45 protein-coding genes, 1 tRNA gene and 1 pseudogene (1 of these 47 cut by a window edge) are annotated in these 57,671 nt (G+C 62.6%); 15 read left to right on the top strand and 32 right to left on the bottom strand.

The genetic code is table 11. From position 1 onward, the window contains the following. Together IFT58_RS07890 and ilvD are read right to left on the bottom strand one after the other, a co-directional pair. Window positions 1–457: the 5' portion of a hypothetical protein gene (locus IFT58_RS07890; protein ID WP_192094397.1), read on the bottom strand. The gene continues 134 nt to the left of window position 1, outside the view; only the first 457 of its 591 coding nucleotides appear in the window; the start codon lies at window positions 455–457; its stop codon lies beyond the left edge, outside the window. Between the two features lie 171 nt (window positions 458–628). Continuing rightward, window positions 629–2,464 (bottom strand): dihydroxy-acid dehydratase, encoded by a 1,836-nt coding sequence (gene ilvD, locus IFT58_RS07885; RefSeq protein ID WP_192094396.1) that lies wholly within the window; start codon window positions 2,462–2,464, stop codon window positions 629–631. Between the two features lie 191 nt (window positions 2,465–2,655). Here ilvD and IFT58_RS07880 point away from each other — a divergent pair, with 191 nt between their 5' ends. Both IFT58_RS07880 and IFT58_RS07875 read left to right on the top strand, forming a co-directional pair. Next, a complete protein-coding gene (locus tag IFT58_RS07880) occupies window positions 2,656–3,228 on the top strand; it encodes a DUF1190 domain-containing protein (protein WP_188325348.1) in 573 nt (190 codons plus the stop codon). 3 nt (window positions 3,229–3,231) lie between these two features. Further along, the gene (locus IFT58_RS07875; RefSeq protein WP_192082172.1) at window positions 3,232–4,410 is read left to right on the top strand and encodes a glutathionylspermidine synthase family protein; all 1,179 of its coding nucleotides are present in this window, start codon (window positions 3,232–3,234) and stop codon (window positions 4,408–4,410) included. 6 nt (window positions 4,411–4,416) lie between these two features. Here the strand turns inward: IFT58_RS07875 and IFT58_RS07870 are convergent, their stop codons facing one another. The 9 genes from IFT58_RS07870 to IFT58_RS07830 form a co-directional block, all read right to left on the bottom strand. Continuing rightward, a complete protein-coding gene (locus IFT58_RS07870; protein ID WP_192094395.1) occupies window positions 4,417–5,715 on the bottom strand; it encodes a DUF58 domain-containing protein in 1,299 nt (432 codons plus the stop codon). Beyond that, window positions 5,712–6,722, bottom strand: coding sequence for a MoxR family ATPase (locus IFT58_RS07865; protein ID WP_188325345.1), 1,011 nt, complete (start codon window positions 6,720–6,722; stop codon window positions 5,712–5,714). The genes IFT58_RS07870 and IFT58_RS07865 overlap by 4 nt, the downstream gene beginning before the upstream one ends. Then, complete coding sequence (locus tag IFT58_RS07860) at window positions 6,719–7,915, bottom strand: DUF4350 domain-containing protein (RefSeq protein WP_192082174.1); 1,197 nt, start codon at window positions 7,913–7,915, stop codon at window positions 6,719–6,721. Before IFT58_RS07860 ends, IFT58_RS07865 begins: the two co-directional genes overlap by 4 nt. Beyond that, window positions 7,912–9,549 carry a DUF4129 domain-containing protein gene (locus IFT58_RS07855; RefSeq protein WP_192094394.1) on the bottom strand — a complete coding sequence of 546 codons (1,638 nt, stop codon included), beginning with the start codon at window positions 9,547–9,549 and terminating at the stop codon, window positions 7,912–7,914. Before IFT58_RS07855 ends, IFT58_RS07860 begins: the two co-directional genes overlap by 4 nt. After that, window positions 9,539–10,540, bottom strand: coding sequence for a stage II sporulation protein M (locus IFT58_RS07850; RefSeq protein ID WP_192094393.1), 1,002 nt, complete (start codon window positions 10,538–10,540; stop codon window positions 9,539–9,541). The genes IFT58_RS07855 and IFT58_RS07850 overlap by 11 nt, the downstream gene beginning before the upstream one ends. Beyond that, a complete protein-coding gene (locus IFT58_RS07845) occupies window positions 10,537–11,229 on the bottom strand; it encodes an RDD family protein (protein ID WP_249405622.1) in 693 nt (230 codons plus the stop codon). The genes IFT58_RS07850 and IFT58_RS07845 overlap by 4 nt, the downstream gene beginning before the upstream one ends. A gap of 618 nt (window positions 11,230–11,847) precedes the next feature. Continuing rightward, window positions 11,848–12,384: a gamma carbonic anhydrase family protein gene (locus tag IFT58_RS07840; RefSeq protein ID WP_192082177.1), complete on the bottom strand. Its 537-nt coding sequence runs from the start codon at window positions 12,382–12,384 to the stop codon at window positions 11,848–11,850. 94 nt (window positions 12,385–12,478) lie between these two features. Beyond that, window positions 12,479–14,368: a tRNA uridine-5-carboxymethylaminomethyl(34) synthesis enzyme MnmG gene (mnmG, locus tag IFT58_RS07835; protein ID WP_192094392.1), complete on the bottom strand. Its 1,890-nt coding sequence runs from the start codon at window positions 14,366–14,368 to the stop codon at window positions 12,479–12,481. Between the two features lie 455 nt (window positions 14,369–14,823). Further along, window positions 14,824–15,360 (bottom strand): hypothetical protein, encoded by a 537-nt coding sequence (locus tag IFT58_RS07830; RefSeq protein ID WP_192094391.1) that lies wholly within the window; start codon window positions 15,358–15,360, stop codon window positions 14,824–14,826. Window positions 15,361–15,517: 157 nt separating this feature from the next. Between IFT58_RS07830 and IFT58_RS07825 the strand changes: the two genes are divergently transcribed. Both IFT58_RS07825 and IFT58_RS07820 read left to right on the top strand, forming a co-directional pair. Further along, window positions 15,518–16,477 carry a pyridoxal-phosphate dependent enzyme gene (locus tag IFT58_RS07825; RefSeq protein ID WP_192094390.1) on the top strand — a complete coding sequence of 320 codons (960 nt, stop codon included), beginning with the start codon at window positions 15,518–15,520 and terminating at the stop codon, window positions 16,475–16,477. After that, on the top strand, window positions 16,462–17,079 hold the full coding sequence (locus IFT58_RS07820; protein ID WP_192094389.1) for a YdcF family protein: 618 nt from the start codon (window positions 16,462–16,464) through the stop codon (window positions 17,077–17,079). The genes IFT58_RS07825 and IFT58_RS07820 overlap by 16 nt, the downstream gene beginning before the upstream one ends. 219 nt (window positions 17,080–17,298) lie before the next feature. Here the strand turns inward: IFT58_RS07820 and bioC are convergent, their stop codons facing one another. The 5 genes from bioC to IFT58_RS07795 all read right to left on the bottom strand — a co-directional run bounded on the left by bioC (window position 17,299) and on the right by IFT58_RS07795 (window position 21,394). Continuing rightward, window positions 17,299–18,183: a malonyl-ACP O-methyltransferase BioC gene (gene bioC, locus IFT58_RS07815; protein WP_192094388.1), complete on the bottom strand. Its 885-nt coding sequence runs from the start codon at window positions 18,181–18,183 to the stop codon at window positions 17,299–17,301. Window positions 18,184–18,211: 28 nt separating this feature from the next. Continuing rightward, window positions 18,212–18,994 (bottom strand): SDR family oxidoreductase, encoded by a 783-nt coding sequence (locus IFT58_RS07810; protein ID WP_192082183.1) that lies wholly within the window; start codon window positions 18,992–18,994, stop codon window positions 18,212–18,214. 36 nt (window positions 18,995–19,030) lie between these two features. Then, window positions 19,031–19,828 carry a pimeloyl-ACP methyl ester esterase BioH gene (gene bioH, locus IFT58_RS07805; protein ID WP_192094387.1) on the bottom strand — a complete coding sequence of 266 codons (798 nt, stop codon included), beginning with the start codon at window positions 19,826–19,828 and terminating at the stop codon, window positions 19,031–19,033. A gap of 9 nt (window positions 19,829–19,837) precedes the next feature. Continuing rightward, on the bottom strand, window positions 19,838–21,037 hold the full coding sequence (locus IFT58_RS07800; RefSeq protein WP_192094386.1) for an aminotransferase class I/II-fold pyridoxal phosphate-dependent enzyme: 1,200 nt from the start codon (window positions 21,035–21,037) through the stop codon (window positions 19,838–19,840). Between the two features lie 90 nt (window positions 21,038–21,127). Continuing rightward, complete coding sequence (locus IFT58_RS07795; protein WP_192094385.1) at window positions 21,128–21,394, bottom strand: hypothetical protein; 267 nt, start codon at window positions 21,392–21,394, stop codon at window positions 21,128–21,130. A gap of 273 nt (window positions 21,395–21,667) precedes the next feature. On the opposite strand from IFT58_RS07795, the gene IFT58_RS07790 reads away from it, so the two are divergent. After that, window positions 21,668–22,354, top strand: coding sequence for a ComF family protein (locus IFT58_RS07790; RefSeq protein ID WP_192094384.1), 687 nt, complete (start codon window positions 21,668–21,670; stop codon window positions 22,352–22,354). 55 nt (window positions 22,355–22,409) lie between these two features. On the opposite strand, the gene IFT58_RS07785 is transcribed toward IFT58_RS07790, so the two are convergent. The 12 genes from IFT58_RS07785 to IFT58_RS07725 all read right to left on the bottom strand — a co-directional run bounded on the left by IFT58_RS07785 (window position 22,410) and on the right by IFT58_RS07725 (window position 33,909). Then, a complete protein-coding gene (locus IFT58_RS07785) occupies window positions 22,410–22,622 on the bottom strand; it encodes a hypothetical protein (protein ID WP_192094383.1) in 213 nt (70 codons plus the stop codon). Window positions 22,623–23,268: 646 nt separating this feature from the next. After that, entirely contained in the window at window positions 23,269–23,721 is a 453-nt protein-coding gene (locus IFT58_RS07780; protein WP_188325330.1) for a PA2169 family four-helix-bundle protein, read from the bottom strand. 168 nt (window positions 23,722–23,889) lie between these two features. Next, a complete protein-coding gene (locus IFT58_RS07775) occupies window positions 23,890–24,285 on the bottom strand; it encodes a hypothetical protein (RefSeq protein ID WP_192082194.1) in 396 nt (131 codons plus the stop codon). 309 nt (window positions 24,286–24,594) lie between these two features. After that, a tRNA-Arg gene (locus IFT58_RS07770) sits at window positions 24,595–24,671 on the bottom strand. A gap of 145 nt (window positions 24,672–24,816) precedes the next feature. After that, entirely contained in the window at window positions 24,817–25,992 is a 1,176-nt protein-coding gene (locus IFT58_RS07765; protein ID WP_192094382.1) for a hypothetical protein, read from the bottom strand. Window position 25,993: 1 nt separating this feature from the next. After that, window positions 25,994–26,512, bottom strand: coding sequence for a glycosyltransferase (locus tag IFT58_RS07760; RefSeq protein WP_192094381.1), 519 nt, complete (start codon window positions 26,510–26,512; stop codon window positions 25,994–25,996). Window positions 26,513–26,962: 450 nt separating this feature from the next. Continuing rightward, window positions 26,963–28,045 carry a glycosyltransferase family 4 protein gene (locus IFT58_RS07750; RefSeq protein ID WP_192094379.1) on the bottom strand — a complete coding sequence of 361 codons (1,083 nt, stop codon included), beginning with the start codon at window positions 28,043–28,045 and terminating at the stop codon, window positions 26,963–26,965. Then, window positions 28,042–29,193, bottom strand: a complete 1,152-nt coding sequence (locus tag IFT58_RS07745; RefSeq protein ID WP_274603046.1) for a polysaccharide pyruvyl transferase family protein — start codon at window positions 29,191–29,193, stop codon at window positions 28,042–28,044. The genes IFT58_RS07750 and IFT58_RS07745 overlap by 4 nt, the downstream gene beginning before the upstream one ends. A 20-nt stretch (window positions 29,194–29,213) precedes the next feature. Next, window positions 29,214–30,152, bottom strand: coding sequence for a nitroreductase family protein (locus tag IFT58_RS07740; protein WP_192094377.1), 939 nt, complete (start codon window positions 30,150–30,152; stop codon window positions 29,214–29,216). Between the two features lie 40 nt (window positions 30,153–30,192). Continuing rightward, window positions 30,193–31,647: an MATE family efflux transporter gene (locus IFT58_RS07735; protein ID WP_192094376.1), complete on the bottom strand. Its 1,455-nt coding sequence runs from the start codon at window positions 31,645–31,647 to the stop codon at window positions 30,193–30,195. A 65-nt stretch (window positions 31,648–31,712) separates the two neighbouring features. Further along, a complete protein-coding gene (locus IFT58_RS07730; RefSeq protein WP_192094375.1) occupies window positions 31,713–32,681 on the bottom strand; it encodes a glycosyltransferase family 2 protein in 969 nt (322 codons plus the stop codon). Between the two features lie 61 nt (window positions 32,682–32,742). Beyond that, the gene (locus tag IFT58_RS07725; RefSeq protein ID WP_192094374.1) at window positions 32,743–33,909 is read right to left on the bottom strand and encodes a nucleotide sugar dehydrogenase; all 1,167 of its coding nucleotides are present in this window, start codon (window positions 33,907–33,909) and stop codon (window positions 32,743–32,745) included. Between the two features lie 605 nt (window positions 33,910–34,514). Between IFT58_RS07725 and IFT58_RS07720 the strand changes: the two genes are divergently transcribed. The 3 genes from IFT58_RS07720 to IFT58_RS07710 all read left to right on the top strand — a co-directional run bounded on the left by IFT58_RS07720 (window position 34,515) and on the right by IFT58_RS07710 (window position 38,424). Beyond that, entirely contained in the window at window positions 34,515–36,737 is a 2,223-nt protein-coding gene (locus IFT58_RS07720) for a polysaccharide biosynthesis tyrosine autokinase (protein WP_192094373.1), read from the top strand. A 115-nt stretch (window positions 36,738–36,852) separates the two neighbouring features. Beyond that, entirely contained in the window at window positions 36,853–37,743 is an 891-nt protein-coding gene (gene ubiA / locus IFT58_RS07715; protein ID WP_192082218.1) for a 4-hydroxybenzoate octaprenyltransferase, read from the top strand. 516 nt (window positions 37,744–38,259) lie between these two features. Next, window positions 38,260–38,424 (top strand): hypothetical protein, encoded by a 165-nt coding sequence (locus IFT58_RS07710; protein ID WP_192094372.1) that lies wholly within the window; start codon window positions 38,260–38,262, stop codon window positions 38,422–38,424. A 76-nt stretch (window positions 38,425–38,500) separates the two neighbouring features. On the opposite strand, the gene IFT58_RS07705 is transcribed toward IFT58_RS07710, so the two are convergent. Beyond that, window positions 38,501–39,172 (bottom strand): VOC family protein, encoded by a 672-nt coding sequence (locus IFT58_RS07705; protein ID WP_192094371.1) that lies wholly within the window; start codon window positions 39,170–39,172, stop codon window positions 38,501–38,503. Between the two features lie 510 nt (window positions 39,173–39,682). Here IFT58_RS07705 and IFT58_RS07700 point away from each other — a divergent pair. Beyond that, window positions 39,683–47,362 carry a YadA-like family protein gene (locus tag IFT58_RS07700; protein ID WP_192094370.1) on the top strand — a complete coding sequence of 2,560 codons (7,680 nt, stop codon included), beginning with the start codon at window positions 39,683–39,685 and terminating at the stop codon, window positions 47,360–47,362. An 87-nt stretch (window positions 47,363–47,449) separates the two neighbouring features. Then, on the top strand, window positions 47,450–48,256 hold the full coding sequence (locus IFT58_RS07695) for an OmpA family protein (RefSeq protein ID WP_192094369.1): 807 nt from the start codon (window positions 47,450–47,452) through the stop codon (window positions 48,254–48,256). Between the two features lie 126 nt (window positions 48,257–48,382). On the opposite strand, the gene IFT58_RS07690 is transcribed toward IFT58_RS07695, so the two are convergent. The 3 genes and pseudogenes from IFT58_RS07690 to IFT58_RS07680 form a co-directional block, all read right to left on the bottom strand. Further along, window positions 48,383–48,730, bottom strand: coding sequence for a hypothetical protein (locus IFT58_RS07690; RefSeq protein WP_192082228.1), 348 nt, complete (start codon window positions 48,728–48,730; stop codon window positions 48,383–48,385). A 145-nt stretch (window positions 48,731–48,875) separates the two neighbouring features. Beyond that, window positions 48,876–50,378 (bottom strand): YifB family Mg chelatase-like AAA ATPase, encoded by a 1,503-nt coding sequence (locus IFT58_RS07685; RefSeq protein WP_192094368.1) that lies wholly within the window; start codon window positions 50,376–50,378, stop codon window positions 48,876–48,878. Between the two features lie 226 nt (window positions 50,379–50,604). Beyond that, window positions 50,605–51,207: pseudogene (locus IFT58_RS07680) on the bottom strand (ATP-binding protein); the annotation flags it as partial. Between the two features lie 342 nt (window positions 51,208–51,549). On the opposite strand from IFT58_RS07680, the gene IFT58_RS07675 reads away from it, so the two are divergent. The 5 genes from IFT58_RS07675 (at window position 51,550) to IFT58_RS07655 (ending at window position 56,874) form a co-directional block, all read left to right on the top strand. Continuing rightward, window positions 51,550–52,533, top strand: coding sequence for a hypothetical protein (locus tag IFT58_RS07675; protein ID WP_192094366.1), 984 nt, complete (start codon window positions 51,550–51,552; stop codon window positions 52,531–52,533). Next, window positions 52,533–53,825: a hypothetical protein gene (locus IFT58_RS07670; protein WP_192094365.1), complete on the top strand. Its 1,293-nt coding sequence runs from the start codon at window positions 52,533–52,535 to the stop codon at window positions 53,823–53,825. Before IFT58_RS07675 ends, IFT58_RS07670 begins: the two co-directional genes overlap by 1 nt. Next, on the top strand, window positions 53,818–54,501 hold the full coding sequence (locus IFT58_RS07665; protein WP_192094364.1) for a hypothetical protein: 684 nt from the start codon (window positions 53,818–53,820) through the stop codon (window positions 54,499–54,501). Before IFT58_RS07670 ends, IFT58_RS07665 begins: the two co-directional genes overlap by 8 nt. A gap of 156 nt (window positions 54,502–54,657) precedes the next feature. Beyond that, window positions 54,658–55,377, top strand: a complete 720-nt coding sequence (locus IFT58_RS07660) for a DUF3800 domain-containing protein (RefSeq protein WP_192094363.1) — start codon at window positions 54,658–54,660, stop codon at window positions 55,375–55,377. 174 nt (window positions 55,378–55,551) lie between these two features. Continuing rightward, the gene (locus IFT58_RS07655; RefSeq protein WP_192094362.1) at window positions 55,552–56,874 is read left to right on the top strand and encodes a hypothetical protein; all 1,323 of its coding nucleotides are present in this window, start codon (window positions 55,552–55,554) and stop codon (window positions 56,872–56,874) included. Window positions 56,875–57,671: the final 797 nt, after the last annotated feature.

Raw genomic sequence — 57,671 nt, 5'->3', positions numbered from 1 at the left:
CGTCCTTCACATCAAGGCCCGGTGGCGGGGGTGTTGCGGCCAGCTTGGCGACAGCGCGCTGCAAGGCGGCGTTGTCCCGTTCAAGAAAGGCGATGCTTCCTTCGACATAGGCGTTCCAGCCGCTTGCCTCGCCGTCTGGACCGCGCAGCGACTGCCGCATCAAGGGCACGGCGGCCGCGGACTGGCCGGCGTTCGCCCGCATCTGCGCTTCGTGCCATGCCAGCACGTTGCCTTCCTGCGGTTGATGGACCCTGCGGTATTCGGCAATCAGGTCTGCCGCTTCGGCGTGACAGCCTTTTGCTTCGCCCAACGTACGCCAGCCGCCCTGCAGGTCCTGATCGAACGCCTCGAACGACAACGCCAGCATCGCCTTGCGGTCCACGCTGCAGTCCGCCGCGGTGGGCGCCTGCACGCCACCGGCCAGCGCAGCGGCGAGCACGAGTGAAATAAACGCCATCACAACTTCCTTGTCGAAAAAGGGGACGGAGGGGATTAAGTCGTTTCCAGCACTGTGCCATCACCCGGCCGCGCTGGAAACGCGCTGAGGGCCGGGCTCGAAAGGCCGCCGAGCACGGCTCGGCGCTACCGTGCTGAAAACGACTTAATCCCCTCCGTCCCCTTTTTGCGGTCAGTCGAGCAGGGTGGTGTCGCGTACGGCGCCCTTGTCAGCGCTGGTGGCCAGCAGGGCGTAGGCTTTCAGGGCGCTGGTGACCTTGCGCGGGCGGGCTTCCAGCGGCTTCCAGCCGCGCTTGTCGGCCTTGTCGCGGCGCGTGGCCAAGGTGGCCTCGTCCACCAGCAGATGGATGCCGCGGGTCGGGATGTCGATGCGGATGCGGTCGCCGTCCTCCACCAGGCCGATCAGTCCGCCAGCAGCCGCTTCCGGCGAGACGTGGCCGATGGACAGCCCCGAGGTGCCGCCGGAGAAGCGGCCGTCGGTCAGCAGCGCGCACTGTTTGCCCAGCCCTTTGGACTTCAGGTAACTGGTCGGGTACAGCATCTCCTGCATGCCCGGGCCGCCCTTGGGGCCCTCGTAACGGATCACCACCACGTCGCCGGCCTCTACCGTATCACCGAGGATGCCGGCCACTGCGGCGTCCTGGCTTTCGAACACGCGGGCAGGGCCTTCGAACACATGGATGGATTCATCCACGCCGGCGGTCTTCACCACGCAGCCATCCAACGCCAGGTTGCCGCGCAGCACGGCCAAGCCGCCTTCCAGCGAATACGCATGCTGCAGCGAGCGGATGCAGCCTTCGGCGCGGTCCAGGTCCAGCGACGGCCAGCGCGTTGACTGGCTGAAGGCGACCTGGGTCGGGATGCCGGCCGGCCCTGCAGCGAAGAACTCGTGCACCTTGGCGTCGTCGGTCACGGTGGCATCCCAGCGCTGCAGCGCATCGGCCAGCGTGGTGCTGTGGACGGTCGGCACGGAGGTATCCAGCAGGCCGGCGCGATCCAGTTCGCCCAGGATGCCGAACACGCCGCCAGCGCGATGCACGTCTTCGACGTGATACTCGGGCGTATTCGGCGCGACCTTGCACAGCTGCGGTACGCGCCGCGACAGCGCGTCGATGTGGGTCAGGTTGAAGTCCACGCCGCCTTCCTGTGCCGCAGCGAGCAGGTGCAGGATGGTGTTCGTCGACCCCCCCATTGCGATGTCCAGTGTCATCGCGTTGTTGAACGCAGCAGCCGTGGCGATACCGCTCGGCAAGGCGCGCGGATCTTCACCGCCATACCAGCGGTGGCAGAGTTCCACGATCACCCGGCCCGCGCGGCGGAACAGCTGCTCGCGGTCGGCGTGGGTGGCCAGTGTGGTGCCGTTGCCGGGCAGCGACAGGCCCAGGGCCTCGGTCAGGCAGTTCATCGAATTGGCGGTGAACATGCCCGAGCACGATCCACAGGTCGGGCAGGCACTGCGCTCGTACTCGGCGACTTTCTCGTCCGATGCGCTGTCGTCGGCGGCAATCACCATCGCATCCACCAGGTCGAGCTTGTGCTCGGACAGCTTGGTCTTGCCCGCCTCCATCGGCCCGCCGGACACGAAGATCACCGGCACGTCCAAGCGCATGGCGGCCATCAGCATGCCGGGGGTGATCTTGTCGCAGTTGGAAATGCAGACGATGGCATCGGCGCAGTGCGCGTTGACCATGTATTCCACCGAGTCGGCGATGATCTCGCGGCTGGGCAGCGAGTACAGCATGCCGTCGTGGCCCATGGCGATGCCGTCATCCACCGCGATGGTGTTGAACTCCTTGGCCACTCCGCCGGCCTGCTCGATCTCGCGCGCGACCAGCTGGCCGAGGTCCTTCAGGTGGACATGGCCGGGCACGAACTGGGTGAACGAGTTGGCGATGGCGATGATCGGCTTGTGGAAATCGCCGTCTTTCATGCCGGTGGCACGCCACAGGGCGCGGGCGCCGACCATGTTGCGGCCGGCGGTGGAGGTGCGGGAACGGTAATCAGGCATGGGCTGGCAGCAACGGGCGGGCCGTACGACGTGGGTGTCGTCCGATGATGCCCAATTTTTCCGGTTGCGTTTGCAACCACTGGGCCAGCGTCGATCTGACCCACCGTTCATGTTGTGTGCTTTGCCGACTTTGGTTGCAGCCGCTGATGCGGCATTATTGTGGGGTTGACCCGCATGAGAGGCATGAGGCCATGAAACGTTCCCGCACCACCGCGCTGCTGTTGATGAGCGCCGCACCGCTGCTGTTCACCGCCTGCCAGAAGGAAGAACAGGTGCAGGTGCAGGAAGGGCTGTATACCTCCGTGCAGGCCTGTACCGAGGCCACGGCGGATCCGTCGGCGTGCCGCAACGCGTTCGCCGCCGCGCAGCAGCAGTCCGCCGATGCAGCGCCGAAGTACGCCGACAAGGCGGCCTGCGAAGCCGACTACAAGCCGGAGCAGTGCGTGGAGCAGCGCACCTCGGCCGGTACGTCCTTCATCGGGCCGATGATGATGGGCTTCTTCATGTCGCAGATGATGAACAGCGGACGCGCGGGCCTGGCCCAGCAACCGGCGGCCGCCAGCCCGGCCTTCCAGGACAAGAACGCCGGGTGGGCGCGTGCGGCCCCGGGTGGCAGCGGCGGATTGAACACCGCCAGCGGCATCGGTGCGGGCAAGGCCGGCCTGGCGCCCGTCACCAACCAGCCGAACCGCGCCACCACCGCCAGCCGCGCCGGCTTCGGCAGCACCAGTGCGCGCCGTAGCGGCGGCAGCTTCGGCGGCTGACCGATGCAGCGTGTCCGTATCGCCGAGCGCCCCCAGTGGCGCGCTCGGGCCGAAGAAGCCGGCTTCCGCTTCCACACCATCGACGGTCAGGCGTACTGGGATGAAACGGCGTACTACGCCTTCACCCTGCGGCAGATCGAGCAGGACATTGAAGACCCCAGCGCCGAGCTGCACCAGATGGCGATGGCGCTGGTGGAGGAGGTGGTCGGTTCCGATACGTTGATGGAGCGCTTGGCGATCCCGGCGCATTACCGCGAGTGGATCGCCGACAGCTGGCGCCAGCGCCAGCCGCACCTGTATGGACGCTTGGACCTGGCCTACGACGGCACCGGCCCGGCCAAGCTGTACGAGCTGAACTACGACACCCCGACCTCGCTGTTCGAGGCCAGCTTCTTCCAGTGGCAGTGGCTGGAAGAACAGCGCAACGCCGGCCGCCTGCCGGCGCACGCCGACCAGTTCAATGCGCTGCATGAGGCACTGGTGGAACGCTTCGGCGAGCTTGCTTCCCGACTGCCGCCGCCGCTGTATTTCAGCGCCGTGGGCAGTTCGCAGGAAGACATCGGCACGGTGGAGTACCTGCGTGATTGCGCCGCCCAGGCCAACCTGCATGGCGAAGGCATCGCGGTGGAAGACATCGGGCTGTCCGAGGACGGGCGCTTCACCGCGGTGGACGACACGGTGATCGGCACGTTGTTCAAGCTGTATCCGCTGGAAGACCTGATGGCCGAGGAGTTCGGTCGCGCCTTGCCGACATCCGGCCTGCAGCTGCTGGAGCCGGCCTGGAAGGCGGTGCTGAGCAACAAGGGCATCCTGCCTTTGCTGTGGGAGCGCCATCGCGGGCACCCGAACCTGCTGGAATCGCACTTCGACGATGGCAGTACGCTGCGCGCGGGGTGGGTACGCAAGCCGCTGTTCTCGCGCGAAGGCGCGAACATCGAAATGCATCTGGCCGACGGCACCACGCAGCGCAGCGACGGCCCGTACGACGGTCCGGCGATCATCCAGCAGGCGCATCCGTTGACCCGTTTCGAAGGCGGTTATCCGCTGATCGGCAGCTGGGTGATCGGCGACCAGGCCTGTGGCATCGGCATCCGCGAAGATGACAGTGCGATCACCCGGGATACGTCGCGGTTCGTTCCGCACGCGATCATCGACGAAGCGCCGACGCAGATCTACGTCTGAAACCGGCTACAACAAGCCGTCGCGCTTGACCGACAGGTAGCGCTCCACCAGCGCGCCGGGCAGGGCGTCGGCGGTGACATCCAGCACCATCACGCCGTGTCCGCGCAGCGCATCGTGTGCCTGCGCGCGCTGCTCCAGGTACAGGGCCGCCGCGCCGGCCTGTGCGGCATCGGCATCCGTCTGCACCGGACCCTGCAACGCGTGGTCCAGCACCTGTTCGCGCAGGCTGGCCACGCACACCAGGTGCCGGCGCTGCAGCAGCTTCACCGCGGCCAGCAGGTCTTCGATATCTTCGTCGCGCACGTTGGTCACCAGCATCACCAGCGCACGACGGCGCTGCAGCACCGACAGCTGTGTCGCGGTGGCCAGGTAGTCCGTCGCCACTGGCTGCGGCTGCAGGTCGTAGCTGGCGCGCAGCAGGCCATCGATCGTGCCCATGCCGCGTTTCGGTGCTACCCAGCGCTGCTCGCCGCCCATCGCATGCAGGCCCACGCCGTCGCCCTGCCGCAAGGCCAGATAGGCAAGCACCAATGCGGCGTTCAACACCTGGTCGAAGTGCGACAGGCCGCCATCACTGGCCATCATCCTTCGGCCAGAATCGAGCACCAGCAGCATCTGCTGGTTCTTTTCGTCCTGATACTCGCGCGACACCAATCGTCGTGCACGCGACGTCGCCTTCCAGTCGATCTGGCGCAGGCTGTCGCCGATGCGGTATTCGCGCATCTGGTGGAAATCGGTACCTTCACCGCGGCGCCGTTTCAGGTGGGCACCGACCATCCGCGAGGCCTGTTCGGCACTGAACAAGGCGAAGCGTGTGAGCGGCACGAAGTTCGGGAATACACGTACATCGAGCGCAGGCGGCACGACGCGCTGCTGCCGCCACAGCCGCCACGGTGAGTGCAGGCGCACCTGGACGCCGTCAAAGCGGAAGTGGCCACGCTGCAACGGTTGCACGTGATAGTCGAGCGTGGCGGCAAACCCGGGACGCAGGCGCAGGCGTCGCGGCATGCCCTCGCTCTGCCAGGCACCCGGCAGCAGATCGAACACGTCCAGCCGCAGCGTGCGCTCGGCCTGCAGGGTCAGTTGCACTGCACGTCGCACGTTCAATGCCAGCGCTTCGGGAAGCTGCCGCTGCACGCTCGGCGAGGGCAGCCTGCGCAGACGCAGCAGGTCCACCAACGCCACCGCGACCACGATCGCCAAGGCGGCCTGCCAGCTCCAGCGCGGCAGCCAGCCGGCCAGCACGGCAGCGCCTACGCCGGCCCACACCAGCAGGCATCCGAGCAGGGGCAGGGCAGGCCTCATCGGCGCGGTGCATCCACCTTGGCCAGCAGTGCACCGAGTACATCGTCGGCGCCCTGTCCTTCGATCTGCAGCTCCGGTGCCAGCGCGATGCGATGGCGCAGCGCCGGCCGGGCGATATCGCGCACATCGTCCGGCGTCACGAAGTCACGGCCGGCCAGCAGTGCCTGTGCGCGTGCCGCACGCACCAGCGCGATGCTGCCGCGCGGGCCTGCGCCGAGGGCGATGCCGGGCCACTTGCGCGTGGCTGCAACGATGCGCACCGCGTAGTCGATCACTTCGGCGTCTACGGTGATCGCCGCGGTGGCCTGCTGCAACGCCACGACATCCCCGGCGTTGAGTACGCGGGGCACCCGCTGCAGGTCGAAGTCGCTGGCGCTGCGGCCGGTGGTCACTGCATCGACCATGCGCTTTTCGTCCTCCAACCCCGGGTAATCGATGACGATCTTCAGCAGGAAACGATCCAGCTGTGCTTCCGGCAGCGGATAGGTGCCTTCCTGTTCCACGGGGTTCTGCGTGGCCAGGGTCATGAAAGGCGGCGCGAGCGCGAACGATTTCCCTTCGATGGTGACCTGGCCTTCCTGCATCACTTCAAGCAGGGCCGACTGGGTCTTGGCCGGCGCGCGGTTGATCTCGTCGGCCAGCAGCAGGTTGGTGAACACCGGGCCGCGACGGATCTTGAAGCTTTCGCTTTTCGGGTCGTACACCGCGTGGCCACTGACATCGCTGGGCATCAGGTCCGGGGTGAACTGCACACGTCCGTGGTCGAGCTCCAACGCCTGTGCCAGCGCACGCACCAGCAGTGTCTTGCCCAGCCCGGGCACGCCTTCGATCAGCACATGGCCACCCGCGAGCAGTGCGATCAGGATCTGGTCGAGCACCTCGGGCTGGCCGATGAAGGCATGACCCACGGCTTCGCGTACGGCGTCCACGCGTTCCAGCACGTCGGCTGCGGCCGATACGGCAGCCAGCGGCGGCGGCACGGAGGGGGAAGAGTCCAGTTCGGTCATAGCAGGCTTCTCATCTGCAGCAGGAGGGTGATCCGCGCTTTCAGCGCGGTCTGGTCATTGGCGGCTGGCGGTGCCAGCGCGGTGTGTACGCGGGTGACGGGCCACTGCAGCAAGGCGGCGATGGCCTGTTCCTGTGCGGCACCCTCAAGCGTGGCCGCCAGCGGTGCACGGGCCTGCAGCCGACGCAGGAACAGGTCCCGTACGGCTGCATGCAGTCGCGGGCCCTGGCGTTGGCGCAGCAGCAGTTCACCACTGGCGCGCACGTGTTCCAGCAAGGAGCGGCGCTCTGCCACCGGTGAAGGCTGCACGCTGCCGAAGCGCTGCGCGCGCGCCCACAACCAGCCCAGCAACGCCAGCAGCAACGGCAACCAGACCGGCCAACCCTGCAGCACGATGCGCGCCCATAGAGAGGGCGGTCGGCTGGCATACACCAGCCACACGGTGCCCTTACCGTAATTCGGCGCCAGCAGATGGCGGGTCAGGTCGCGGTGCGCACGGTCGTGCAGGCCATCGCGCGGCTGCTCCAGGTCTTTGCTCGGCCGCAGTGCAGCCGGGAGCAGCGAGGTGGTTTCAGGTACGCCACGCATGAAGTCCATGTCCGCCAGCACATCGACCCTGCCCTGGCCATGGCGCAGGCGAGCGAACACGAAGCCGTCTTCGCTGCCCCACTCACGCTGCACCTGTGCGTACGCCGCTTCGGTCAGATCGAAGCGACGACCCTTGCAGAACTCCACGTGGCCGGTGTCATCGTCCACATGGAAACGCTGGCAGGCACTGCCGAATCCAAGGCTTTCCACGCCCAGGCGCTGCAACAGCAAGGGCTCGTTACGCGTGGTGTCTTCGCCGGTGGGGGGCGTGCGTACCAGCAGGTGGCCGCCCCGCTTCACCCACGCCAGCAGCGTATCCACCTGCGAGGGCGCCAGTTCACCGCTGTCCTGCAGCAGCACCACTGTATCGCCCGGCGCGAGCGTCATCGCCGCCAGGTCCAGCCGGGCCCGCGACTCTGCCTGCAGGCCGTCGGCGCGCAGCGCTTGGCCGAGCACGTACAACGGGTTGTAGCTGGCCTCGCCCTGCGGGGGCATCACCTCGGTGCGCGTCACTTTTTCGTGCGTGCGCAGGAACAGCACCACCAGCGGCACCGCCAGCAGCACGATCAGCCCGATCACCAACGACCACACCACCCGCGCCTTCATGCCGGCCACCGGTACTGCGCCTGCAGTGCGTCGGCCAGCGTTTCGAAATCGGCGTGGTCGGGCAGCCGGTTGCCATACGCGGCGTACTGCCACATGCGCACGATCGCCGCGAACAGGTCGCGGTCACGCGCGTCCGGCATGCGCCGCGATGCACGCAGCACCTGGGCTTCGGTCGCGCCGGGTGGCAAGGCCACGCCAGTCCGCTCCACCACCGTGCCGACGCTGGCGCGATACAGCAGGGCCAGTGCCTGACGTGGCATGCCGCGCGCCCACAGCGCACGTGCACGCGTGGCCACATCCGGCGGCACCACCTCGGGCAGCACGATCGAATCTTCGTTCACCGCAGGCGTGGGCGGGGCCTTGCGCCGCGCCGATCCGCTCAGCCAGGGCAACCAGCGCCGCGCGGTGAGCAGCAGCGCCACGACGACGATGCCCAGCAGCAGCCAGAGGCCCCATTCGGCCACCATCGCCGCGATCTTCGCCGCACCACCGGACATCTGCTTTGCCGACTGTTCGTCGGCCTCGCGCTTCAGGCGTTCGCGCTCCTTGCGCTTGGCCTCTTCGTCGTCGTCCTTCTTGCGGGGTTCCCACTCGCTGATGGAGCGGGTGGGGCGCTGCAGCGGATCTTCGTAAGCGCGCTGCACGGCTTGGCGGAAGCCCGCCGTGTCTACGGGCACGTCACCGAAGATGCCAGCCGGCGTGTCAGCGGGATCGATGGCCGGCGGCTCCTCCTCGTCATCGTCGGAAGCCTCTTCTGCCCGCTCCTCATCAGCCGCGCCTGCATCGTCGTGTGCGTGCGCTTGCTGTGCATGCACCGGCACAGTGGCAACAGGCAGCGCGAACAGGACCACCAGCAGCAACAGCGGCATGGCCTGCTGCAGCCGTTCGCGCAGGCGGCGGAAGCTGATCTCCACGTCCCAAGCCTCCATCTGCGTGCGTCGGTTCAAATAGAGTCCGAACCCGGCACCGACGTGGAAAGGCCCCATCACACTGGCCGCCAGCCAGAGCAGCAGGTTCACACCGAACTTCGCCCAAGCGGGGGTGTCCTGCCGCACCAGCTCCCACGCTGCGCGCCACGAATCGGACAGCAGTTCCACCGGTACGAACATGAAAACGGCCGTCAACGCGCCGATCACCAGCACGGCCTCGAAGCCCATGCACAGCACCGTGAGCAGCATCGATGGACCGGCGGCGGCAGACAGTACCGCGCGTCGGCGCTGCCCGCGGTGCGCTGCATCCGTGCCTTCCAGCAGGTTCACCGGCAGGCACACATTGCGCACCGCGCTGAAGCGCCGCCACCCCAGGTAACCCCAGAAGCCGGCGACCTGCCAGCCCGGCTGCGCACGCAGCGCCTGCCACGCGGTGACCGGCTCACCGAATACGCCACGCGACAGGACGTACAGGACCACCCGTTCGAACGCCGGCTTGCACCACCACAGCAGCAGCCACGCCCAACCGAATCCGGCACCCAGCCACCACGCCAGCGCATTGGCCAACAGGAACACCGGTGCACTCGCCAGCAGCCACGCGCCCCAGGCCGCCCGCCACTGCCGGCGCGCCAGTGCAGTGCCCAGTTCCATTGCTTCCCAACTGCTGCGGGCACGCAGCACCACGTTGAGCTGATCAATCCGCATGCTGCGCCTCGCCCCGGCCGCCGCGCCACAGCCACAGCCCCACCAGCGACCACAGCACCGCCGCCACGCTGTACTTGCCCCATGCGGGCACCGCGGCGATGGAGGACCAGAATGCTTCGATGAACGCCGCCACCAGCAGCATCGCGGCGATGCCCAGGCATAGTCGCGCGCCGATGCGGCCGCCCTCCACCAGCGCATCGATGCGACGCTTGCGCCCCGGCGCCACCAGGCGCATGCCCAGTTGCAGGCCCGCCCCGCCGGCGATCACGATCGCGGTGAGTTCGAAGGCACCGTGGCCGACCACGAAACGCCAGAACGGATCACCGTGGCCGACATGCTGCAGGTGGCCGGCGACCGCGCCGATGCTGATGCCGTTGAACAACAGCACGATCACCGTGCCTACGCCGGCCAGCAGGCCGCTGGCAAACGTGCGCAGGCCGATGCTGATGTTGTTCATGATGTAGTAGCCGAACATCATCCAGTCGGTGCCGCTGTCGCGGCCCAGGTTCGGTGACGACGGATCGTACATGCGCTCCATCTGTGCAACGCGCGCGCTGTCCATCAACAGGTGGATCAGATCCGGGTGCAGCTGCACCAGCACGAAGCTGGCGACCAGCGGCACGGCGAACAAGGCCAGCGCTACCCACATCACCGTCGCCTGGCTGCGCACCAGGTGGGGAAAATCAGCGAACAGGAACTCCAGCACGCTGCGCCAGCGGAAGGCCGGGGTGCGATACAACAGCGTGTGGCCGCGCTGCATCAACTGCTGCAAGCGCTCCACCAGCTGCGGGCTGTACCCGCGCTGGCGGGCCAGCGCCAACTGCTGGCATAGCCGTCGGTAGCGTTGCGGGAACTCCGCATCGGCGGGCAGGGCGGGATCGGCAGCCACGCGTGCACGTTTGCGGGCACGCAGATGGGCACGCTGCTGCAGCCAGGCCTCCAGTGCTTCCCATTCCCCTTGGTGGCGGGCGACGAATTGTTCCTGTTTCATCGGCGGCCCAGCAACCAGTTGGCCATCGCATACAGGCGCAGCACACCGACCTGTCCGCTGGTTTCGGTCAACGGGGTGACGATGCCGGCGAGCTCCTGCTGGCGTGCGGGTGAGAGCAGGGGCGCCCGCTCGGCGAAGGCGATCACGGCGGACTGCTCCTGCGGCTGCAGCGGCACCGGCGGCGGCAAGGCGCTGTCGATGGTGGCGGGTGCGTGGCGGGGGGATGCATCGCCATGCACCACCAACGTGCCGGCGACCAGATCACCCAACCGCCGGCCGTGCGCATCGAACAGGCTGCTCACCAGCCCCACGGCGTAACCGAACGGCAGCATGTCCACGGTGCGCAGCAGGTTGCGGGTGACGGCACCGCTCCACCCGACCGGTGCCCCATCGCGTGCAATCACCCGCAGCCCCATCGCCCGCTTGCCCAGCGTCTGCCCCCACACCGCTTCGAGCACGATGGCATAGGCCCAGTTGAGCAGGAACATCAGTGCCAGATAGATGCCACGGCCGAGCTCATCAAGCAGCATCAACGGGAAAGAGAGCAGCATCAGCGCGGCACCGCGGATGGCCAGGTCAACCAGCCACGCCACCGCACGCGGCAGGGGACCGGCCGCACGCAACTGCAGCGGCACGCCTTCCGGCGTGACCACCTCGCGGTAGGTATCCAGCATCGTCGCGGCGGTCATCGACACGCCACGCGTAATGAGGGAAGGCGCCGGGTTGCTCTCCGGCAGGGCGCCACGGGCATGGAAATCTCGACGTCATCCTGGTCGGGGCTCGACTTTAGCAGACCCGCGCCCCGCCAATGGTAGAGCCGCCTGGTAGAGCCGACTTCAGTCGGCTGCCCCACGAACGTGCGAGACGCCAGCCGACCGGCTCTACCCATCGGCCTCACCGACGCGCGAGAGGCCAGCCGCTTGGTAGAGCCGACTTCAGTCGGCTGCTCCACCAACGCGCAAGAGGCCAGCCGACTGAAGTCGGCTCTACCGGTCGGCTGCTCCACCGACGCGCGAGAAGCCAGCCGACTGAAGTCGGCTCTACCAGTCGGCTGCTCCACCAACGCGCGAGAGGCCAGCCGACTGAAGTCGGCTCTACCAGTCGGCTGCTCCACCGACGTGCGAGAGGCCAGCCGCCTGAAGTCGGCTCTACCGGTCGGCTGCCCCACCAACGCGCGAGAGGCCAGCCGACTGAAGTCGGCTCTACCGGTCGGCTGCCCCACCAACGTGCGAGAGGCCAGCCGACTGAAGTCGGCTCTACCAGTCGGCTCTACCAGGCGGCTCTACCCATCGGCTCCACTCACGGCATCACGACCCGCCCAGGTACTCATCCTTCAACCGCACGTAATGATCAGCCGAGTAATGCAGCGCTTCGATCTCACTGTCTTTCAACAACCGCGCGGGCCGTGCCGGGTTGCCCAGCCACAATTCGCCTTCGCCCACCACCTTGCCTGGTCCCACTACTGCACCGGCGCCAACGAAGCCGTGCTTCTCCACGCGCGCTCCGTCCAGGATGCACGCGCCCATTCCGATCAGGCTGTAGTCGCCGATGGTGCACGCATGGAGGATGCAGCCATGACCCACGGTCACGCCCTCGCCGATCAGCGTCGGATACCCGGCCTTGTTGAAGGGGCTGTGGTGGCTGACATGGATGATGGTGCCGTCCTGCACATTGGTGCGGGCACCGATGCGGACGAAGTTGACGTCACCGCGGATCACCGTGCCCGGCCACACCGACACATCCTCGGCCAGCTCGACATCACCAATGATCGTGCAGGCGGGATCCACATAGGCGCGCGCGCCGAGTACCGGCATTTTGTCGCGGAAGGGACGTAGCGGGGTCAAGGGATTCTCCAATGTAGCGCCGAGCCAAGCTCGGCGAACGCAGCGGCGGGCAGGCAGCCGCCAAGCAGGGCTCGGCGCCACCGTGTTCGGTGTATCAGGCGACGCGACCGCGGCGCGAACGCTCCAGGTGCACCAGCAGCAGCGAGATCGCTGCCGGGGTCATGCCGGGAATGCGCTGCGCCTGGCCGATGGTCTGCGGCCGCACGCGCTCCAGCTTCTGCAGCGCTTCGGCCGACAGTCCACGCACGATGGCGTAGTCGAAGCTGTCGTGGATCGGGGTGGACTCATGGCGCTGCTGGCGCTCTATCTCGTCGCGCTGGCGGTCCAGGTAGCCGGCGTACTTCACATCGATCTCCACCTGTTCGGCCACCTTGGCATCCGCCACGCCGGGGCCCAGCGACGGCACCTGCATCAGCTTGGCGTAATCCAGTTCCGGGCGCTTGATCAGGTCCAGCACGTTGGTTTCGCGGCTGACCGCCACGCCCAACACCTGCTCGACTTCGCGGCCCAGCGCGTTGCCCGGCGTCGCCCACACTGCACGCAGGCGCGCGCTCTCGGCATGCACGGCCGACTGCTTCGTCTCGAAAGCGGCCCAGCGCCGGTCGTCCACCAGACCCATCTGTCGGCCCACCGGCGTCAGCCGCTGGTCGGCATTGTCTTCGCGCAGCTGCAGCCGGTACTCGGCGCGGCTGGTGAACATGCGGTACGGCTCGGTGGTGCCATGGGTGATCAGGTCATCCACCAGCACACCCAGATAGGCTTCGTCGCGGCGCGGGCACCAGCCGTCCAGCCCACGCACCTGGCGCGCCGCGTTGAGGCCGGCCAGCAGCCCCTGCGCGGCGGCTTCCTCGTACCCCGTCGTGCCATTGATCTGGCCGGCAAAGAACAGGCCGCCCACGGTCTTGGTCTCCAGCGACGCTTTCAGCCCACGCGGATCGAAGTAGTCGTACTCGATGGCATAGCCGGGGCGGGTGATGTGCGCGTTCTCGAAGCCGCGGATGCTGCGCACCATGGCCAGCTGCACATCAAACGGCAGCGACGTCGAGATGCCGTTGGGGTAGATCTCGACGATGCCCAGGCCCTCCGGCTCGACGAAAATCTGATGGCTTTCCTTCTCGGCGAAACGCACCACCTTGTCCTCGATGGACGGGCAGTAACGCGGGCCGATGCCCTCGATCTGGCCGCTGTACAGCGGCGAGCGATGCAGCGACTCGCGGATGATGTCGTGGGTCCGCTCGCTGGTATGGGTGATCCAGCAGCTGACCTGCGGCGGATGCTCATCCACCGAGCCGAGGAAGGACATCACCGGGCGCGGATCGTCGCCGGGCTGTTCGTCCATCACGCTGTAGTCCAGCGAACGGCCGTCGATGCGCGGCGGGGTGCCGGTCTTCAGCCTGTCCACCTGGAACGGGCGCTCGCGCAGGCGGGCCGCCAGCGTGGTCGCTGGCGGATCGCCCATGCGGCCGGCCGCGTGCTGGGTGGGTCCGACATGGATCTTGCCGGCCAGGAAGGTGCCGGCAGTCAGCACCACGGCCGCTGCATCGAAGCGCAGCCCGGTCTGGGTGAGCACGCCGCGCACCTGGTCGCCTTCGATGACCAGATCATCCACGGCGGCCTGGAACACGGTGAGGTTCGGCTGCGCCTCCACCAGCGAACGGATGGCCATGCGGTACAGGTTGCGGTCGGCCTGGCAGCGGGTCGCCCGCACCGCCGGGCCCTTGGAAGCATTCAAGGTGCGCCACTGGATCCCGGCGCGGTCGGCCGCATGGGCCATGGCCCCGCCCAGCGCATCGATTTCCTTGACCAGATGCCCCTTGCCGATACCGCCGATGGCCGGGTTGCAGCTCATGGCGCCCACGGTTTCGATGTTGTGGGTCAGCAGCAGGGTGCGCGCACCGCTGCGCGCCGCAGCCAGGGCGGCCTCGGTGCCGGCGTGGCCGCCGCCGATGACGATGACGTCGTAACGATGGAAGGAATCAGTCATGGCTCATGCAATGCGGGGCCGGAAGCGGCAGGTGGCGATTTTAGCGCCAATCGGACGAGGCGGTCAGGTCGCTTTTTCAAATCAACCCTAAAGTTGGCACGCTACCTGCAGATAACCCAATAGCACCCAGCGTGATCGGCGCCTCAGGCGCTATGGACCGGAATTGGAACAGGGGCTGGTCCAGATGCACGAGGGGGAAGCGACGGGCCGGCAGTCGGGGGACTGTCCGGCCCAGTTTTTTGCTGTTGGCTGAAACAACAAGGCCCCGCGCGAGCGGGGCCTTGTTGTTTAGTAGGTGCCGACATCCGACAGGGCCGGAACAGGGGGGATCCAGAGTTTCCCATCGGATATCGACATAGCTTGCATGACCCGCTGCGTCTGCTTTGTCACTTTTGGACGCGGCGGGTCATTGACGCTCTAGCTTGAACCTTCCCGACGGAAGGTTCAAGACCCGATCACGGCTCGGCCTGCCGTTCTGTGGAACGGTTCAAATTTCGCCACGGCGAACCGCTCGGACGCGGGGCAGAGGCGGGACGCGGCGGCGCGGCCGGGCGGACCTGCTGCTGCGGCGACGGGCGGTTCATGCCCTGTTGCGGACGCGGACGGGTGTTCGAATCCAGGTTGCGCCACGGCGAACCACCGTTGTTGCCCGGCGGGCGGGGCGGGCGCGGACCATTGTTGTCCGGCGGCCGGGTGTTGGGCGGTCGGTGGCCGTGATGCGGCGGACGGTAGTTGGGGTACGGACGATAGACCGGATAGCCATAGCCGCCACCGTAACCACCGCCGTAATAGCCACCGCCACCGCCGTAATAACCGCCACCGTAGCCATAGGGCGAACCGTAGGGGTAGCCGGCCGGATAGCGGTATTCGGTCGACGGGGCGCCGTGGTAATAGCCACTGCCGCCGCCTCCGCTGCCGCCCACGTAATCGTAAGTGGCGCAGCCGGACAGGGCCAGCAGCAGCCCTCCGGCAACGATCAGACGCATCTTCATGACAAGACCCCCCATGGGTTATGGACTCCAGCTTCTGCCTAATGCGTTGAATCGCCCCTTAATTCGTGCAACGAAGCATGAATGGTTAGGCAAAGTGGACATCCTGGCACGACGAGATAGGCCGCGACCGATGGCGGGCATACGTTAATCTTTGCACATGAACGAGGCCCCACCCCCTGCCATCGATGTGTTGGTCGCCGCCGCACGGATCGCCCCGCATGCCACGGTGACGCCGGTGCTGCGCTCGCGCACGCTGGATGAGCTGGCGGGTGCCCGGTTGGCGTTCAAGGCGGAGCACCTGCAGCGCAGCGGCGCCTTCAAGTTCCGCGGTGCCTGCAATGCGGTGTGGGCGTTGTCGGCCGAACAGGCCGGCGCGGGTGTGGTGACCCATTCTTCGGGCAACCATGGGGCCGCACTGGCGCTGGCGGCGCTGACCCGGGGCATCGCCTGCCACGTCGTGGTGCCCGAGGGCGCGGTGGCGGCCAAGCTGGCCAACATCGAACGCCATGGCGCCACCCTGTGGCGTTGCGCCGCCAGCATCGCCGCCCGCGAACAGCTGTGCGCGCAGGTGCAGGCCGATACCGGCGCCACCTTGGTCCATCCGTATGCCGATCCGCGAGTGATCGCGGGCCAGGGCACGGCCGCGCTGGAACTGCTGCACGCCGAGGGTCCGTTCGACGTGCTGGTGGTGCCGGTGGGCGGCGGCGGCTTGGCCGCAGGCACCGCGTTGGCCCTGCAGCATGCCGCGCCGCAGACCCGCCTGGTGCTTGCCGAGCCGGCCGGCGCTGCGGACACGGCGCGCTCGTTGCAGGCGGGCGAGCGGCGTATCGAATTCGTGCCGGATACGATCTGCGACGGCTTGCGAGGCACGCTGGGGGCGCCCAATTTCGAGGTGCTGCGCGCGGCCAAGGCCGAGGTGATCGTGGTGGACGACGCGGCCACTGTGCAGGCCATGCGATTGCTGTGGCAGGTCCTCAAGCAGGTGGTGGAGCCGTCCTCGGCGATCGCACTGGGCGCCGTGCTGGCCCAGCCGCAGCGCTTCGCCGGCCTGCGCGTGGGGCTGGTGCTGTCCGGTGGCAATGTGGACATCGATGCGTTGCCATGGGGAACGGCATGAGCGGGCAGCGGGCTGGCGTATTCGGTTGGCTATGGCGGCTGTTCGTGCTGCTGATGGTCTGGCTGTTCGCGGTGACCGCGTGGATCGTGTGGATCGGCGAACGCGACCAGGCCGCGCATGCTGACGCGATCATCGTGCTGGGCGCAGCCGCTTACGATGCCAAGCCGTCGCCGGTGTTCCAGGAACGCATCCGCCACGGGCTGGATCTGTACGACGCGGGCTACGCGCCGCTGCTGATTTTCACCGGCGGCTATGGCGGCAGCGGTGCGCGTTTCTCCGAATCGCAGGTGGCGCGGCGTTATGCCTTGAAGCAGGGCATACCGGACAAGGCGATCCTGATTGAAACCGCATCGCGCAACACCGTGCAGAACCTGGTGGAAGCCAAGCGGCTGATGGACCAGCGCGGGCTGCACCGCGTGATCATCGTCAGCGATCCGCTGCACATGGCCCGCGCGCTGCGTCTCAGCCGTGCGATGGGCATCGACGCGCTGGCCTCGTCCACACCGAGCACGCGCTTCCGCAGCTTCCACACCAGCTGGCGATTCCTGGCGCAGGAAGTGTATTTCTTCCATCGCGACCTGTTCGTAAAAGCCGCAGGCTAGGGACGTGCCGAAGAGCAGCGAATGGTAGTGCCGGCTTCAGCCGGCACCGTGGCAAAGAGCAGCCAATGGTAGTGCCGGCTTCAGCCGGCACCGTGGCAAAGAGCAGCCGACTGAAGTCGGCTCTACCGAGGCCCGTCCAAGGCCCGTCCAGCGCCCGTCCCTCTGGTCCGTCGGAGCGACGCCCGCGGCATGCCGCGGGGCGCGCCCACCGCACCGCACTTACACAGGCCGACGGCGGATCGGGATCGCCGATACCGGCACGGCCGCGATATCCTGGCCCTGCTCGCGGATCGGGGCGCCGGCCTCCGGTGCCCAGGCATGTGCATAGATGACGTCCCAGCTGCTGGGCAACTTTCCGTCAGCGCGCCGCATCGCTTCATACGCCGCCGCCGCCGCGGTGAAGCGGGCGCGTCCGGTCAACGTGCGGCGACGATCCATCCGCGCATTGGTGGCGCCCAACGCCCGCAGCTCACGCATCAGCGCCGGCAGGTCGTCGTAGGTCAGGGTGAACAGATCGCGGTCCAGTACCGGATCGCGGAAACCGGCCATCATCAGCGCATCGCCGAACTGCGCGATCGGTGCGAAGCGGCTGACGTGCGGTGACGCGTCGTCGGCGTGGAACGCCTCCGCCAGCTCGATCAGTGTTTCCGGGCCGAATGTCGAACACAGCAGCAGGCCGCCCGGCTTCAACACCCGGCGGAACCCGGCGAAGACGGCCGGCAGATCGTCCACATACTGCAGGCACAGGTTGCTGAAGATCACATCCACGCTGTTGTCGGCCAGCGGCAGCGCAGTCGCGTCGGCGCACAGGCGCTGGAACGGCTTCCACCACCCCGCCTGCCGCCTGGCTTCGTGCAGCATCGACATCGCCACGTCCAGCGCGATCACCTGCGCTTTCGGCCAGCGCTTCTTGATCAGGGCGCTGGCATGGCCGGTACCGGCCCCCACGTCCAGCACGACCTCTGGGCTGCGCGTTTCCAGATAGTCCAGCGACTCCATCAGGCGCTGACGCACCTCGCGCGGCAGTGCAGCCGCTTCGTCGTAGGTCGTGGCGGCCCGCGAAAAAGCGCGGCGAAGGTGGCGGTGGTCGGTACGGGGGTCCATGCGGATCTCGATGAAAAACGGTGCGGCGTCAGAACGTTCCGGGGTAGGCGCCGCCGTCGATCAGCAGGTTCTGCCCGGTAAGGTAGCCGGCCTGCAGGCTGCACAGGAAAGCACAGGCGGCGCCGAACTCATCCGGCTGGCCAAAGCGCCCTGCCGGGATGTGGTCGCGTTTCTGCGCGGCGATCGACTCCATGTCCCCGCCCTGCTGCTCGGCCAGAAAGGCGAAGTTGCCACGCAGGCGGTCGGTATCGAACTGGCCAGGCAACAGGTTGTTGATGGTGACGTTGGCCGCCACCGTACGCCGTGCCAGCCCCGCGACGAAGCCGGTGAGCCCGGAACGCGCGCCATTGGACAGCGCCAGGATGTCGATCGGCGCCTTCACCGATGACGACGTGATGTTGACGATGCGGCCGAAACCGCGCGCCATCATCGCATCCACCGTGGCGCGGATCAGGGCTATCGGTGCGAGCATGTTGGCATCCAGCGCGGCGATCCAGTCATCGCGCTCGAAGGTGCGGAAATCACCGGCAGGCGGGCCAGCGGCGTTGGTGACCAGGATGTCCACCTGCGGGCAGGCCGCCAGCGCGGCGGCACGTCCTGCTTCGGTGGTGACATCGGCGGCCACGGCGATCACCTGGCCTGCGCGGGGCAGGGTACGCAGCACCGCCGCGGCCTGCTGCAGGGCGGTCTCGCCCCGGGCGACGATCACCACGTTGACCCCTTCGGCGGCCAGCGCACGCGCGCAGCCCAGGCCGAGCCCCTTGCTGGCGCCGCACACCAGCGCCCAACGTCCCGCGATTCCCAGATCCATGTCAGTTCACCTTGCGATGCGTACGGCGGTTGGCCGTCATCCGTGCATTGTCGGGTGACGGCCCGCAGCCGTCACTATCCGCTGCATGACGAAGCGTTGCAGCTGCTCCGCCACCTCGGCGGCATGGCCGAGGAACGGGGCGTGGCCACCGTGGGCAATCGTGTGCGCACAAGCGTGCGGGGCCATCGTCGCTGCGGCATGGGCCGCAGCGGGCGGCACCAACCGATCGCGCTGGCCGGCCAGCCACAGGCTGGGCACAGGCAAGGTGGGCAGGGCGCCGCGCAGATCGGTGGCTTCGAGCAGGCGCCGGCCGTCCTCCGGCACGCGCGCAGCCGGCGCCCCGCTGTCCAGCAGGCGCTGGCGCAGGCCGCGCAGATCCTCCCGGCCTGGCGCGACGTTCATCAGGTCCAAGGACAGGAATCGATCCACCGTGCCAGGAAAATCCGCAGACAGGTCGGCGGCGAACTGCGCGAATACCGTCGCAGGAACCGCGTGGGTCCAGCGCTCATCGCGCACGAAGCGCGGCGACGAGGCCAGCATCACCAGACCCTGTACCTGCGGCCGCGTCGCCGCGGCATGCAGGGCGAACAGTCCGCCCAGTGACCAACCACACCACACCGCCGGTGGCGTCGCCGCCGCAATGGCGCTGACGACCGGTGCCAGCTGCAGCGGCGTGCTGTCATCGCGGCTGCGGCCATGGCCGGGAAGGTCCACGACGTGCACGGTGAAGTGGTCGGTGAGACGTTGCAGCAAGGGCGCGAACACATCGCCCTGCAACGCCCAGCCGTGCAGCAGCACCAGATCGGGGCCGCTACCGCTGACTGCAATATGCATGCGGGCTGCTCAGACGGTGGCCGCGACAGGCAGCACGGTGCCGGACTGCAGCCCATCACGGGCGAGCGCAATGGCATCCACCAGGGCCTGGACCTGTGCGGGAACGTGCAGCGCCGACAGACGCACACGCACGCGTGCCGCGCCATCGCCGCTGGCTGCCGCGTCGATGGTCTCGATCCACCAGCCGGCCTGCTGCAGATTCCGGGCGATGGCCTGTGCGTGCGAATCGGAGGGAAAGCTGAGTGACTGGATGGGCATTTCCGAGGCCATCATCGCGAGCCCGCGGGTGCGCGCTGCAGTGCGGAAGGTGGCCACCAGCTCGCCCAGCTTTTCGCGGCGCCAGTCATCACGGCAGGCCAGGCGGAGTGCGGCCGTCGATGCGGCGGCCAGTGCAGGCGGCAGCATCGGGGCATACAGGTAGGGGCGCGCACAGGTGGCCAGGTGCTCGATCACGTGCGCATCGCCCAGCACCAGCGCACCGGCACCGCCCAACGCAGTGTCCAGCGTCACGGTCTGCAGCGGCACGTCGGCCACGCCCAGTCCGGCGGCCGCCACGCTGCCGGCGCCGTGTTCGCCCAGCACGCCCACGCCGTGCGCATCGTCTACATACAGAAGCGCTTCCTGCAGCCGCGCAACCAAGGCCAACGACCGCAGCGGGGCGGCGTCGCCATCGGTGCAGAACACCGCCTCGGTCGCCAACATCGCCGCACCTTCACCGGCATGCTTGAGCTGGCGCATCGCACCTTCTGAATCCAGATGCGGATAGCGGCGCAGGCGCGCGCCTGCCAGCGCGGTGGCATCCAGCAGGCTGGGATGGTTGAGCTGGTCCTGCACGCAGACGTCGCCGTCTTCGCCCAGCAGCGCCTGCTGCACGGCCAGGTTGGCCAGGTAAGCGCTGCCGAACAGCAGAGCACGGGGGTAACCGAGCCACTGCGCCGCTTCGCGTTCCAGGACATCGTGCACCGCATGGCGGCCGCCATTGGCCGGCGAGGCGGTGGTACTGCCGTCGCGTGCTGCCGCATCCTGCAGGGCGTTGACCACGCCGAACTGCTGCGCCAGGCCCAGGTAGTCACTGCTACGGAAGCTGGTCAGCCACTGGCCCGCCACTTCCACGCGCACGCCATCGCGACGGCCGATCGCCGCAGGCAGCGCCGTGCCCCCGCTGGCGGGCAGGGGCGGGACGCGGGCAAGCAGATCAGGACGGGCCATGGCGGCGGCAGCGATGCAAGGCGGCCTAGCGTAGCAAAACGGTGCGGCTGCAACCGGGTGGTGGACGGCGGCCGGCCGTCGAGCCCCGCTTCAGGGGCGCATCGCCGGCGCCGCGGGAACCTGGATCACGATAGGGGGCGGAGGGGAAGAAACACCCCTCTCCGAATGAGAGCGAACCGTTCCCACCATGATGTTGGCGATGGTGAAGAGCCCCACCAGCACGAGAACAGCGGTCGCAATGAACCACCCCTTCATTTCACTTGAGACCTTGTGGAGATCCGCACGCACGGCCTCTACGTCTGACTTCGTGGCCAGCGTGGGGGTGATGCCTTCGAGCTCGGCGAGGCGGGATTCCATCGCAGTATCGTCCGGTGGAAGGGGCAGGGCTTCAACACGCTTGGATGTGCGTCGCATTCTAAGCGCCTCATTAGGGCGCAGCCATCAGGAATCGTGCCCTGCCGCTACCGGAAATCGCCACGTTTCCACACCTGCGTCGGACATCGATAGCAGAGATCAATGACCCATCTGGCTTCGCGTTTGGCGGGCGACCCTCGTTGGTAATCACAAGCATGAGGCCCTTCCGCACTTTCCCGATACCGCGCGCTGCCCGGGCTTCGCATGCTCAGGCCCATGCACATCCCCGGCCTCCTTACGCTAGCCAACCGCCTCGCACGCACGCTGCTGCCCCCCGTCTGCCAGGTCTGTGCAGAACCCGGCGAGCAGGACCGCGAGCTCTGCGCGGCCTGTTGCCTTGCGCTGCCTTGGCATACCGACGCCTGCGCGCGCTGTGCCGCGCCCTTGCCGGACGATGCCGCGGCACTCTGCTTTCGCTGCGAGGAATCGCCGCCGCTGCTGGATGCCGCATGGGCCGGATTCCGCTATGAAGATCCAATCTCCGGGTTGCTGCTGCGCTACAAATTCCACGAAGACCTCGCCGCGGGGCGACTGTTGGCGCAGTTGATGGCGTTGTCACCGCCGCCATGGGACGCCGTGCCGCTTGTAGCAGTGCCACTGCACCCGTCGCGGCTGCGCCGACGCGGGTATGACCAGGCCGCGCAGTTGGCCAGGCAACTTGGATTGCCGCGCTGGCAGGGACTGCACCGCGTACGTGCCACCTTGCCCCAATCCGAACGCAGCGCTGATGCCCGACGCCACAACCTGGACGGCGCATTCGCCGTGCGCGGCGACGTGCCGGAGTCGGTTGTCCTGGTGGATGACGTGATGACAACGGGAAGCACGTTGCATGCGTGTGCCGAGGCCTTGCGCACCGCGGGATGCCAGGACGTGAGGGCATGGGTGTGTGCACGCGTGCCGTGATGGCAGATGCCTACGCCAAGGCGTGGCATATGTGGGTGTTTGCTTTGAACCCGCTTCATACACGGCGTGATGCGATCCGTCCTTCGCGCGAATACACGCTAGCCCGCAACTCAACGCCGAGCGCACGCATTGCGCCCAGCACCGTGCTGAAGGTGAGTGTGCGTTTACCGGTCAGCTGCCGGCGCAGCACGTCGATGGACAGCCCGCATTCGCTTGCAACGTGATGCAGATCGTCGTGGCCGATGATGAACAACAGGGTCTCGCCCATGGTGACGGGATCACCAACACTTTCGTGGATGCTGGCGTCGATGTAGTCCGCTATCTGCAGGGCCGTGTGCGGTCGCTCGTCAGCGTCGAAGGTGCTCGCGTCGGACTTTGAGGGCGGTTCCGATGGCAGCGAGCTCACTTGGCGCCCCGATGTGCGGCTATGGAGGTGGGCAGGACGCCGGACAGGCAGCCGATCACATCGTACGGACGTACGGTGATGAAAAAGAGGTGGGTCATTGGGGCCTCGCGCAGCGCAGGGAAACCACCTGCGCCGGAGCGCAGGGTGGCGGGCGGTGCGGGTTGGCGTACCGGACATCTTCAAACAAAAAACCGGCGGATCGGGATCCCCGCGCACCGTCCGCCGTATGACCGGCAGAGCAGTGCATTCTCCGCCGTGCCCGAGGGCAACAACAGAGCTAGATGTCTGAAGATGAAGCGGGACGCCAATCCCGGCTGACGCGTACAGCGCCAACCCGATCATCCTGCGCGGCCTTCCGCAGTCGCGTCCATCAGGAAAGCTGGATTCTTTCGTCAGTCAGCCCTTCAAGCGGGCGATAACGCATGGCCCATAAAAAAACCGACGCTGCGTGGGGCAGCGTCGGTTTCGGCATTGCTTGCGGCGACGGGGCGTACCACGTCAGCGCAGATCAGGAAGCCTTCATCGCATGCTTGCGGGCGCGCATGACCGCATGGGTCTCCTGCACTTCCGGCAGCAGACGGGTGACTTCAGTGCGCACCGGAGCCGGCACGTCGTTGTCGGTCAGCACATCCTTGAAGGCCTTCAGCAGGCGGTCTTCGGATTCTTCCAGCTCGGCCACATAGCCGTACTGGGTGTCGCCCAGGGTGGCGCGGATGTTGCCGTACATCTTCTGCACCGAACCCACGAAGGTACCGTGCTCTGCCGGCTCACCACCCGTGGCGGCAACCGTGCTGCTCAGCGAGGACACGATGTCCGACTTGCTGCCGGCAATGCGGGTGAACAGGGCAGCCAGCTCGGCGTCCTTCACCTTGGTAGCGGCTTCGCTGTAGAACTTCTGACCATCACGGGCGATCTCGATCAGGTCGTTGAGGCTGTGTTCGATCTTGGACTGGGTGCTCATGTGTAGTGCTCCATGTGAGTGGTCGTTTGGAACGGCGAGACAGATGCCGTGCCGTTGGAGACCACCTTGGACGAGTGCATATGCAGCGCGGGTGAGGACCCATTGATGGCTTCGTCATGTGCCGGAACGGGGGTTTAACAGACCCGCCGGACTCCGCCCGGCGATGGGTCAATCGCGGTCCAATTTGATCGCCAACCCATCGGCCGTATTGCGCACCACGATCACGTCGAAATCCCGATTGCCGTTGATGGCTTTCATCTCGACCTCGTCGGTGCCATCGGTCCTGATCGCATACACGCCGGTGCCGAACTCCTTCGACAACGCATTGGAGATCATCACCGCGGCCGCCTCGTGGTTGGTGGCCGCAGGAATCGCAATCGCGACATTGGTCGCTTCACCGCCTGCGGGGGTGACGGCCAGGGTGATCTCGCCATCCGTCTTGGCCCGACCCTTCAGATCGATGTTCCATTCATTGGCGGGCGCGGCGAACGCAGCCGGCGCGGCCATGCCGAATGCGGCAGCCATGACCAAGGGACGGATAAGCGGGGTACGCAGGAAGTTCATCGTTGCCACTCCTCGTTGATGCGGGCAGTTGCCCGACGGTAGGCCGACTCTGGCCCAGAGGAGTTGGTGATGATGTGAACCGGCGCGATGGGCGACGTCGATGGTTGACGTTCGATGGACTACGGCGGGAATCGAACGGGACCGGCATGCGACCGCTGGCGGTAGAGCCACCAGTAGAGCCGACTTCAGTCGGCTGCTGTTGGCTCTGAAGGCAGGACGTCTTCTGCGGAAATCAGCCGACTGACGTCGGCTCTACCTTGAGCCCCAGCCCCGTGCGAAAGGCCCGGAAGCGGCGTGAAGCAAGGGAATTGGTGCGCCCGGAGGGATTCGAACCCCCGACCAATGGCTTCGGAAGCCACTACTCTATCCGGCTGAGCTACGAGCGCGCTGGCCGACTAGTGTAGCCAAATAGGTCTGGCTTGTCTCTACCGTGTAAGCCGTTGTGTGCGCCAATCGTCGTCATCAAGCGCGCCTGATCAGCCGTCCAAGAACTTTTCGGCTCACAGCCTCTGATGTCCTTAGGTTCAAGCTCTAGTCCCGCTCCGCGTATTTAAGGGGGGAAGCGGGAAACTTCTCACTATGCGGGGTAAGCCCTAATGCAAGAGCCAATGCAAGCGTAGCGAAAATGCTATTCATTGCGGAGACCGACAGTGCTGACGCAAAGAGCACCCCAATAACTACGATGATCTTGCCTCGAGAATACCCTGACCCGTGTAGCGCGAATGCAATAAAAGAAACGAGAAATACTAGGCCAGCGAGCCCATGATCAAAAATAACACGAAAGAAGTAAGAATGAAGCACGACCGAGTAGCAAGTGCCGTCCTCCGAATAGCTGAAAAGACCTTGATAGAAAGACAGTGCGCGGCACGATTCGTTGGATAGTGGGGTAATGGGGAAGCTTCCGAATGCAAAATCAAAAATGCTCCAATTACGTATTTCGTACAGAAATACCATCATGAATCTAAATCTGTCGATAGACTCAATTCCGCCTGCGGCATATCCTCTGGACAGAAAGAGCGCGCCAGCTGCCAAAGCCAATAGTCCTAAGCCTAGAAGATAGAAAAATGTCTTGAGGCTGAGTTGGTGCAAGTACAGCCCGCAAAAAACAACAATAAGTGCCAATGCAGAGCTTCGTGAGCCAGATAGAAGTATCAAGACTGAGAGTAAACCAAACCATAGATTGCGATATTTCCCGAAATCTTCGAAAAGAACGAAAAAGTAAATCAGGAGGAATATCAATTCAAAGTTATTCTCAACGAAAAGGCCGGGTCGACTCCCCATTCTAGGATTTAAATCGAGCGCTAAAGAATATGAATACTTTAAGAAAAAAATAATCAGAAGTAATTTCAGTACTTTCAGTGCAAGCGAGCGGCTGAAAACCTGGCGTTTGTAGAAGAAGCAAAGCGGAACGACGTAAATGAATGCCTTATAAGCCTGAATGAAGTCTAATGGATTCGATGGCCTGAATAGGAACATCAGAACATACGATATAGTCACGTATGATGCTGCAAGCGCCATATAAGAAGTAATTCTCGCCTTTGGCAGCCTGAATAAAAGGGCTACACATATTGCGAGTACTCCTTCAAGCACCGGTCCAGCAGGCAGTGCGTTGTAGGACAGCGGGCTGAACAGGCCCACTATACCTATAGTAACTAATGAGCCGAAGAAAACGACCTCAACTCGTCCGACGCGCTGCGATAATGACATTCTAAAATCCAATAATATTCATTAACTTGTTCGAAAAATCTGTATTGAGCGGATTATTGCGTAATTCCCCAGGTTTCCGTCGGATGACTGCATCAGTAATAAAATCACCAATCTCACTAGCGTTGCTAGCGACCATAATTTCGCTTCCTATCGCCTTTGCGGTGGCAATCTGGTGATCATTACGGTGCTCGCCAAGTGCCGCTTGCCTGGGCATGACGATAAGCGGCTTTCCTATGGAAATGCAACTCACGATGGTCCCAATGCCGGCATGAGTAATGACTAGGTCACTTAGTCTGAGCGTATCCTCGAACTCACCGCGAGACATCACCTCCCGTGCTCTTCCAACCTTGGGATGATAACCATGCTGGCCAACTTGGTAGGTAACGTCAAAATCCAGGTTTGACGATGATTGGGCCAGCTCACATGCCTTGACTAGTCGATCAAACGGAAGTTGTGTTCCGACTGTTAAAAAAACTAAAAATCTTTCCAATGTATATCCCTTTCTCGCGATCAGCGACACTCTTCCACTGTGATATCCAAAGCTTTGCAAAGGGCTTCACCAGTTTGCCTGTGAGTGATGCCTTTTCTGCATTAGCAATGCTGTCTATCCATACTGTTTTGCACCCAAGGGTACACCCTACTAGGAGCGCAATTCCGCCCGGTGCCGCGCCCGTAGAGATGATTACCTGGGGTCGCAGCTTGCGCAACTCTCGAACTATCGAGATTGTGCATTTGAAGGTGCGCAGTGGCGAACTAAGGTTGCAATCCGGAATCGAAATATGCGGAACGTCAACCTGGACCTGAGACGGCGAAATTATATAATCAAGGGGGACGCCCATCCGAACCAAGGACTCTAACTGAATGAGATGGCCGCCACTTGAGCAGACTCCCACCATGACTGGTCGGACGGCTGCAGGGGGAGGTGTTTTCACGTCTGTAAGCATTAGGAAAATAAAGTTCTTCAAGCCGGTTATTCCTTAGGCTTTCCAAAGATATCTCGAAGCGTCGAGCAGAGGGCCTTGGCGACCAGATGGCTGTCAAAATCCCGAGAATCGAGTCTCGCCGCTGTAGACATGGATTTCAATTCCTGATTGTCGAGATCAAGGAAACGCTCTAACGCTCGAGAGAGCGAGTCAACATCGTCTGGATCGAAAAGGTACCCGTTTTTGCCGTCCCTGATAATCGTCGACATGGCCCCACTCCGAGCAGCGAGCACAGGGCGTCCACATGCCATTGACTCCAAGGCAACTAATCCCAAACTCTCACCGCGGCGATACGAGGGAAAGACCAGGCCATGGCAGCCTTGAATGAGCGTCGGTACTTGGGCCGGTGCAATAGATCCGAGCAGGGTAACCTCTAAATGGCTATTAGACTGCGCTTGCTGCTCCAGAAGTTTGCGCGCGGGGCCTTCACCGCCGAATATCATCTCAAAGTCGAGCTCTGGGCGTCTTTCCAAAAGTTGGGAAAGAGCGGGGATGATATGTGCGACGCCTTTTCCAATGATAAGCCGGCCCAAGAAGAGGACGCGTCTTCTACCTCCTGGCATTGTGCTCTGCTTAAGTCGGTCTGTATTAACACCACCGGAGGGCGAAACATGTATGTTCTCTAACGAGTACCCAAACCTGTCTTTTATTTCCTGGCGAAAGTACTGGGAGGGCGCTACTACGAGCGTCGCCCTCGACAAGGCCTTGGAGGCGACAAGATAAAGGATCTTACTTTTTAGTTCACTCGTCGTGTCTTCTGGAACTATGTCCGCGCCATGCACGTTGACGACAAGTGGCAGACGCCTTAGTAAAAGCGCGAGGGCTACCGGTGGAAATGAATGTGTAGCGAAGTGTAGATATACGAAATCACACTTGGTGAAGAGAGTTGCCACGAAGGCACGTATGTAGAAACGGATGTAGCCGAAAAATTTATTGCCGTCTGCAGTTCGTACAACGAGGTCCACGTCAATCCCGCCGCCTGACATCTGATCGGTTATTCTCCGCACAAAGACGCCGAATTCAGGACTGGCTTGCGAGGGGTACATATTCGATACAACAAGCGCCTTCATGGTATCCCTTCTCGTCGGTCATTGTGCTTTACAAGTGCAGAGATTAGGAAGGCTTTTCCCTTGGCGCGTTGCTCAGAAACTAATGCATCGACGTTTATCCAGTCGATAGGCCTCTGAACAAGTTCGTCTGTCACATCAGACGGCGAACTGACCAGCCTGTCACTCAAATTAAACATGTTGAGAAGCGATTCGAAGCGAGCCAGTCCGCGCTTTAGATTTCCATAAGCCAAGAATGGTTTATGGAACAGAATTGCAAAAACACACGCGTGGAAGGAATCCGTAATCACGAAGTCTGCATCACTGAAGCCTTTAAGCCATTTCTCGACCGGAAGCGAAGATCCATCCGGTCCGATTGCATTGGCCCTGGTTGGAACCAAGTCGAGCAAGGTCGCAACGTGGCTCACGACTTCGCGACGCTCATCATCTTCGTCAAGTAGATAAATCAACGCGGTCTTCTCAGGCTGCGGATCTGCCGACTTACCGGCAAGCTCTATGTAGTCAGTTGCCTCTAATAACATTGTTGGATCCACTACGTGTACAGCGTCTTTGGAAAAGTGTGCTCTGCACATCTCCACGCCCGCTGCCTCGCGAACAGAAAGTGCATCAAACTCGGCAACTAACGCGCCACATGCTGCTTGCTCATTTGCAGTGAACTCCCATCCGTCAGTGCCGAACGATGCGGCGTAAGAGATGCGTCGAATGCCGTCATTGGAGGATAAGAAGTTGAGGAAGTTCTCTTCGATATTTGGCGCGTACTTAGGACGCCATACTTGATCGCTACCTACAATGATCGCGTCAAAGTTGTAGCGGGGAATGTCACGCACAAGCTGTTTGGTGTTCTGAAAAATTGCGGTCTGGGGTTGCACATGCTCCGCTATGAAGCGCCTAGCGTGTCGCTCAATTCGCGCCCTTTCCTTGCCATCAAAAATACCCGCGCTTACATCTACGTTCGGGCGACGGATCACATACTTCATAACAAGGCGCTTGCAAAGTGCAGGAAGCACACGCCAGCGTGGGAACTGTTTTCCACGCCGTGAAATGAGTATGGGCTCATGCCCCAGCTTGCGCAGGGAGTGCATCAGCGCATAAGCCTGCAGATTGCCCCCGTAATTTCCGTGTAGGGGGAGCGTCAATATTCCAACTCGCATCTATTTTACTCCGTACATGGCTAATGCTTCCAGCTCGTAATATTTTCTAGACTGCGACGATGTGAGCTCGCAACGCTTAGGCCTTCGTTTAAGCTGCCGATTGCAACAAGCATGAGGATTTGCTCCTCGACAGGTACTATCCCAAGGCGTCGCAAGGCGCGGTCTCGGGCAACCGGAGCCGACCAATTGAGTGGGCACGCACCATATCCCTGGCCGTGAATCCCCAGTAGAAAGCTCTGGGCAAACATGCCGCCGTCGATCCAGCACTGGTAGCGCTCGTTGGCCTCGAGGAACTCAGACAAGTCAATCGAGATGATTGCAAGTACAGGTGCCGTCGAGCCGAAACCTCGATTTCCGTTCTGCAATCCGAGCAATGCTTTCCTAGTTATTTCATCTTTGATGAAATGTATTCTGCCCGCCTGGCGGTTGCATACGCACGGGGCGCTTTGGGCGGCGCGTGCTGCGTTGAGCAATGCTGAATCGGGTACAGGCTGCTCTGAGAAGTTTCGGACAGAGCTCCGGCTAACAATGAAATCCAGACTGTCTTCAGGTGATATGGCAATGGGCTGCGCAACTCTTACGGGTTTTCCGGATGGAGTTACACCCTTCCGGAGCGCCAAGTGGAGCGTATCTAAAACAAAGGTTGGGACACTGATGCCACATTCCTCATTGAATACTCTGTAACCCTCGATTGCATTTACAGCGAGCGCAACTTCGTATGAGTTTGTGCCGTCCTTCAGAGAAGCTGAGACTAAGTTGCACAGCTGGCGAACCGCATCTTGTCCAAATCCGGGCCTGGGGACAGGGAGCGAGAGCCCCTTCTCGATCATGTGGTAGTACTTTGTGAGGAGCGCCCCCCGGGATGGCTCTTCGGTGTATTTGCGGCGGACACCTGAGTGCTTCCAGTACCTATAGAGGTCATAAGCGAACGCTTTTATAATGCGAAGCGAATCTTTCATGGCGTGCGATTTGATTCCTGTTGGCGTTGGGACGGGCGTCTTACTTGAATCTATCTATAGCCAGTCGAATGAAGTGGAGTCGTTCTCGGTGACTGACCGTAAAGCATATGCATATAATCAAAGTTGCCATGCCGATCGCACAATAGAAGAAAAGCAGTTCCAAAATACTGTTCGGCTTGATTTCGAGCTTGCCGACTGAGAATAGTAGTCCAGCGACAACTGTGCTTGTAACAAGGATGGGGAGTAATACCTCTCTAGCGAACGCGATTGACTGCAATCCAATCATGAACCTTAAGAAAATTACGCGTTGAGCTAAGGTCACGGCAGTTATGAAAATTGCAATATAAAGGAAGGACTCTTGTCGTGCGTGGTTTATGTATGCGAGATAGCTCAACGGCAGATTCAACAGCACCGTCCCACCAACAATGATTTGATACCATTTGATCTTTCCGGTCGCTGCTGCAGCGGTCATCAAGGGCTGCGAAACGGCCTCGGATAAAAGCATTATTAGTGCCAGCCTGATAAATGTGCCAGCGTTTTCAGGAGGTGTGCCCAACCATGCGTCTAGAACGTAGTCCATGCAATATATTGTCGGTGCTATAATTACGATCAAGAGGGCAAAATTGAGCTTTGCCCCCATGAATATTAGCGAGTACATTCTGTGCATATCTTGACTGGCGTAGCTTTGATAGATCTGTGGACTTAATGCCATTTGAAAGCTATTCATGAAGGATGTCGCTGCGGTTTGTGCTTGACTCATCACCAAGTGAGATGCATTTGCAGCGGCCCCAAAGAATAGATTAAGCAGGATATTCGATCCTTGATTGCGGCAGGCGCTTGAGAGGCTTCCGATGAAGCTCCATCCTGTGAACGAAAAGAGAGCAGAATAGATTCTTCTGTCTCGATGCGATTTGAATCGCGCCTCTGGGAAATATCTCAAACAGAATGATGCGTAAAGAACCGTAGTGATGGCAGTTGACGAGAAGACCAACCCGGCATAGAAAACTAATCGGTCAGAATCTGAGTATGAGATAATTAGGGCAGTTCCAAGCTTAAGTATCGCCTCTATCACGCTTACGGCTGAAAAAAACCACATCCGCTCCCGCGCGATTATTAGTGCGTTGAAAGGTGTCTGCACGATCATCATCGCTGCTGCTGCCGCTGAAAAGTGAAGGACGTGATTGGCGGAGTCCAGCCTATGAAGTGGGATGTTAAGTTTGTGGTTGAGCAGCCATGATCCCAACGACTCGGCGGCGAAGACTACAAAGACGGCTATAGCTAAGTGGACAATGAGTGTGGCGTTGAACGTCTTCTGCAAGGACGTGTAATCGCGTTTCCCTATGTCGATGGACAGGAATCGTTGCGCGGCCTGTGACATCGTCCCGTTCAGGAACGCGAGTACCGCGATTACTGCAGCAGCTACGCTATATATCCCGAAGTCTTGTACGCCAAGTGCGTGCAGTACGACACGCACCGTGTAGAGGCTGGTGCCCATGACAACGAGCATTCTGATGTAAAGAAAGGCGGTATTCCGCGCAATTCGTTCGTTCGCTCGCATGTTTATCGCTGCTTTATTCTCGACACTACGCCCAATACAGCGCGTTCCAATATCATTGCGGCGGCACGAGGCCTAGATAACGCGGCCAATAGCGCGCGAACTCGTCTTCTTTCCCTGGCGTGCTTCAGGATCACGTCAACTTCGGTGCCATCTAGAAATCTTTTCTTGCGTCGCTTCAATTTGACGACTTGCTCACTCGTGAGATGGGAGTTGAATCGCTCTATTAATTCGTCACAGGAGGCGGCTACGCTGTCCATATTCGGCACGCTAGCAGAGAATGGAGAGGCTTTTCTGGACAAAGATCCCATTCGGAGGGTGTATATGTATCCAGCCTCAGGGGTTAGCCAGAATTTAGCTCGAGAAAGTAGGAGGCTGGCAAGAAGATAAAAATCCTCCGCGTGACGGTAGTTCGGCGGATATCTCAGATTGTTACGTCTGAGGAAATTCAGATTGTACATAGGCTTTATCCAGCCGAGTGGAGTTCCGCGCATGTATACGTCGCGCTTTAGCAGAAGGTCTATGGTGAGCTGGTGTACTCGAGGCCAGTCAAATGCAGATCCGACGTGTTTCTTGACACCTTCGTCGTAAAGGATGAGATTGTCAGCAACCACATCGTATGATCGGCCCTCGGCGAAGCTCAGTAAGCTCGCGAGCCTTGTTTCGGTGAATGCATCATCTGCGTCGAGAACAGCCGCCCACTCACCACGAGCGGCGTCAAGGCCCAAGTTGCGGGCTACAGATGGCCCTTGGTTCAGATTCTGAGGGAAAACTCGTACTCTGGTGTCCAATTCTGCTAGTCGAGCGGCGATTTCGACGGTGTTATCCGTGGATGCATCATCAATGATGATTATCTCAAAATCTTGGAATGACTGAGCTAGCACTGAGTCGACGGCGCGCGTCAGGCAGCCAGCCACGTTGTAGGTGGGAATGATTACGGAAACTACGGGACTGGCTTTCTGGTCTAATGTCATTGGATGCTCGATGGGAAGCTACGTGCTGCGCGTGTCAAAGTCAGTAGAAGGCTCGACACGGTCAATCGGCACCGAACAGATCGCGGCTATAAACCTTTTCAGCCACATCCTGCAGATCCTCGGTCACCCGATTGGCCACAATGACATCCGCGTCGCGCTTGAACGCTTCCAGATCCTTCTCCACCCGCGACCCATAGAACGTCGGCTCATCCAGAACGGGCTCGTACACGATCACCTCGATACCCTTGGCCTTGATCCGCTTCATCACGCCCTGGATGGCCGAAGCGCGGAAGTTGTCCGATCCGGCCTTCATCACCAGCCGGTGAATGCCAACAACACGCGGCTTGCGGCGAATCACTTCGTCAGCCACGAAGTCCTTGCGCGTCCTGTTCGCGTCCACGATCGCGTTGATCAGGTTCTGCGGCACATTGCTGTAGTTGGCGAGCAACTGCTTCGTATCCTTCGGCAGGCAGTAACCGCCGTAGCCGAACGAGGGGTTGTTGTAGTGCCCGCCGATACGCGGATCCAGGCTGACGCCTTCGATGATCTGTCGCGTATCCATGCCAGCGGTCGCGGCATAGGTGTCCAGCTCGTTGAAGTAGGCAACGCGCATCGCCAAGTAAGTATTGGCAAACAACTTGATCGCCTCGGCCTCGCTGGCATCGGTAAACAACACCGGCACATCCTTGCGGATGGCACCTTCCCGCAGCAGCTCAGCGAAGATCGCGGCGCGCTCGGAGCGCTCTCCCACGATGATGCGGCTCGGATGCAGGTTGTCGTACAGGGCCTTGCCTTCGCGAAGGAACTCAGGCGAGAAGATGATGTTCTGCGTGCCGTAACGCGCGCGAAGTTCGGTCGTGCAGCCCACCGGCACCGTCGACTTGATCACCATCACCGCGTCGGGGTTGATTTCCAGCACATCCCGGATGACAGACTCGACCGAACTGGTGTTGAAGTAGTTGGTCTGAGGGTCGTAGTCGGTAGGTGTGGCGATGATGACGAACGATGCGCCTTCATAAGCCTGGCGGCGGTCCAGCGTGGCGACCAGATCTAGCGTCTTGTTCGACAGGAAATCTTCGATTTCCCTATCCTCGATCGGCGCCTGCCGTGCGTTGATCTTCTCAACGCGCTCGGATTTGATATCAAATGCAACAACCTGATGGTGCTGCGCCAACAACACAGCATTGGACAGGCCGACATACCCTGTCCCGGCCACGGCAATCTTCATTGCGAGGGATCCTTTGTATCTGCAGCACGCTGCTATGGGGATGCAGGAGTGGCGATTGCAGCAAAGGTGCGCGTCCCCTCAGACGCACCACTGTCCGCACATTCCTGTTACTGATGATGCTGTTGCTGGAAAAACGTGTGGGGGTCATCCCGGCAGACGTAGGGGATCGTACTACAGCCAAGTGCGACACGGTCTATCGGACATGACCCAGTTACTGGGTCATACATTCTGCATGGGATGAATCCATTCACGCAGGGCGCCACGAGGGTGGCGATGATACCAATCCAGCGTGCCGAGGCGTAGCCGAACCGACAAAGGAGCCATTCGAGATATCAGGAACGTGGCCCGGAACTGCGTCACACTTTCGATGGTCAAGGACAGGCGGTTCGCCGTGGTCAGCGGCCTGAGATGGGGTAAACTGACGTGCTTGCCTCAAGGGATGAGCTGCAAGTTGTTGACGAAAAAGGAATTGGGCTTCCCGCCCTGCTTCCCGATACGACCTTTTTGGCTGGCCGCTTGAGATATCCTCCGCACCCAGTCCGATGTATGAAATCCGACCGAGCAGTACGACGCATGCGCGACTGCTCCTGAATCAAGTGGAAGCAATGACAAAGCAAACGGGATCACGCGTGGTCAAGGAAGACGAGATCGATCTTCGCGAGCTGCTGGGCGTTCTGATTGACCGCAAGTGGTGGATCATCGGTACGACGGTGGTGTTCTTCATCGTGGGCGCGGCCTACGCCTTGCTTGCCTCGCCGGTGTATCAGGCGCAGTCGATGGTGCAGGTGGAATCCAAGATGCCTGCGATCCCAGGCATCTCAGACCTTGCATCCATTAGTAGCCCAACGGGCGCGATAGCATCTACTGAAGTCGCACTGGTGACATCTCGCACCGTAATCGGTACGGCGGTTGATCAGTTGCAAATGGATGTAGTTGCGTCCCCGCGACGCTTGCCAGTGCTAGGCGACTATTTCGCGCGGAAGTTTGAGCCTAAGACCAACGACGAAGTCGCGCCGCCAAGGTTTGGTTTTAAGAGCTATGGTTGGGGCGGCGAAGTGCTGCAGATTCATCGTCTTGACGTCCCCAACGGCATGATTGATGAGCCGATGGTGCTTCAGGCTGGCGCATCAGGTACTTTCATCCTCTTGGACGGTGAAGGTGAGGAAATCCTGCGCGGACAGGCCGGCACGGCGGCCGAAGGTCGTGGTGTGACGCTGGAGGTGGTTGCACTGCGGGCCAATCTGGATGCGCGCTTTGATCTGGTCAAACTTCGTCGTTTCGATGCAGTTTCTGATCTCCAGCAGGCAGTCCAAGCTGTCGAGAGAGGCAAAGATTCCGGCATTTTGCAGTTGACTTATGAGAGCGAAGATCCGTTGTTGGCAGAGGCGGTTGTTGATCGTGTATCTAACGCCTACGTCCGCCAGAACGTGGAACGCAGCTCCGCCGAAGCCGCATCGCAGCTGCAGTTCGTGAAAGAACAGCTTCCTGTCATCCGCCGCCAGGTGGAGCAGGCGCAGGTGGCCATGACGGCCTATCAGTCCAAGGCCAACTCCGTGGACATCACCATGCAGACCAAGGGTCTGCTGGACCAGGAAGTCGCGGTTGAAGCCAGTATCCAGCAGTTGCGCTTGAAGCAGGCAGAGATGGATCGCAGCTTCACCCGCGAGCATCCGGCCTACCGTGCGCTGCTTTCGCAGATCAGCAGCCTGGAAGGCCGCAAGGCCGGTTTCCAGCGCCAGGTCGGTCAGTTGCCGGATACCCAGCAGGAGCTGCTGCGCCTGACACGCGACCTGCAGGTCAGCAATGAGATGTACACCGCGCTGCTCAATCAGGCCCAGCAGCTGGATGTGGCACGTGCGGGCGCTGTCGGCAATGTGCGCATCGTCGATCCGGCTGCCGTGGATATCGCCAATCCGGTGAAGCCGCGCAAGTCGCTGATCGTGGCCATCGCTACGCTGCTCGGCGCGTTCCTGGCAACGGCGCTGGTCTTCCTGCAGCGCATGCTCAACCCGGGCATTGAAGATCCCGCGCAGATTGAAGAACTCGGCCTGCCGGTGTACGCGGCCATTCCGCTCAGCGTATCCAGTACCTTGCCCAAGCTGCGCAAGGGCAAGCATGGTACCCGCGTTATCGCCGATGGTCGCCAGCATCTGCTTGCGGTCACCTCGCCGGCAGATCCTACGGTGGAAGCGCTGCGCAGCCTGCGCACCAGCCTCCACTTCGCCATGCTGGAAGCGAAGAACAACATCCTGACCATTTCCGGCCCGCGTCCGGGCGTCGGCAAGACGTTCGTGTCCAGCAACCTCGGCGCGGTTATTGCACAGGCTGGCCAGCGCGTGTTGGTCATCGATGCGGATATGCGCAAGGGAACCCTGCACAAGCTGCTCGGTGTGAGCCACCAGAACGGTCTGTCGGATGTGCTGGGTGGAAAGTTGCCGGTCGAGGGCGCGATCCACCCGGTGCCCGGCCTGGACAACATGCACTACATGGTGCGTGGTGACATCCCGCCGAACCCGGCCGAGCTGCTGATGCACCCGCGCTTCCAGCAGATGCTGGAGACGCTGTCTGCGCAGTACGACCTGGTCATCGTGGATACGCCGCCGATCCTGGCGGTGACCGATGCGGCGCTGGTGGCCACGCATGCGGGTTCCAGCTTGCTGGTCACTCGTTTTGGCGTGAACCAGGCGAAGGAAATCCTGCTCACTCTGCAGCGCTTTGAACAGAACGGCGTGCAGATCAAGGGCGCGATCTTCAACGCGGTCGAGCGCCGTGCCACGGGCTACTACAGCTACGGGTATTACGAGTACAAGGCAGACGGCAAGGATTGATGCCGTTGTCCTGACGGCTCTGGTAGCGCCGGGCCGTGCCCGGCGGAATGCCAAGGCATGACGACCAGCGGTCGTCACTACCAAGGTCTTTGCAGGCCGGGAGTATCATTTCCCCATGTCACACCACTCTACTGACGCGTCCCCCGGGGACGCCACGCCGCGCTGGCGGCACTACTGGAAACTGATGCGCGCCGATCGCCCGATCGGCACGCTGCTGCTGCTGTGGCCCACCTGGTGGGCACTGTGGCTGGCCTCTGGCGGGGTGCCTCCGCTGTGGACGCTGTTCGTGTTTACCGCGGGCGTCTGGCTGACCCGCTCGGCCGGCTGCGTGATCAACGATTACGCCGACCGCTGGCTGGACCCGCATGTAAAGCGCACCAAGGATCGTCCCCTGGCCAGCGGCGCGGTAAGGGGCCGGCATGCATTGATGCTGTTCGCCGCGTTGATGGTGGCGGCGTTCGCCTTGGTGCTGACGATGAACTGGCTCACCGTGGCGCTGAGCTTCGTGGGCATTTTGCTGGCGGCCAGCTATCCGTACCTGAAGCGTTACACGCACCTGCCGCAGGTCTACCTGGGCATGGCGTTCGGCTGGGGGATTCCGATGGCCTTTGCGGCCGTGCAAGGTGAAGTGCCGGCGCTGGCGTGGCTGCTGTACGTGGGCAATATCGTGTGGTCCACCGCGTATGACACGTGGTACGCGATGGTGGATCGCGATGACGATCTGATAATGGGTTCGCACTCCACGGCGATCCTGTTCGGTCGATACGACCTGGTGATCCAAGGCGTGCTGTATGCCGTGTTCCTGGCGGTCATGAGCGGGGTAGGGGCATGGGCCGGGCTGGGCCTGTGGTACTTCGGCGCGGTGGCCGTGGCTGCCGTGCTGGTCGGCTATGAGTTCTGGCTGTGCCGCAACCGCGAGCGCGACCCGTGTTTCAAAGCGTTCCTGCATAACAACTGGGTGGGGGCTGTGTTGTTCGCGGGTATCGCCGTGGCCCTGCTCCGGTAGAGCCGACTTCAGTCGGCTGCTGTCAGGCGAAGCCGACTGAAGTCGGCTCTACCGAGGCGGTGAGGCGCAGGGGCAGCCGACTGAAGTCGGCTCTACCAAGGCGGTGAAGCGCAGGGGCAGCCGACTGAAGTCGGCTCTACCGGGGCGGTGAGGCGCAGGCGAAGCCGACTGAAGTCGGCTCTACCTGGGCGATTGAAGGGGTGGTGAGACCGGCACGGTCATGCACCATGGGACCGGGATCGGTAGCGCCGAGCCACTCGGCGAGCGCAGCGGCAAGCGCATGACCGCCAGCGCCGTCGCCCCCCGGCACCGCCCGATGAACAGGCCAAACAACTGCCCGGAATGACCACATGCAAACACCGTCTGAATCCTTAAGGTGCTTGTGCCACTAGGCCTGGGTGGCCTCCGGGTGGGCCGTGTGATGCCGTCCTCCACACGTTCCCACGCGTGGTTAACCAATGCTTGCCGAGGATGGCCATGACCGCGGCATTCCGCATGCGGCTTGGGAGCACTGTCATGGCAAACCAGCAGAATCAGCAGAACCCGCAGCAGGGTCAGCAGAACCAGCAGGATCAGCAGGGCCAGCAGCGCGGCGGCCGCGACCAGCAGCAGCAACAGCAGCAGGAACAGCAGCAGCGCAACCAGAACCAGCAGCAGGGCGGCAACGAAGAAGAAGAATGAGTTGTCGCACTGCACTGAAGAGACAAAGCCCCGCGATCGCGGGGCTTTGTTTTTAGGGAGTCTGTTTTCAGCGCATCTACAGTGAAACGCAGCGCCATCGCTGCTGTGCGTCAGCAACCTGTCCGCCGCGTTGCGGTGCCTCGATGACAAGCTCGATACCCACCGCATTGGGCAGGTCGCGTTGCTCGGGAAACCAAGGCCGGGTGGCCTCCACCACGATGAGCAGCCCCTCGTCATCGCCCATCGGGGCGAACGCATCTGAAGGCTCCGACAGCGGCGTAAGACCGAAGGTATCCGCCAACCGGCGCTGCGTGCCGGGCACATCGTCAACGGGCAGGCCGACTTCGCTCAGGCAGGTGATCTCGCTGCCATGGAAAGGACCCGTGCGCGAGGAGAGCGGCAAGCGCTTGCGCCCGATCAGCTCCAGAATCAGGCCGTCCGGTCCGGTGAAATACACCGACTGCGATTTCCAGTTGCTCTCCAGCGCGAAGTACTCCTTGCCGTCCGGCGAGCGCTGCAACGGCGCGCGCTCGCGCAGCCATGCCATGGCTTCGACGAAACGGTTGTCCGGCACATTGAAGGCCAGGTGCACGCCGCCCGTCGGTCGGTCATCGGCAGGCACCGGTCGGATCGTGCTCCAACCGATCACGGTGGCGCCGCCATCCACGTCCATCTGCAGCACGTCGGCGAAGTAGGCGGCCAACGCGGCCGGGTCGGAGGCCGGGAGGATGAGGTCACGTATACGCATGGCTCTACTGTACCGAACCGGGTACAGAGCGGCACAACTGTGATGCACGTCTCAAAAAATTGACGACGGCCGTCACGGATTGTTAGCATTGCGTTGTTCGGTAGACCAGTGGATGGTTGTGCAGCAGCAGGGAGTCTGGCTTTTCGCACCGATGCGGGCGTCAACACCCAGCTTGCCTTTTCATCCGTCCCTGGCCTGCGCCGAGCAGCCGTGACCCGTCGGGTCGCGTAAGGGGGCTCTTTGTATGTGGCAGTCGATAACGTCGCGTGGAAACGCGTGCGGCGCTTTGCTTCGCCTTGAGTTTGTTGCGCAGGTTCCTACGGGCCTGTCGATGTCCCCTGCGCGCGTGGTTCTGCCCACGCGCTGCGCTGCTGCTTGCCGTCAGGCACCGGACGCCCTCGCCAACCGGCGTAACCGCGGACCCAACCTGCCCCGTGCAGGCGCGGCCGCTCTTCCAAGCGGCCCTTCGCAGCATGCCGTCGACATCGTGAACTTCGTGGAGAACTCTCAGTGAACAAGATTTATCGCAAGGTCTGGAACAAAGCCCTGGGTCGTATCGTGGTCGCATCGGAGCTGGCGAGCAGCGATGGCGGCGGCACCACCGTCGGCGCAGTAGGCACCTCGCGCGGCACCGCGCACGCCAGTCTGGTGGCCGCCGTCGCGTTGGCGTTGGCGTCCATGGGCGCGCATGCGCAGGACCAGAATGTTGATGTCGGCCCGACCGGCAGCGTGACCGCTGGCCAGACCGTGCTGGACAACGATGGCATCCGCATCGGCAACACCGTGGCCATCGGCGCCAACGCGGTCACCGTCAGCAACGGCGCAGACAGTGCATCGCTGTCGGCGCAGGGCCTCGACGTGGGCTCGGTGCTGGTACGCGGCACTGCCGTAACCGTGGGCACCACCCGTCTGGATACCACCGGCCTGACTGCTACCAGCGGCGCCACCACCACCGTGGTCAACGGCACCCGCCTGGGCGTAAGCAACGGCGCGGCAAGCAGCAACCTCACCACGACCGGCCTGGCCGTCACCAATGGTGCGGCGACCACGAATGTCACCGCCACCGGCCTGCGCATCACCAACGGCCCCAGCGTGACCACCACCGGCATCAATGCCGGCGGCCTGAAGGTCACCGGCGTGGCCGATGGCAGCATCGCCGCCAACAGCAAGGAAGCGGTCAACGGCGGCCAGATCTATACGCTGCGCGACGAGCTGTACACCGTCGGCGCCGGCGTGAAGTACTTCCATGCCAATTCGACCGCACCGGATTCCATCGCCAACGGCGGACAGTCCGTTGCGATCGGCCCGAACAGCGTCTCCGATGGCTTCCATAGCATCGCCGCCGGTGACGGCGCCACGACCGCGCTCAATGGGGAAGCCGCCATCGCCGTGGGTCGTCTGGCGACCACCGCCGCTGCACGCTCGATCGCCTTGGGTGACCGCGCCAACGCCGGCAACCTGAACGTGCAGGACACCATCGCCATCGGTACCACCGCTGCGGTGACCGGTGATTTCAGCCTGAAGGGCATTGCCATCGGCCATGCCGCCACTGTGTCTGCCGTCGATGGCGTGGCCTTGGGCGCAGGCACCACCGCGTCCGGCGATGGCGCTGCCGCAGTGGGCGCCAACTCGGTTGCAGGCGGCGCTGAAAGCGTGGCCGTCGGCCGGGCAACGGCAACCGGCGCACGTTCGCTGGCAGCCGGCAGTGGCGCCACCGTGGCGACCGCGGACAGCATCGCGTTGGGTACCGGCGCGGGCGTCGGCACGGCCGGCAACGCCGCCGGCGACCGCACCTCGCACATCGCCATCGGCACCGGTGCAGGCACCGGCGTGATCGGCAACCAGACCACCGCCATCGGCTTCCAGGCCGGCACCGGCGTGGAAGGTGACCAGAACATCGCCATCGGTACGCAGGCCGGCAATGCGGCGGAAGGTGACTACAACGTGGCGCTGGGTTACCAGGCCAACAGCAGCGCGAGTGAGCGCGACCGCACCGTCGCCATCGGCGGCCTGTCCACCGCTGCGACGGACGCCACCTCGCTCGGTTATGGCGCCAAGGCTGAAGGCGTGGCCTCGGTGTCGATCGGCTCGCAGAGCCGTGCCAGCGAATCCGGCGTCGCCCTGGGCCGCAACGCCCGCGCCGACAAGGAAACCGTCGCACTGGGCTTCAACTCGGCCGCGCTGGAATCCGACGCGCTGGGTTCGGCCTACCTGACCGGTGACGTCGCGCCGAGCTCGGTCGTTTCCGTCGGTAACACGGTGGCCGGCCAGACCCGCCGCATCGTCAATGTCGCCGCCGGTGCCAATGCAACCGACGCCGTCAACGTCAAGCAGCTGCAGTCCGCGCAGACGTCCGTGGCCAACCTGATCGGCGGCGACGTCTCGCTCAATTCGAACGGCTCGTTCTCGCCCATCAAGGTGGGCAACAACACCTACAACACGGTGACCGAAGCGCTCAGCGCCGTCAGCAGTGGCGCCACCACGGCGTTGCCGCCGGAAGCGGTGACCCGCGTCAACGGCCGCATCAACAACATCGCCGCCGGCCAGGTGGCCAGCGATGCGGTGAACGTGCAGCAGCTCAACGAAACGGTTGAAGCGAACAGCAGCAAGTACGTCAGCGTGCGCTCCACCGCCGTCGGCAACCGCAGCAACGACGGCGCGATTGGCGAGAATGCCGTGGCCATCGGCGCACTGACCGATTCTGCCGGTGACGGTGCAACGGCTGCCGGCTACCAGGCACATGCCATCGGTGCCGGTTCGGTCGCAATGGGTCGCAACGTGTCGGCCGAAGGCGCTTCGTCTTCGGTGATCGGTGACAACAGCTATGCCAAGGACGAAGGCGGCGTGGCGATCGGGCGCGGCGCCCGCAGCACCGGCGTGAACTCGGTGGTGATGGGTACCCGCGCGCAGGCGGATCCGAAGGCCGGTTCGACGGTCAACGATGCCATCGTGATCGGTACCGACGCCGAAGTGACTGCCAATGACGGCGTGGCCATCGGCCATAGCGCGCTGGCGTCGGCGGTGCGCGGCGTTGCACAGGGCTTCGAGGCGCAGGCCACCGGCGTGGACTCCATCGCACAGGGCAGCAACGCGCTGGCCTCCGGCGTGAGCGCGCAGGCCAGCGGCACCCAGTCCGTGGCCAGCGGCCAGAACGCGCAGGCACGCGGTACCACCGCGCAAGCCAGCGGCACCGATGCCATCGCCAACGGCACCAACTCCCGCGGTTATGCCTCCAACGCGGTGGCCATCGGTACCGGCGCAGTGGCAGGTATCGCCAGCCCGCGTCCGGAAGACCTGATCAACAACACCAACGCCACCGCGATCGGCAACGGGGCACTGGCCAACCAGCGCAACACCACGGCCATGGGTCCGTCTGCCAGTGCGACCGCACGCTCGGCCATGGCACTGGGCGACAGCGCCAGCGCTACGGCAGTGCAGTCCTCTGCAGTGGGCACCCGCGCCGCAGCCAGCGGCACTTCGGCCTTCGCCGCAGGCACCGATGCGGACGCCAGCGGTACCTCGGCCATCGCCGTCGGTACCACCTCGGTAGCCTCTGGTGCAGACAGCGTGGCGGTCGGTTCGACCAGCCAGGCCACCGGCAACCGTGCCTTCGCGGGCGGCTTCGATGCACAGGCCACCGGCGCTGATGCGTATGCCCTGGGCCGCGGCAGCCGCGCCAGTGGCATCGACTCCATCGCCTTCGGTCGTGACGCGCAGGCGTCCTTCAACGATTCGGTGGCACTGGGTCATAACTCGGTGACCGCCGCCGCGGTAGGCACCCCGAATGCCACGGTCGACAATGTCACCTACAGCTACGCTGGTACCCAGCCGGGCAGCACGGTGAGCGTAGGCACCGACACCATCAAGCGCACCCTCACCAACGTAGCTGCCGGCCGCGTGAGCGGTACCAGCACCGATGCGATCAACGGCAGCCAGCTGTTCGGCACCAACCAGGCCGTGACCGCACTGGGCAACAACCTGGACAGCGCGGGCACCAGCATTGCCTCGGGCCTGGGTGGCAACTCGTTCTACAACGCCGGTACCCATCAGGTGGTAACCCGCCTGCAGCTGGGCAACACGACCTACACCAACGCGCAGGACGCGCTGACCCGCGCTGCCAGCGGCATCAACCTGACGGCCCAGGGCGCCAACAGCACCAACGTCGGCCCGACCAGCCCCGTCGGCGCCACGATGGATCTGCGTTCGGTCAACAGCAACATCGGCGTCAGCAAGGCCGCCAACACCAACACCGTCGAGTTCGCCCTGGCCAACAACCTTGACCTGGGCACCAACGGCAGCGTGAAGACCGGCAACACCCTGGTCGACAACGCCGGCGTGGCCGTGACCAACGGTGTCGAAAGCACGCGCATCACCGCCGGTAACGTGGCCGTGGGCAGTGGCGCCAATGTCACCAACGTGGGCCCGACCAGCGTGACCGTCGGCGGCGCCAACCCGCTGGTGGTCAACGGCGGAACCGGTACCGTCAACGGCCTGGCCAACACGTCGTTCAACCCGGACAGCTTCACCAGCGGCCAAGCGGCCAGCGAAGACCAGCTGAAGCAGGTCAACGATGCAGCCACCGCCGGTTGGAACGTGACCGACGTCAACGGCAACGCCGCCAACATCGGCCCCAATGGCCAGGTCGCCTTCATCGGCGATGACAACCTGACCGTCGCACAGACCGGCGCGCAGGACGCCGGCGTGGTGGGCGTCGCCCTGAAGAAGCAGATCGATCTGGGCACCGCCGGCAGCGTCACCACCGGCAACACGCAGGTGAGCAACAACGGTGTGGTGGTGGATGACGGTGTCTCGTCTTCGTCCATCGGCGCGGGCAACATCGCAGTGAGCGATGTGAACGGCACCACCGCCATCGGCGGCAACAGCATCACCGTCGGCGGGACCAGCCCGGTCGTGATCAACGGCAGCACCGGCACGGTCAATGGCCTGACCAACAAGAGCTTCGACCCGACCAGCTTCACCAGCGGCCAAGCCGCCAGCGAAGACCAGCTGGCCTCGGTCAGCCAGACGGTGAGTGCGGGCTGGAACATCAGTGCCGATGGCCAGAACGCCTCCAAGGTGTCGGCCACCAGCCCGACCGGCAGCGACGTCGACCTGCGCAGTGCCGATGGCAACCTGGTGGTGAGCAAGGCCGCCAACAGCAACGACGTCGAGTTCGCGTTGGCCAAGGACATCGACCTGGGCGCAACCGGCAGCGTCACCACCGGCAACACCGTGGTCGACAATGCGGGCGTGGCTGTGAATGACGGTACCTCCCTCACCACGGTGACTGCAGGCAACGTAGGCGTCAGCGATGGCACCTACAGCACCGCCATCGGGGCGACCCAGGTCAGCGTCGGCGGCCTCAATCCGCTGCTGATCAACGGCGCCACCGGCACCATCGGCGGCCTGACCAACACCACCTTCGACCCGGCCAACTTCACCAGCGGCCAGGCCGCCAGCGAAGACCAGTTGAAGCAGGTCAGCGACGTGGCATCGGCGGGTTGGAATGTTACCGATGCCAACGGCAACCAGGCCAACATCGGTCCGAACGGCGTGGTCACCTTCACCGGTGACAGCAATCTGGACGTGGCACAGAGCGGCGCGCAGGATGCCGGCGTGGTGGGCATCACGCTGAAGAAGAACCTGGACCTGGGCACCACCGGCAGCGTGGCCGCGGGCAACACCACCGTGAACACTGCGGGTGTGACCGTGGATGACGGCACCGCCTCCACCCAGGTCGCCACGACCGGCCTGACGACCACCGACGGTACGTCGTCGACGGTAGTGACTGCAGGCCAAGTGGGCGTCAGCGATGGCACCAATGCTACCGCCATCGGAGCGACCCAGATCAGCGTCGGCGGCCTGAACCCGCTGCTGATCAACGGCGCCACCGGTACCATCGGCGGCCTGACCAACACCACCTTCGATCCGAACAGCTTCACCAGCGGCCAGGCCGCCAGCGAAGACCAGTTGAAGCAGGTCAGCGACGTGGCGTCGGCGGGCTGGAACATCAGCGCGGAAGGTGCCAACAGCAGCAACGTCGGCCCGAACAGTGTCACCGGCAGCAGCGTCGACCTGCGTTCGGCAGACGGCAACGTGGTGGTGACCAAGGCCGCCAACAGCAACGACGTCGAGTTCGCGTTGGCCAAGGACATCGACCTGGGCGCGACCGGTAGCGTCACCACCGGCAACACCGTGGTCGACAACGCGGGCGTTGCGGTGAATGACGGTACCTCCACCACCACCGTGACCGCCGGCAACGTCGCCATCAGCGACGGCACGTACAGCACCGCCGTGGGTGCGACCAGCATCAACGTCGGCGGCGCCAACCCGCTGCTGATCAATGGCGCCACCGGCACCATCGGTGGCCTGACCAACACCAGCTTCGACCCGAACAACTTCACCAGCGGCCAGGCGGCCAGCGAAGACCAGCTGAAGCAGGTCAGTGACGTGGCAAGCGCGGGCTGGAATGTCACCGCCGAAGGTGCCAACGGCAGCAACGTGGCCGTGGGCAGTGCCACCGGCAACAACGTGGACCTGCGCTCCAGCGACGGCAACATCGTGGTGTCCAAGTCGGCGACCAGCAACGACGTCGAGTTCGCGTTGGCCGATGACCTGGCGGTGGCCGGCAGCGTGACCGTTGGCAACACCCGGATCGACACCACCGGCCTGACCATCGTCGGCGGCCCGAGCATCACCAGCGCGGGCATCGATGCGGGCAGCACGCGCATCACCAACGTGGCGACCGGCGTGGACGGCAGCGATGCGGTCAACGTGGACCAGCTGGACGACACCATCGAAGCACGTCGCACCCGCTACTACAGCGTCAACTCCACCGGCGGTGGCAACGAAGCCAATGACGGCGCGACCGGCGCGGATGCGATTGCATCGGGCCGCGATGCCGAAGCAGACGGTGATCAGGCCGTGGCGATGGGTCTGGGCGCTCAGGCAGCGGGCAACGGCAGCGTTGCACTGGGTGCCGGTGCACGGGCGCAGGCAGTGAACAGCCTGGCCTTCGGCAACGGTGCCGTGGCCAGCCATGGCAACAGCATCGCGATGGGCGCCGGTTCGGCCACCACGGTGGGCGCGCAGACGAACTATCAGGGTGCCTACGTGGGCAACTCCAGCTCCACCGGCGAAATGAACCTGGGCGGTCGCCAGGTGACCGGTGTGGCGGCGGGCTCGGCCGCGACCGATGCGGTCAACGTCAGCCAGCTTACTGCCGGCGTAGCCAGCGCGGTGTCTGATTCCAACCAGTACACAGATACGCAGATCAGCACGGTCAACACCCGCATCGACGGCATCGACAACCGCGTGACCAACGTGGAAGGCGACATCATCGACATCCGCGGTGACATCACCGACATCCGCAACGACGTGGTGGATATCCAGGGCGACATCACCAACCTGGATGGCCGCGTGAACACGATGGAGCGTGACCTCAACAACGCCAACATGGTCGCCGGCAACACGGCCGCCAAGGTAGCCAACATGGAGTACGGTGCCGACGGCATGTTCCAGGTCAGCCAGGATGGCGATCTGAACAAGCCGCAGGTCACCGGCCAGAATGCGGTGGGCGGCGGCAAGGGCGCAGTGGCATCGGGCAACAACAGCACCGCGCTGGGCAACCAGGCCGTGGCCAGCGGCGCCAACAGCACCGCCATCGGCCAGGGCGCGGTCGCCAGCCACGACAACAGCGTGGCACTGGGCCAGGGCTCGAAGACCACGGTGGGCGCACAGACCGGCTACAACGCCGCGTACGTGGGCACCAGCAGCTCCACGGGTGAGGTCAACATCGGTGGCCGCACGATGACCGGCGTTGCGGCCGGCATCGCAGGCACCGACGCGACCAACGTCAACCAGCTCACCGCTGGCGTCAACCAGGCCATCACCTCGGCCAACCAGTACACCGATAACCGCATCGGCAAGGTGGAAGACGACCTGTGGCAGCTGGACCGTGGCTACCGCAGTGCAACGGCTGCGGCGATGGCGATGGCCGGCCTGCCGCAGGCGTACATGCCGGGCAAGAGCATGTTGTCGATGGCCTTCGGTGGCTACCAGAGCGAGTACGGCATGGCGCTGGGCCTGTCCGGCATCACCGACAACGGTCGCTGGGTCTACAAGGCGCAGGCCAGCGGCAACACCATGCGCGACTGGGGCTTCTCGGTCGGCGCTGGCCTGCAGTGGTGATGTCGTCCTGATGCCGCAGCGGAGCCGGCCACGCGCCGGCTCCGCTGCAGCCATGCAACCCCATTCGAATTCGAAGGAAACGTCTTGATGAACGTAGCAAAGAGCTTCAAAGCCGCCGCACTGGCCGCGCTGGTCCTGGCCCTGGCCGCCTGCAGTACCCATGCCGCGAAGGAAACCAGTGGCGACGTGGTGTTCCCGGACCCGGATCGCATCGTGCTGAAGGAAGGCACCTTCCCGAACGTGGCCAACCTGCGCAGCGTGGGCCCCGGCGTGACCAAAGAGCAGCTGTACCACCTGCTGGGCCGCCCGCACTTCAGCGAAGGCTTCGCGCCGAAGGCCTGGAACTACCTGTTCCACTTCCGCACCCCGGACGGCATCGTGACCTGCCAGTACCAGGTGAAGTTCGACGATGAGAAGCGCGGCCAGTCGTTCCATTGGGCCCCGGCCTCGTGCGCCGACATGCTGAAGGCGCCGGCACCGCCTGTTGCCCCGGTGGCGGGCGCGCCGGATGTGGCGCGTTTCTCGCTGTCAGCGGATGCCCTGTTCGCCTTCGGCCGTTCCGGCGTGGCGGACATCAAGCCCAACGGCCGTGACGAACTGGCGCGCATCGCCGCACAGATCAGCAACGCGCAGGACAGCCAGGTCACCGTGGTCGGTCATACCGACCGCATCGGCAGCGAAGACAGCAACCAGCGCCTGTCGCAGGCCCGCGCGGACACCGTGCGTCGCCTGCTGGCCGACCACGGCGTAGCCGCCGGCAGCATCCGCGCCGAAGGCCGCGGCGAAGCCGAACCGGTCACCCGCAACTGCGCCGACAGCCTGGCCCGTAGCGCCCTGGTGAACTGCCTTGCACCGGACCGCCGCGTCGAAATCACCGTCAGCGGCCAGAAGTAAGTACCCACAGCGGGCGACGTCCAACGTCGCCCGCTGATTCAAATCGAGCGACACCGGGAGTGACGGCCGCTGGCCGTCAGTCTTCGCTCTGGTAGTGACGGCCGCCGGCCGTCAGCTCTGGCTCCCTCAGATCCCGCTCTTCGCAAATTCCGCATTCAACGCATGCGTCATCCGGGCGATCTCCGGCGTCAGGCACGTATTGAACTGCGCCGGATCTTTGCACCGCGATGCCACTTCCGTCGAACGTTGCTTCAACCCGAACGTCCCCAGGATCCCGCGCGCACGGACAAAACACGCCGCGCCCGGCGATCCCTGCTGCAACTCGCCATGACGCGCGGTGCAGTGGGTAATGGCAGCAGCCAGCGCCGCCGCATTGACCGCATACAACGCACCCTCGCTGGTATCAGCGGCATGCGCCTTCATCGGGGCTGCCACGGAAAGGCCAACCAGCATCAACGTCCAGATCGATTTCACTTCAAGGCTCCAGCACGGCCAAGCGGCCTGTGTGCCGCACGCGTCATTCTATCGCACGCCCGTCAGCCACCTGCCATCCCTCGATCTCTGTAGCGCCGAGCCACGCTCGGCGGAATGCCTCATCACCCGCACCCCCAACCGCCCCCTACACACCACCCCCACGATCCAACTGCCGATACCCGATCGCCTCCGCCAGATGCTCCGTCCCGATGTCCTCACACCCGGCAAGGTCCGCAATCGTCCGCGCCACGCGCAGAATCCGATGCATCGCACGCGCCGACAGCTGCAACCGCTCGATCGCCTGCTCCAACAGCCCCTGATCCGCCTCCACCAGCGACGCACACGCCCGCAGCGCCTTGCTGTCCAGATGCGCATTGAGCGCCCCGCGCGCCAACTGCCGCTCGCGCGCTGCAATCACACGCGCCCGCACATCCGCACTGCATTCGCCCGCAGGCGCACCTTCCCGTAGCTCTTCCGGCGACAGCCGCATCACCGTGACATGCAGATCAATGCGATCCAGCAGCGGCCCAGACACCCGGCCGCGATAACGCTGGATACGCTCGCTGGTACACAGACACCGATTGCTGCGATCACCCGCCCAGCCGCAAGGGCAGGGGTTCATCGCCGTCACCAGTTGGAACCGTGCAGGAAACACCGCGCTGCGTGCCGCCCGGCTGATACGGATATGGCCCGACTCCAACGGCTCACGCAGGATCTCCAACGCACTGCGTGACCATTCGGGAAGCTCATCCAAGAACAACACGCCATTGTGCGCAAGCGAGATTTCCCCGGGATGTGGCGGATTGCCGCCGCCCGCCAGCGCCGCCGCACTCGCACTATGGTGCGGCGCACGGAACGCCCGCTGCCGCCATCGTCGTGGGTCCAATCCACTGCCGCTGATCGACGCCACTGCAGCCGTCTGCAGCGCCTCGGCCTGGCTGGCCTCCGGCAGGATGCCGGGCAGTCGCGACGCCAGCAGCGTCTTGCCGCAACCCGGGCTGCCGATCAGCAGCAGGTGATGCCCGCCCGCCGCAGCCACTTCCAAAGCGCGCCGCGCATGCGCCTGACCCCGTACGTCGGTCAGGTCCAGCGGCGGATCGGCTTCGATGCTCTCCCTTTCGGCTCGCGGCAACCGCGCCGGGTTATCCACGGAGGCACAGACTTCCAACAGCGTGCGGGCCACGCGCACATCCGCATGTTCCGCCAGCGCGGCCTCGGCGGCATTGGCGGGTGGCACGAACAACGTGCGGCCGGCCTCAGCGGCAGCGATGGCGGCGGGCAACACGCCGTCTACCGGGCGTAGCTCGCCGGTAAGCGCCAGTTCGGCCACGTACTCATGACGGACCACCTGCTGCGGATCCAACTGGCCGCTGGCAGCGAGGATGCCCATCGCGATGGCCAGATCGAAGCGGCCGCCTTCTTTGGGCAGATCGGCCGGCCCGAGGTTGATGGTGATGCGTCGTTGCGGGTAGTCGAAGCGTGCACAGAGCAGGGCGGCGCGGACGCGTTCGCGTGACTCGCGCACGGTGGTTTCCGGCAGGCCGACGATCTGTGTGACGGGCAATCCGCCGGACAGGTGCACCTCCACACGAACCAGCGGCGCATCGGCACCGGAGCGGGCGCGGCTGTGTACCAGCGCGAGGCTCATGGGAGGGTCCCTTGGGGTGGTGTGACCAGTGTGGGCTGGGATCGTGTGGGGGATCAGTCGGAGATCAATCACTGCGAAGGTAGGCCGACAACCCTCTAAAGATTGAGGGCGAAGTTATTCGAATTCCGGCGTCCACACCGCACTTTCGGTAGCGCCGAGCCACGCTCGGCGGAATGCCTGATCGCGCGCCAATCCCACCGCCCCCTAGATGCCTACCAAGCGCCCCACGGTCCAACTGCCGATACCCGATCGCCTCCGCCAGATGCTCCGTCCCGATGTCCTCACACCCGGCAATATCCGCAATCGTCCGCGTCACCCGTAGAATCCGATGCATCGCACGCGCCGATAGCTGCAACCGCTTGATCGCCTGGTCCAGCAACCCCTGATCCGCCTCCACGAGCGAAGCACACGCACGCAGCGCCTTGCTGTCCAGATGCGCATTGAGCGCACCACTCGCCAACTGCCGCACGCGCGCTGCAATCACACGCGCCCGCACATCCGCACTGCATTCGCCCGCAGGTGCACCTTCCCGTAGCTCTTCCGGCGACAGCCGCATCACCGTGACATGCAGGTCAATGCGATCCAGCAGCGGGCCAGACACACGACCGCGATAACGCTGGATACGCTCGCTGGTACATAGACACCGATTGCTGCGATCACCCGCCCAGCCGCAAGGGCAGGGGTTCATCGCCGTCACCAGTTGGAACCGCGCAGGGAACACCGCGCTGCGTGCCGCCCGGCTGATAAGGATATGGCCAGACTCCAATGGCTCACGCAGGATCTCCAACGCACTGCGTGACCACTCGGGAACTTAGGACTTGTCAACCCAAGGTTGTCAGATAGAGCCGCGTAACGCTTCATCTCCAAGGTCTCTACCCATCCATGAGCGTGTAGGCGCCTATCCTCACTGACCCCCATCGGGAAATCAGCGGTCGAATTGCCTGACAAGTCGACACATTGTCAAATCGAGGTGGGCGCTCGCAAGGGAGCTGGCGCCCGTCATTTCAAATACTGGTCGGGAGATAGGCGGCTCATGGCCCCACCGGAAATGGCCTAGTGGAAAGGACCATTGAATTTGGATAATCTTCGTAAGGGCGCATGGAGCGCCCTCACACCCTTGCCTCGAGGCATTAGCGAGTGTGGTAGCGCCGTAAGACTTCCAGGGGGGGAGATGTCTGAGACTGCGAATATCGCCAAGATGGCCGAAAAGGTGTCGGGCGACATCTTTGAAATATTCGGCTGGGAGAGAGTCCTCCCCAGCGATCAGAACTGGGACTGCGTATCTGAAGAGCATGAGAAGAAGACGCATCCGAGCGATGTTGTTTTTCGGTACAAGCATCCCTATCTGGACTCGACCATATATTTCACTACGGACCTCAAGAGTTTCGCGAAGGGGTCGGTAACCAAGCAACAGGTGAGAAAGGCAGTCGCCTCTTTGGGCATGTCTGCCGCTTGTGCGGCCGTCAGTGACGCTTGGCAAACGCTGTATTTGGCATCTGACACGAAGTGGGATGTGCGTGGGTTGCTCTTTGTCTACAACCACGACGGGGAGTACTCGGGCAACTTTGATGAGTTGCTAGCAGATGCGAACTCAGCAAAAACGGGTCTTTCTTCCTCAACCGTCCTCCACGTTGTTGATCCGGAAAGGGTTGCATACCTTGTCACTGTGGCAAATGACATCGTAGCTCTAAAGGGAAAGAAGAAGCTTCCGGTGGATGAATCAAGGTTCTGGTTCTTTTACCCAGACTTGATCGGCGAGCCATCTCGGCAGCCACGAGCTAAATCTGCGACGATCGAGTCTCTTTGTGGCCCTCTCATCGTGTGCGAGTACATCCTTGACCAGTCTGTTGGCCCAGCTGCGACAGGCGCTTTGGTCTACTACTCCAGGAAAGGAGAGCATATCGATGAGTTCAAGTACATCCTGGACTACCTGTTTCGCTATCAGTTGCTAAGCAATTGCGATCAGATCGTTCTCCGTATGGCTCGTGCCGTTGCAGAAGCCCCCGCTCTATTCAAAAAAGCGGTGGATGCTTACGTGTCGGACTTCAATGACCTTCAAGAGGTGCGAGAGCGTCTGGGTCGAGTGAAGTTGGAGACAATTACAAATGTTGTGACGGTCTTTAGTCAGGTCGAAATTGGAATGGGTGAGCGTTGATGGCTATGTATTTTGCTGATAACAAGGACGTTCGCGACCTACTCGAGACATCCAAGCAAAAGCTAACGCTGGACGTGTTGCGGGCATTCCTTCTGCGCCGAGGAATGATCGTCTCCGATGACGCCACGAAGGCAGACCTCTTTGACCAGATCTCAATGTGGACGTTGGATCTCGAAGATCTAAACTGGCTGCTTGATAGAACAGCGCGGGCGGATAGGGCCGAGCGGTACACATCCGCCACAGTTGTGGGTAAGTTCTCTGCCGAAGAAGTTCGTAAAGCCTTGGAAAAATTGAAAAAGGGAGAGATCGGGCCCTTATTCGATTCGATCACTGTCACGAAGTCTGCGGGAGGGCCATTTTTGGCGTCTGCAACCTATTCAGAGCTCGATCCGGCGAAAACGCGACTAAGACAAAAACGTACTCGAGATGGTTCGATTAGGTTGGAGATAGGGCCACAGGGCGTTAGCGTGCGTCATGAAGCGAATGAAAAGATGTCAGCCGCTGTAGATGAGCTAATAAAAGCTATGGCCGCCGAGAAGGAAGAAGCAGTAGCGGCGCGCAAGATCGAGCTCTCTCATCTGCCCAGCGCCGAGAGCAGGACGGCTTTCTTCCTTACCCTCATAGGTGGGGTTAAAGGAATGAAGCTTTCGGACGTTAGCAAGGTGCAGGTGGAGCGCTCAGAACACTTCGGCCTGGACTCAAAAGACGTCGACACATCGCTCGATAGCGAAGAAGAAGGCGATGAAGACGGTGACGGCTCTGACGCCGAGAACGACCAGGAAGATCTGAATGAAGCAGACCTCGACCTCGTAGGCAATCAAGTTCGAGGCGCAATCCTTCGAGGAGTCTCACTATTGACTAGCCCCGAGTTTCAGATGATGAAGAAGCACTTCTTCCTCTATGGTATGGAGTGGACAGGTGAGGAAGAATTTGAGAAGGGTAAGATCGTTCAGTTTGAAGCGGCATTTGAGAACCCGCAAGCTTGCATAGGCTTTCGATACAAAGTCAAAGGGGTCATTGATCGGAAGAAGTCTGGAGATGGAGAGGAGTTCGTTAAAACGTCAAGGCCATGCACGGATATTGAGAATTCCCACTACATGAGGCTTTTGGAGGACGCATCAGTAAGTGCCCTTGAAGCGGTGGACCCAGGCTTCTCTGGGCCGCCATCAGACTCGAGTGGCGGCGACTCAGAGAGTGCCATCGCGGCACCGTCTTCAAGTTCCATCGTCGATGAACAATCTACTCCAAGCGACTCGGCCGGATCAGGCATTGAGGGACAACAGCATGGCTAGTCGATATCGTTTCTATCAGTGGTCGGTTTCTGCCAAGCAGTTTGCGCTGCTGAGAAAACGCCTGGAAGAGTCCGAGTTCAATGATGAGGTCAGTCATGGAGTGCGGTTAACCAAGGCGGGTAGATCTTTCATTGAGGGGCGATACTTTCAAAAGTTCTCCTATGATGAGCAGGAGCTGCTGCCGGGCGGTGCCACCTCTACGGTAGAGAGAGTGGGGTTCGTCATCACGAATTTTATCTTGCGGCCTACGCGGTGCGGCTTGGTAATCGCCAGTCCTCCGCGATCTGTGAGCAGCTTCATGATGTTCATATCAACTCTGCTCGACCACAATGTGACAGTTCAATCGCCTCGACTTGACCTAATACGTGTCAAGCGCTTGGTGCAGTCGATACTTGGCACTTGCACGGTTACTTCGGTCAGAATCGCCGGAGCCCAGCTCGCCGAGAATGTCGTTGCGGACATCGCGATAACGGATCAGCAGGATGCACTTGAGAGAGCCTTGAAGCTCTATCCCCAGCACCGCCGCTGTATAGGCAAGATCGACATCGTGCACACCGATGCTCATAGCGGGAAGTGGCGCCTAAGTTTGGTGCGCAACGGTTCCATTAGTACGACGTTGCCACGGACTGCGATTGATATGCTCTGGAGCGTTATGGAGGAGGCTCTGGAAGAGTAGTGACATCTGCAGGTGGAGAGAGATTCGTATCTCTCGCTCAGTGCTCGCGCTTCACGTCGGTACTAGCGCGCCCCATCGTGGTCTCCTCGGACGGATCGCATCAAAGTATAAGCCAAGCGGTCGCATCTGACCTACTCGAAGCCTTGGGGCACTTCTATGTTGATCTGCTATTTCGATGAGGTGAAGCCCAATCCTGACGGCCAGCCGTACTATTGGCTCGGTGGCTTGGCCATGCGCGATTCAATTCTGCAGGAGGTGGAGTCCGACCTGTCCGCCCTTGGGTACGAGTGCTTTGGAACCTACGATCTTCTTCCATCAACTGAGTTCCATGCAACTGACATCTGTTCGGGAAATAGGAACTTTAGGCGGTGGATTCGCCCAGATCGGCGCCTAGAAGTGCTTAAGAGGCTGGCACAGGTTATAGCGAGGCCAGACAGTATCTTTAGGGTGGTCGTGCGAATGGACGTGGCGCGAATAGCCAGAGGCGTGGACTATGAGGCGATGGCATTTATGTTTCTCGTGGAAAAGGTGAACCAGCTCTGCAGAGGACGGCAAGAGCTTGCGCTAATGATTGGCGACTTTGAGCATGGTGGAGTTGTCGAACGCTCGGTCAGGAGCCTTGCGCAGTATCGGCAGAATGGAACGCTCTACGCCTACGGCCAAGACATAGATCGCGTGATAGACACGGTTCATTTCGCGCACTCACATCACTCTAGGCTGCTTCAGCTCGCGGACGTATACATGTGGTTCAAGCAACTAGCTGATAGAAGTGACGAGGCACGGGGCATTAAGGTCGAGCTGCTTCGCTACCTGCGCGAGGACCTGGGGATCATGTGGCCTACGAAGTACAAGCTATGGCCGGGGGGCGAGGAATAGGGCGTAGTCTACTTCGCCCATTGAATAGCTATCGCGATCCGGGGAGCGGAAGTCCCCAGTCCAAGCGAACGGCCAGTGAGCTCGGACAGATTCAACCGCCTGGGTGATGCCAGCCTGCTTCAAACATCAGCTTCGTAGGACTAGAGGCTAGGAGGCCTGCATACTGCATTGGATATGAAAACTCCATCAAACTCACTGAATCCAGCGACGACAAGAACTTCTGACATCACCACAATGATTAATTTTGACCCACCAGAGCTTCAGGCGGCTTTGCAAGATGCAATCGTTAGACTGGGCTCTGCATTCGGAGTCGAGTGGCAGGGAGTCGAGCTAGATTCCGAGCTTGATGTCGACTTGGATGAAGAAGTTACGTTTGCTTCGGGGACGTCTCTAACCCTCAGTTTTCCGCGATCGGAGGTTGATGCCGAACTCACGATTCGTGACCTGATAGAGCTGTCGCTTGAGGTGACCGACCCGGCATCCACATGCGATGGTCTGACCTATCACTCCAAGTTTCGAACCGTAGTCAGGATGAAGTCTTGGGACCTGAGGTCAGACGGATTTGTCAGCAGGATCGGCTCGCCGGAGAATGAAGGAGGAAAGATTATCGGTGAGATAGAAGGGAGTCCGGTCTCTGTCTCTCTTCTTTCACCATCGCCTCATTTCGGCGCGGCAATTGTCGTCAAGGATCATTTTTACGATAAGTACAACCCTCCGCTGGGTTGGGACGAGTTCTTCGTCGAAGTTCATCATCCCATGGGCGCGACGATAGCTGGGTCGAATGCTCTGATCCAAGCTTACTTGTTTGAATTGCACGTTACTCTCGGGTTGGACTTCTCAGAGGCACCTCGGCCTGTGGAATTTGACATCGAGTATCCGGAGGATGAGGAGATCGGCGACCTTGTAGAGCGGGCAAACAACATGAGGCCGCTGCTCACGGGCCCGGGGCTAGTGGCGGTGCTCTCGGAATTCAACAGCGTGAATGGATTGTCTATGGGGGATGCGGCGCTCTTGGCCTACGTCAAATGCATTGAGTACGTTTCTGCAACCGTGGTTAGGGAAAAGCAGTACGAGGATCTGCGTAAGCGGCTACTCTCAAAGGATGCACTCAACCCCAATGCTGAGTTCATGGATGGCCTCCTTGTGCTGTTCGAGGAGAATCGAGTCTTCACCCGCGACGCAGAGGCGCTTCGCTTGTCGATCGAACGTTGCTGTGATCCACTTCCTATGAAGCTGCATTCACCGCCAATTCTCCGCAGCCTGGCCAAGATACACTCATCGAGCTCTTCGGAAAATCGCAATCAGGCGCTCGTGGACCTGGCGGCTGTTCTTTCTGCCACCAGGAATCAGCTCGCTCACGCAAAGGCCAACTATCGTGTGATGGGTAAGGAATGCCCGCAGGAACAGCTCCAAAGCTTGGTGGTATGCGCGCGAATAGCGGCTGAGCAGTGCATACGTTGGTACGCTTCACGTTCAGAAGAACTACGTAGAAGCTGATCGGAGGACGAGTCCATTCCTAGAGCCCTTGCATGGAGGTCGCCCACGGTCACGAAGCTAAAAGCAGCCAGCTGCTGTTCATGGCGTTACCGTCCGCGACTTTTAGTTTGCTATGCCAAGCGCGTGGATCAAGCAGTCGGTCGGAAGTTGATCGCAGATTTTGGAGGGTGAGCGATGCGACGACGCGCTGAACTCAACTTCAGCGGAGGAACTGACGGTCAGCGCAGTTGCGAGGCATAGCCGATCTGCCCAGCGCCGTGTCCTTGTCTCCTTGGCCACGTGGTCCAGGAGGACATCGATGAGGACTGGTACGAGAACATCCCTTGATGTCCGCTACCGGCCACAAGCAGCCGTACGCCTCGGCCGATCCTGCTGAACCGTGAAGCGAGTTCGGCGTGGATGAGCTAGTCCTCAGTCCAGGTGCCAAGTCGGCAGTTTACCGGCTCGTCCTTATCAACCGCGTAGCGGCCCCATTTGCGAAGCCCTATGCCGAGTCTGTTCTTAACTTCACTTACTCCGAGTACTCGGTAGGAGTCGCCGTCCAATTGGCCTGGCATAAGAAGCAGGTCGTCTTGTTGAAGTTCGGATGCGCGCATTCTCACAATCACAATGCGCTCATTTCCGTCGCTGCTTACTGCACGGACATGGATCCGCTCGCCGCAATCCGGGCATTTCCATTCGATCGCAACATCTTCAAGGGATCGCTCCTGGTCACAATCAGGGCACCAGTACTTCTCCGCCGCCAAGCGATTGATTCCGCGCATTGAACGCATAAGTCTCCAATAAGGGCTTCCAGC

Source organism: Stenotrophomonas sp. CFBP 13718, from assembly GCF_014842145.1.
Taxonomy (GTDB): Bacteria; Pseudomonadota; Gammaproteobacteria; order Xanthomonadales; family Xanthomonadaceae; genus Stenotrophomonas.
Note: the sequence above shows the minus strand (reverse complement) of the source record. Positions and strands in the feature narration are given on the sequence as shown.

Bases quoted from the DNA above. Each gene is read 5' to 3' on its own strand.
- IFT58_RS07865 (WP_188325345.1), bottom strand. From the start codon at position 6,722: ATGACCGAACTGGACTCTTCCCCCTCCGTGCCGCCGCCGCTGGCTGCC.
- IFT58_RS07875 (WP_192082172.1), top strand. From the start codon at position 3,232: ATGCAGCGTGTCCGTATCGCCGAGCGCCCCCAGTGGCGCGCTCGGGCC.
- IFT58_RS07810 (WP_192082183.1), bottom strand. From the start codon at position 18,994: ATGGATCTGGGAATCGCGGGACGTTGGGCGCTGGTGTGCGGCGCCAGC.
- IFT58_RS07880 (WP_188325348.1), top strand. From the start codon at position 2,656: ATGAAACGTTCCCGCACCACCGCGCTGCTGTTGATGAGCGCCGCACCG.
- bioC (WP_192094388.1), bottom strand. From the start codon at position 18,183: ATGGACCCCCGTACCGACCACCGCCACCTTCGCCGCGCTTTTTCGCGG.
- IFT58_RS07660 (WP_192094363.1), top strand. From the start codon at position 54,658: ATGTTGATCTGCTATTTCGATGAGGTGAAGCCCAATCCTGACGGCCAG.
- IFT58_RS07670 (WP_192094365.1), top strand. From the start codon at position 52,533: ATGGCTATGTATTTTGCTGATAACAAGGACGTTCGCGACCTACTCGAG.
- bioH (WP_192094387.1), bottom strand. From the start codon at position 19,828: ATGCATATTGCAGTCAGCGGTAGCGGCCCCGATCTGGTGCTGCTGCAC.
- IFT58_RS07740 (WP_192094377.1), bottom strand. From the start codon at position 30,152: ATGAAAGATTCGCTTCGCATTATAAAAGCGTTCGCTTATGACCTCTAT.
- IFT58_RS07765 (WP_192094382.1), bottom strand. From the start codon at position 25,992: ATGTCATTATCGCAGCGCGTCGGACGAGTTGAGGTCGTTTTCTTCGGC.
- IFT58_RS07800 (WP_192094386.1), bottom strand. From the start codon at position 21,037: ATGGCCCGTCCTGATCTGCTTGCCCGCGTCCCGCCCCTGCCCGCCAGC.
- IFT58_RS07780 (WP_188325330.1), bottom strand. From the start codon at position 23,721: ATGAGCACCCAGTCCAAGATCGAACACAGCCTCAACGACCTGATCGAG.
- ubiA (WP_192082218.1), top strand. From the start codon at position 36,853: ATGTCACACCACTCTACTGACGCGTCCCCCGGGGACGCCACGCCGCGC.
- IFT58_RS07725 (WP_192094374.1), bottom strand. From the start codon at position 33,909: ATGAAGATTGCCGTGGCCGGGACAGGGTATGTCGGCCTGTCCAATGCT.
- IFT58_RS07675 (WP_192094366.1), top strand. From the start codon at position 51,550: ATGTCTGAGACTGCGAATATCGCCAAGATGGCCGAAAAGGTGTCGGGC.
- mnmG (WP_192094392.1), bottom strand. From the start codon at position 14,368: ATGACTGATTCCTTCCATCGTTACGACGTCATCGTCATCGGCGGCGGC.
- ilvD (WP_192094396.1), bottom strand. From the start codon at position 2,464: ATGCCTGATTACCGTTCCCGCACCTCCACCGCCGGCCGCAACATGGTC.
- IFT58_RS07710 (WP_192094372.1), top strand. From the start codon at position 38,260: ATGGCAAACCAGCAGAATCAGCAGAACCCGCAGCAGGGTCAGCAGAAC.
- IFT58_RS07655 (WP_192094362.1), top strand. From the start codon at position 55,552: ATGAAAACTCCATCAAACTCACTGAATCCAGCGACGACAAGAACTTCT.
- IFT58_RS07870 (WP_192094395.1), bottom strand. From the start codon at position 5,715: ATGAGGCCTGCCCTGCCCCTGCTCGGATGCCTGCTGGTGTGGGCCGGC.
- IFT58_RS07685 (WP_192094368.1), bottom strand. From the start codon at position 50,378: ATGAGCCTCGCGCTGGTACACAGCCGCGCCCGCTCCGGTGCCGATGCG.
- IFT58_RS07785 (WP_192094383.1), bottom strand. From the start codon at position 22,622: ATGGGCGAGACCCTGTTGTTCATCATCGGCCACGACGATCTGCATCAC.
- IFT58_RS07830 (WP_192094391.1), bottom strand. From the start codon at position 15,360: ATGAAGATGCGTCTGATCGTTGCCGGAGGGCTGCTGCTGGCCCTGTCC.
- IFT58_RS07860 (WP_192082174.1), bottom strand. From the start codon at position 7,915: ATGAAGGCGCGGGTGGTGTGGTCGTTGGTGATCGGGCTGATCGTGCTG.
- IFT58_RS07825 (WP_192094390.1), top strand. From the start codon at position 15,518: ATGAACGAGGCCCCACCCCCTGCCATCGATGTGTTGGTCGCCGCCGCA.
- IFT58_RS07665 (WP_192094364.1), top strand. From the start codon at position 53,818: ATGGCTAGTCGATATCGTTTCTATCAGTGGTCGGTTTCTGCCAAGCAG.
- IFT58_RS07705 (WP_192094371.1), bottom strand. From the start codon at position 39,172: ATGCGTATACGTGACCTCATCCTCCCGGCCTCCGACCCGGCCGCGTTG.
- IFT58_RS07790 (WP_192094384.1), top strand. From the start codon at position 21,668: ATGCACATCCCCGGCCTCCTTACGCTAGCCAACCGCCTCGCACGCACG.
- IFT58_RS07775 (WP_192082194.1), bottom strand. From the start codon at position 24,285: ATGAACTTCCTGCGTACCCCGCTTATCCGTCCCTTGGTCATGGCTGCC.
- IFT58_RS07850 (WP_192094393.1), bottom strand. From the start codon at position 10,540: ATGAAACAGGAACAATTCGTCGCCCGCCACCAAGGGGAATGGGAAGCA.
- IFT58_RS07695 (WP_192094369.1), top strand. From the start codon at position 47,450: ATGAACGTAGCAAAGAGCTTCAAAGCCGCCGCACTGGCCGCGCTGGTC.
- IFT58_RS07855 (WP_192094394.1), bottom strand. From the start codon at position 9,549: ATGCGGATTGATCAGCTCAACGTGGTGCTGCGTGCCCGCAGCAGTTGG.
- IFT58_RS07735 (WP_192094376.1), bottom strand. From the start codon at position 31,647: ATGGGCACCAGCCTCTACACGGTGCGTGTCGTACTGCACGCACTTGGC.
- IFT58_RS07745 (WP_274603046.1), bottom strand. From the start codon at position 29,193: ATGCGAGTTGGAATATTGACGCTCCCCCTACACGGAAATTACGGGGGC.
- IFT58_RS07845 (WP_249405622.1), bottom strand. From the start codon at position 11,229: ATGACCGCCGCGACGATGCTGGATACCTACCGCGAGGTGGTCACGCCG.
- IFT58_RS07795 (WP_192094385.1), bottom strand. From the start codon at position 21,394: ATGGAATCCCGCCTCGCCGAGCTCGAAGGCATCACCCCCACGCTGGCC.
- IFT58_RS07820 (WP_192094389.1), top strand. From the start codon at position 16,462: ATGGGGAACGGCATGAGCGGGCAGCGGGCTGGCGTATTCGGTTGGCTA.
- IFT58_RS07750 (WP_192094379.1), bottom strand. From the start codon at position 28,045: ATGAAGGCGCTTGTTGTATCGAATATGTACCCCTCGCAAGCCAGTCCT.
- IFT58_RS07730 (WP_192094375.1), bottom strand. From the start codon at position 32,681: ATGACATTAGACCAGAAAGCCAGTCCCGTAGTTTCCGTAATCATTCCC.
- IFT58_RS07720 (WP_192094373.1), top strand. From the start codon at position 34,515: ATGACAAAGCAAACGGGATCACGCGTGGTCAAGGAAGACGAGATCGAT.